At 66.1% G+C, this 57,051-nt stretch carries 52 protein-coding genes (1 of these 52 only partly in view); 21 read left to right on the plus strand and 31 right to left on the minus strand.

Translation table 11 applies throughout. From position 1 onward, the window contains the following. Positions 1 to 99 precede the first annotated feature (99 nt). Positions 100 to 1,053 (minus strand): citrulline utilization hydrolase CtlX, encoded by a 954-nt coding sequence (gene ctlX / locus C0R46_RS14835; RefSeq protein WP_102960443.1) that lies wholly within the window; start codon positions 1,051 to 1,053, stop codon positions 100 to 102. A 129-nt stretch (positions 1,054 to 1,182) separates the two neighbouring features. Between ctlX and C0R46_RS14840 the strand changes: the two genes are divergently transcribed. After that, positions 1,183 to 1,608: an Lrp/AsnC family transcriptional regulator gene (locus C0R46_RS14840; protein ID WP_102960444.1), complete on the plus strand. Its 426-nt coding sequence runs from the start codon at positions 1,183 to 1,185 to the stop codon at positions 1,606 to 1,608. 66 nt (positions 1,609 to 1,674) lie between these two features. Here the strand turns inward: C0R46_RS14840 and C0R46_RS14845 are convergent, their stop codons facing one another. From C0R46_RS14845 to C0R46_RS14875, 7 genes are all read right to left on the minus strand, one after another. Then, on the minus strand, positions 1,675 to 2,643 hold the full coding sequence (locus C0R46_RS14845) for an arginase family protein (RefSeq protein ID WP_102960445.1): 969 nt from the start codon (positions 2,641 to 2,643) through the stop codon (positions 1,675 to 1,677). Between the two features lie 72 nt (positions 2,644 to 2,715). Further along, positions 2,716 to 3,777: an Ldh family oxidoreductase gene (locus tag C0R46_RS14850; protein WP_102960446.1), complete on the minus strand. Its 1,062-nt coding sequence runs from the start codon at positions 3,775 to 3,777 to the stop codon at positions 2,716 to 2,718. Positions 3,778 to 3,827: 50 nt separating this feature from the next. Continuing rightward, complete coding sequence (locus C0R46_RS14855) at positions 3,828 to 4,520, minus strand: ABC transporter permease (RefSeq protein WP_102960447.1); 693 nt, start codon at positions 4,518 to 4,520, stop codon at positions 3,828 to 3,830. Further along, complete coding sequence (locus tag C0R46_RS14860) at positions 4,517 to 5,206, minus strand: ABC transporter permease (protein WP_102960448.1); 690 nt, start codon at positions 5,204 to 5,206, stop codon at positions 4,517 to 4,519. The genes C0R46_RS14855 and C0R46_RS14860 overlap by 4 nt, the downstream gene beginning before the upstream one ends. A 3-nt stretch (positions 5,207 to 5,209) precedes the next feature. Next, entirely contained in the window at positions 5,210 to 5,974 is a 765-nt protein-coding gene (locus tag C0R46_RS14865) for a transporter substrate-binding domain-containing protein (RefSeq protein ID WP_102960449.1), read from the minus strand. A 118-nt stretch (positions 5,975 to 6,092) separates the two neighbouring features. After that, positions 6,093 to 6,866, minus strand: a complete 774-nt coding sequence (locus C0R46_RS14870) for an ABC transporter ATP-binding protein (protein ID WP_102960450.1) — start codon at positions 6,864 to 6,866, stop codon at positions 6,093 to 6,095. Between the two features lie 25 nt (positions 6,867 to 6,891). After that, positions 6,892 to 7,506 carry a helix-turn-helix domain-containing protein gene (locus C0R46_RS14875; RefSeq protein WP_102960451.1) on the minus strand — a complete coding sequence of 205 codons (615 nt, stop codon included), beginning with the start codon at positions 7,504 to 7,506 and terminating at the stop codon, positions 6,892 to 6,894. 423 nt (positions 7,507 to 7,929) lie between these two features. Between C0R46_RS14875 and C0R46_RS14880 the strand changes: the two genes are divergently transcribed. Then, positions 7,930 to 9,759 (plus strand): sensor histidine kinase, encoded by a 1,830-nt coding sequence (locus C0R46_RS14880; RefSeq protein ID WP_102960452.1) that lies wholly within the window; start codon positions 7,930 to 7,932, stop codon positions 9,757 to 9,759. Next, positions 9,756 to 11,633 carry a putative bifunctional diguanylate cyclase/phosphodiesterase gene (locus C0R46_RS14885; protein ID WP_102960453.1) on the plus strand — a complete coding sequence of 626 codons (1,878 nt, stop codon included), beginning with the start codon at positions 9,756 to 9,758 and terminating at the stop codon, positions 11,631 to 11,633. The genes C0R46_RS14880 and C0R46_RS14885 overlap by 4 nt, the downstream gene beginning before the upstream one ends. Positions 11,634 to 11,744: 111 nt before the next feature. Here the strand turns inward: C0R46_RS14885 and C0R46_RS14890 are convergent, their stop codons facing one another. Next, entirely contained in the window at positions 11,745 to 12,728 is a 984-nt protein-coding gene (locus tag C0R46_RS14890) for a LacI family DNA-binding transcriptional regulator (protein WP_198598349.1), read from the minus strand. Between the two features lie 262 nt (positions 12,729 to 12,990). Between C0R46_RS14890 and C0R46_RS14895 the strand changes: the two genes are divergently transcribed. The 7 genes from C0R46_RS14895 to C0R46_RS14925 all read left to right on the plus strand — a co-directional run bounded on the left by C0R46_RS14895 (position 12,991) and on the right by C0R46_RS14925 (position 19,466). After that, entirely contained in the window at positions 12,991 to 13,800 is an 810-nt protein-coding gene (locus tag C0R46_RS14895) for an ABC transporter permease (protein WP_245413600.1), read from the plus strand. Further along, the gene (locus C0R46_RS14900; RefSeq protein WP_245413601.1) at positions 13,797 to 14,633 is read left to right on the plus strand and encodes an ABC transporter permease; all 837 of its coding nucleotides are present in this window, start codon (positions 13,797 to 13,799) and stop codon (positions 14,631 to 14,633) included. The genes C0R46_RS14895 and C0R46_RS14900 overlap by 4 nt, the downstream gene beginning before the upstream one ends. Next, a complete protein-coding gene (locus tag C0R46_RS14905; RefSeq protein WP_102960456.1) occupies positions 14,630 to 15,451 on the plus strand; it encodes an ABC transporter ATP-binding protein in 822 nt (273 codons plus the stop codon). The genes C0R46_RS14900 and C0R46_RS14905 overlap by 4 nt, the downstream gene beginning before the upstream one ends. A 75-nt stretch (positions 15,452 to 15,526) precedes the next feature. Continuing rightward, entirely contained in the window at positions 15,527 to 16,579 is a 1,053-nt protein-coding gene (locus C0R46_RS14910; RefSeq protein ID WP_102960457.1) for an ABC transporter substrate-binding protein, read from the plus strand. Between the two features lie 44 nt (positions 16,580 to 16,623). Further along, the gene (locus C0R46_RS14915) at positions 16,624 to 17,553 is read left to right on the plus strand and encodes an NAD(P)-dependent oxidoreductase (protein WP_102960458.1); all 930 of its coding nucleotides are present in this window, start codon (positions 16,624 to 16,626) and stop codon (positions 17,551 to 17,553) included. Between the two features lie 48 nt (positions 17,554 to 17,601). Then, positions 17,602 to 18,468, plus strand: a complete 867-nt coding sequence (locus C0R46_RS14920; RefSeq protein ID WP_157944654.1) for a transketolase — start codon at positions 17,602 to 17,604, stop codon at positions 18,466 to 18,468. Continuing rightward, entirely contained in the window at positions 18,465 to 19,466 is a 1,002-nt protein-coding gene (locus C0R46_RS14925; RefSeq protein WP_102960460.1) for a transketolase family protein, read from the plus strand. Before C0R46_RS14920 ends, C0R46_RS14925 begins: the two co-directional genes overlap by 4 nt. Positions 19,467 to 19,539: 73 nt before the next feature. On the opposite strand, the gene C0R46_RS14930 is transcribed toward C0R46_RS14925, so the two are convergent. Then, positions 19,540 to 20,091, minus strand: a complete 552-nt coding sequence (locus C0R46_RS14930; RefSeq protein WP_102960461.1) for a TetR/AcrR family transcriptional regulator — start codon at positions 20,089 to 20,091, stop codon at positions 19,540 to 19,542. 85 nt (positions 20,092 to 20,176) lie between these two features. On the opposite strand from C0R46_RS14930, the gene C0R46_RS14935 reads away from it, so the two are divergent. Continuing rightward, entirely contained in the window at positions 20,177 to 20,920 is a 744-nt protein-coding gene (locus C0R46_RS14935; protein ID WP_102960462.1) for an SDR family NAD(P)-dependent oxidoreductase, read from the plus strand. A gap of 130 nt (positions 20,921 to 21,050) precedes the next feature. Here C0R46_RS14935 and C0R46_RS14940 read toward each other — a convergent pair whose 3' ends face one another. The 5 genes from C0R46_RS14940 to tauA form a co-directional block, all read right to left on the minus strand. Beyond that, complete coding sequence (locus tag C0R46_RS14940; RefSeq protein ID WP_198598351.1) at positions 21,051 to 22,454, minus strand: NAD(P)/FAD-dependent oxidoreductase; 1,404 nt, start codon at positions 22,452 to 22,454, stop codon at positions 21,051 to 21,053. Positions 22,455 to 22,472: 18 nt separating this feature from the next. Next, complete coding sequence (locus C0R46_RS14945; protein WP_198598365.1) at positions 22,473 to 22,850, minus strand: nuclear transport factor 2 family protein; 378 nt, start codon at positions 22,848 to 22,850, stop codon at positions 22,473 to 22,475. A 162-nt stretch (positions 22,851 to 23,012) separates the two neighbouring features. Continuing rightward, complete coding sequence (locus C0R46_RS14950; RefSeq protein WP_483428506.1) at positions 23,013 to 23,840, minus strand: ABC transporter permease subunit; 828 nt, start codon at positions 23,838 to 23,840, stop codon at positions 23,013 to 23,015. Continuing rightward, positions 23,833 to 24,660, minus strand: coding sequence for a taurine ABC transporter ATP-binding protein (locus C0R46_RS14955; RefSeq protein WP_102960465.1), 828 nt, complete (start codon positions 24,658 to 24,660; stop codon positions 23,833 to 23,835). Before C0R46_RS14955 ends, C0R46_RS14950 begins: the two co-directional genes overlap by 8 nt. A gap of 67 nt (positions 24,661 to 24,727) precedes the next feature. Then, on the minus strand, positions 24,728 to 25,750 hold the full coding sequence (gene tauA, locus C0R46_RS14960; protein WP_102960466.1) for a taurine ABC transporter substrate-binding protein: 1,023 nt from the start codon (positions 25,748 to 25,750) through the stop codon (positions 24,728 to 24,730). A gap of 150 nt (positions 25,751 to 25,900) precedes the next feature. Between tauA and pdxR the strand changes: the two genes are divergently transcribed. Continuing rightward, positions 25,901 to 27,376, plus strand: coding sequence for a MocR-like pyridoxine biosynthesis transcription factor PdxR (pdxR, locus tag C0R46_RS14965; RefSeq protein ID WP_102960467.1), 1,476 nt, complete (start codon positions 25,901 to 25,903; stop codon positions 27,374 to 27,376). A gap of 113 nt (positions 27,377 to 27,489) precedes the next feature. On the opposite strand, the gene pta is transcribed toward pdxR, so the two are convergent. The 4 genes from pta to C0R46_RS14985 form a co-directional block, all read right to left on the minus strand. Beyond that, on the minus strand, positions 27,490 to 28,488 hold the full coding sequence (gene pta / locus C0R46_RS14970) for a phosphate acetyltransferase (protein WP_102960468.1): 999 nt from the start codon (positions 28,486 to 28,488) through the stop codon (positions 27,490 to 27,492). A gap of 168 nt (positions 28,489 to 28,656) precedes the next feature. Further along, a complete protein-coding gene (gene xsc / locus C0R46_RS14975; protein WP_102960469.1) occupies positions 28,657 to 30,438 on the minus strand; it encodes a sulfoacetaldehyde acetyltransferase in 1,782 nt (593 codons plus the stop codon). Positions 30,439 to 30,560: 122 nt separating this feature from the next. After that, positions 30,561 to 31,901, minus strand: a complete 1,341-nt coding sequence (locus tag C0R46_RS14980; protein ID WP_102960470.1) for an MFS transporter — start codon at positions 31,899 to 31,901, stop codon at positions 30,561 to 30,563. Beyond that, complete coding sequence (locus tag C0R46_RS14985; RefSeq protein ID WP_102960471.1) at positions 31,862 to 33,535, minus strand: GMC family oxidoreductase; 1,674 nt, start codon at positions 33,533 to 33,535, stop codon at positions 31,862 to 31,864. Before C0R46_RS14985 ends, C0R46_RS14980 begins: the two co-directional genes overlap by 40 nt. Positions 33,536 to 33,736: 201 nt before the next feature. Here C0R46_RS14985 and C0R46_RS14990 point away from each other — a divergent pair, with 201 nt between their 5' ends. Together C0R46_RS14990 and C0R46_RS14995 are read left to right on the plus strand one after the other, a co-directional pair. Next, on the plus strand, positions 33,737 to 34,501 hold the full coding sequence (locus C0R46_RS14990) for an IclR family transcriptional regulator (RefSeq protein WP_245413602.1): 765 nt from the start codon (positions 33,737 to 33,739) through the stop codon (positions 34,499 to 34,501). A gap of 165 nt (positions 34,502 to 34,666) precedes the next feature. Continuing rightward, entirely contained in the window at positions 34,667 to 35,440 is a 774-nt protein-coding gene (locus C0R46_RS14995) for a sulfite exporter TauE/SafE family protein (protein WP_102960473.1), read from the plus strand. Positions 35,441 to 35,529: 89 nt separating this feature from the next. On the opposite strand, the gene C0R46_RS15000 is transcribed toward C0R46_RS14995, so the two are convergent. Genes C0R46_RS15000 through C0R46_RS15030 form a run of 7 tightly spaced genes read right to left on the minus strand, consistent with a single transcriptional unit; the run spans position 35,530 to position 43,183 of the window. After that, on the minus strand, positions 35,530 to 36,423 hold the full coding sequence (locus C0R46_RS15000; protein ID WP_102960580.1) for an MBL fold metallo-hydrolase: 894 nt from the start codon (positions 36,421 to 36,423) through the stop codon (positions 35,530 to 35,532). Positions 36,424 to 36,425: 2 nt separating this feature from the next. Beyond that, positions 36,426 to 37,664 (minus strand): alpha-hydroxy acid oxidase, encoded by a 1,239-nt coding sequence (locus C0R46_RS15005; RefSeq protein WP_102960474.1) that lies wholly within the window; start codon positions 37,662 to 37,664, stop codon positions 36,426 to 36,428. Position 37,665: 1 nt separating this feature from the next. Then, positions 37,666 to 39,120: an FAD-binding oxidoreductase gene (locus C0R46_RS15010; protein WP_102960475.1), complete on the minus strand. Its 1,455-nt coding sequence runs from the start codon at positions 39,118 to 39,120 to the stop codon at positions 37,666 to 37,668. Then, positions 39,117 to 40,523 carry an MmgE/PrpD family protein gene (locus C0R46_RS15015; protein ID WP_102960476.1) on the minus strand — a complete coding sequence of 469 codons (1,407 nt, stop codon included), beginning with the start codon at positions 40,521 to 40,523 and terminating at the stop codon, positions 39,117 to 39,119. The genes C0R46_RS15010 and C0R46_RS15015 overlap by 4 nt, the downstream gene beginning before the upstream one ends. Beyond that, positions 40,523 to 41,383: a 3-mercaptopyruvate sulfurtransferase gene (gene sseA, locus C0R46_RS15020; RefSeq protein WP_102960477.1), complete on the minus strand. Its 861-nt coding sequence runs from the start codon at positions 41,381 to 41,383 to the stop codon at positions 40,523 to 40,525. The genes C0R46_RS15015 and sseA overlap by 1 nt, the downstream gene beginning before the upstream one ends. Before the next feature lie 43 nt (positions 41,384 to 41,426). Continuing rightward, positions 41,427 to 42,803, minus strand: a complete 1,377-nt coding sequence (gene purB, locus C0R46_RS15025) for an adenylosuccinate lyase (RefSeq protein WP_102960478.1) — start codon at positions 42,801 to 42,803, stop codon at positions 41,427 to 41,429. Positions 42,804 to 42,850: 47 nt separating this feature from the next. After that, positions 42,851 to 43,183 carry a carboxymuconolactone decarboxylase family protein gene (locus C0R46_RS15030; protein ID WP_102960479.1) on the minus strand — a complete coding sequence of 111 codons (333 nt, stop codon included), beginning with the start codon at positions 43,181 to 43,183 and terminating at the stop codon, positions 42,851 to 42,853. A 118-nt stretch (positions 43,184 to 43,301) separates the two neighbouring features. On the opposite strand from C0R46_RS15030, the gene C0R46_RS15035 reads away from it, so the two are divergent. From C0R46_RS15035 to C0R46_RS15060, 6 genes are all read left to right on the plus strand, one after another. Further along, the gene (locus tag C0R46_RS15035; protein ID WP_102960480.1) at positions 43,302 to 44,030 is read left to right on the plus strand and encodes an IclR family transcriptional regulator; all 729 of its coding nucleotides are present in this window, start codon (positions 43,302 to 43,304) and stop codon (positions 44,028 to 44,030) included. Positions 44,031 to 44,176: 146 nt separating this feature from the next. Then, on the plus strand, positions 44,177 to 45,148 hold the full coding sequence (locus C0R46_RS15040) for a Bug family tripartite tricarboxylate transporter substrate binding protein (RefSeq protein WP_157944655.1): 972 nt from the start codon (positions 44,177 to 44,179) through the stop codon (positions 45,146 to 45,148). Positions 45,149 to 45,234: 86 nt separating this feature from the next. Beyond that, positions 45,235 to 45,684 (plus strand): tripartite tricarboxylate transporter TctB family protein, encoded by a 450-nt coding sequence (locus tag C0R46_RS15045; protein ID WP_102960482.1) that lies wholly within the window; start codon positions 45,235 to 45,237, stop codon positions 45,682 to 45,684. A 10-nt stretch (positions 45,685 to 45,694) separates the two neighbouring features. Further along, positions 45,695 to 47,209 (plus strand): tripartite tricarboxylate transporter permease, encoded by a 1,515-nt coding sequence (locus C0R46_RS15050; RefSeq protein WP_102960483.1) that lies wholly within the window; start codon positions 45,695 to 45,697, stop codon positions 47,207 to 47,209. A gap of 337 nt (positions 47,210 to 47,546) precedes the next feature. After that, on the plus strand, positions 47,547 to 48,098 hold the full coding sequence (locus C0R46_RS15055; RefSeq protein WP_102960484.1) for an SIS domain-containing protein: 552 nt from the start codon (positions 47,547 to 47,549) through the stop codon (positions 48,096 to 48,098). Between the two features lie 37 nt (positions 48,099 to 48,135). Next, positions 48,136 to 49,095 (plus strand): sugar-binding transcriptional regulator, encoded by a 960-nt coding sequence (locus C0R46_RS15060; RefSeq protein WP_245413603.1) that lies wholly within the window; start codon positions 48,136 to 48,138, stop codon positions 49,093 to 49,095. A gap of 33 nt (positions 49,096 to 49,128) precedes the next feature. Here the strand turns inward: C0R46_RS15060 and dhaL are convergent, their stop codons facing one another. The 5 genes from dhaL to C0R46_RS15085 form a co-directional block, all read right to left on the minus strand. Next, complete coding sequence (dhaL, locus tag C0R46_RS15065) at positions 49,129 to 50,916, minus strand: dihydroxyacetone kinase subunit DhaL (protein ID WP_102960485.1); 1,788 nt, start codon at positions 50,914 to 50,916, stop codon at positions 49,129 to 49,131. 98 nt (positions 50,917 to 51,014) lie between these two features. Then, positions 51,015 to 51,896, minus strand: coding sequence for a sugar phosphate isomerase/epimerase family protein (locus C0R46_RS15070; protein ID WP_102960486.1), 882 nt, complete (start codon positions 51,894 to 51,896; stop codon positions 51,015 to 51,017). Between the two features lie 26 nt (positions 51,897 to 51,922). Further along, positions 51,923 to 52,888 (minus strand): ABC transporter permease, encoded by a 966-nt coding sequence (locus tag C0R46_RS15075; RefSeq protein ID WP_102960487.1) that lies wholly within the window; start codon positions 52,886 to 52,888, stop codon positions 51,923 to 51,925. Then, a complete protein-coding gene (locus C0R46_RS15080) occupies positions 52,878 to 54,389 on the minus strand; it encodes a sugar ABC transporter ATP-binding protein (RefSeq protein WP_102960488.1) in 1,512 nt (503 codons plus the stop codon). Before C0R46_RS15080 ends, C0R46_RS15075 begins: the two co-directional genes overlap by 11 nt. Positions 54,390 to 54,523: 134 nt before the next feature. After that, entirely contained in the window at positions 54,524 to 55,471 is a 948-nt protein-coding gene (locus C0R46_RS15085; RefSeq protein ID WP_198598353.1) for a substrate-binding domain-containing protein, read from the minus strand. Between the two features lie 682 nt (positions 55,472 to 56,153). Between C0R46_RS15085 and C0R46_RS15095 the strand changes: the two genes are divergently transcribed. Beyond that, on the plus strand, positions 56,154 to 57,051 hold the 5' portion of the coding sequence (locus C0R46_RS15095; protein ID WP_245413604.1) for a sensor domain-containing phosphodiesterase. Its footprint extends 809 nt past the window's final position; the window shows 898 of its 1,707 coding nt (coding positions 1-898); it begins with the start codon at positions 56,154 to 56,156; its stop codon lies off the right edge, out of view.

Consider the following 57,051-nt stretch of genomic DNA (forward strand, 5'->3'; position numbering starts at 1 on the left):
TCCACCCCGATGGAGAGAACCAGCTTCATCATGTGATCCACACTGACAAAGGGAACAATGTTCAGGCGCTCGGTCATGGGTCGGGTCTCCATTGATGGGTCAGGCGGCCGAGGCTGCGGGCTGGCTCGCCCGGGCGGCGAGATGGATGCCGGCGAGCATGCAGCGCACCGATCCGCCGGCGAGCTCGATCGTCGGGATGGCAATGGGCAGGATCGGCGTGATCGCGCCGATCACCCGCCGCTGCTCTTCGGTCAGCGAAGCCAAAGCGCGCGACGAGATTGCAAGAAGCCGGCCGCCGTGGCCCTGAAGCTCGAGAGCGTTGCCGGCAAATTCGGCGATCTGTGCGTGGCTGAGCGGCACGACGACGCGGCCGGTCTCCTCCAGGCGCGTGCGGACCTCTGCCCGGCGCAGCGGATCGACGATCGTATCGAGACCCACCAGTGCGAGGTCGGTGCCGACGCACATGATGACGTTGGTGTGGTAGATCTCGCGCCCCTGTGCATCTGCGGCTTCGAAGAGCATGGGCTCGAAGTTGAAGTGGGTGCAGAAGCGCTCCAGCGCCACTTCGTTGGTCCGGTTCGATCGGGCGGCGTAGGCGATGCGACCGATATGGTCGAGCACCATCGCGCCCGTGCCTTCGAGGAAGACGTTGTCGCGCTCGAGGCCGGAATAATCGATGACGTCCTGAACGCGATAGCGCGCCTTCAGCATCTCGATGACATCGATCCGCCGCTCGCGGCGCCGACTTACATTGAACATCGGGTAGATCGCGACGTGCCCGCCGGCATGGGTCGAGAACCAGTTGTTGGGAAAGACGGAATCGGGGGTGGCGCTGCCCTCGTCCTCGAACAGATGCACGGTGACTCCGGCCTCGCGCAGACGCCCCGCCATCCGCGTGACCTCGTCGAAGGCATCCTCGGCGATTTCCCCGCGGGTGCGCAGGCCGTCGGCCGTCTGGAAGACATTGTCGGCGGCAGTCTCGGGATTGGGTGTGAAATGATGAGGACGGATCATCACCACACTGGAGGGGGCCTGGACTGCAAAGCCGCGCATGGATGCGTACTCGTGGATTCAAACTCGAAGAGGTCAGGATAGGCGTGCAGACTGTTGATCGAAATTCTGCTTCTGAGCGGAAATGTGCGATGAAGCTTGCACTATGAGCGATTGTTTCAGGCAGAATGCATGCACCAGTTCGATGAGCTCGACCGTCGGATCATCGAGGTCCTGAGGAGCGACGGGCGGGCGCCCGTTTCCAAGCTCGCGGAGATCCTCGGCATCACCCGCGGCACCGTGCAGGCGCGCCTCGACCGGCTTCTGGAGAGCGGGGCGCTCCTGGGCTTCACCGTGCGGGTGCGGCAGGATCACGAGGCGGATGCGATCCGCGCCGTGATGATGATCGAGGTCGCCGGCAAGTCCACGACGGCGATCATCAAGCGGCTGCGGGGTATGCCGGAGCTCCACTCGCTGCACACGACGAACGGCGCATGGGACCTCGTCGCGGAGCTGCGTGCGTCATCGCTGCACGATTTTGACCGCGTGCTCCGCGAAGTGCGCCAGATCGACGGCATCCTGAACAGCGAGACCAGCATCCTGCTCAGTTCGGTCTGAGGACATGAAAAAGGCCTCTCGCGAGCACGCCGCGGGAGGCCTTGAAGATGCGCGGGCTGGCGGACGTCAGGCTTTCTGACGCGCGAGCACGCCGAGGGCCGTCGTGATGATCCGCGCAAATGTCAGGGCGCCGACACCATCGATATCGCGCTCCGGCATGAACTCGACGAAGTCCATCGCCGCGATGCGGCCGCGCTTGGCGGCGCCCTGGACGAGGTCGACCATCTGCCAATAGGTAAGGCCGCCGGGCGAGCGGGCGATGACGCCCGGCACAAGGGCGGGATCGATCGCGTCCGCATCGATGCAGACGATGATGTTGCTGCCCTCGGGGATCAGATCGAGCGCCGCTTCGACGCCGCTGCGGTGCAGCTCCCGGGCCGGAACGAAATCGACGCCCCAGGCCTTGGCATCCTCGTAGTCGCTGGTCGCCGCCGAACCGATGCCGCGGGCGCCGACCTGGATGATCCGCTCGATATGGTTCATCTCCGAGGCGCGGCGCATGGTGGAGGACAGCCCCATGGGCTCGTCCATATGCGTTTGGCGCCAGTCGATATGAGCGTCGATCTGGAGAATGGTGAAGGTTTCCCCGGGCGTTGCATCGCCGAGCGCCTGGATCATCGGGATGGGAATGGAATCGTCGCCGCCGAGCACCACGGGAACGGCGCCACGCCCGATGATGGTCCTGATGGCGTTCCGGATGATCTCGCGGTTGCCCGCGCCGTCGGTCTCGTCGAAAGGCAGGTTGCCGCAGTCGACGGCGCGCAGCTTCGCATCCGGGAAGACGGCAGCGCCGCTATCGAAATCATGCCGCTCGATATTGGCGGTCAACGGTGCCGTTGCCTGTCGCAGGGCGTCCGGCGCATTGCGGCAGTAGGCCCCGACGGACCGATAGGGCGTGGCACATGGCGCGCCGATGATGGCGATGGGCGCCTCGATCGAGGCAAGATCGCTGCAGGATTCAAGGCCGAGGAAGGTGGACGTATCGGTTGCGCCGAACAGTGCACCGAGGTCGACCTTCGTGTTGCTTTGCGACACGTCTTCATTCTCCGTCTTGCTATACGCCCGACCGAACGGAGCCGGCCGAGGCGGGTTATATGCGTCGATCGCTCAGGCCTGAGCGGAGCGGCGAGCGAGGAGCGTTTCCAGCATTGCCCACTCCTCGTCGCGGACGAGCACGCCGTTTTCCCGGTAGTCCTGCTCCCGGGCCGCGGCGCCGCCGCCATGCAGCCGAACGCGCTCGAACCCCTCGGCTGCCGGCGACGCCGTCAGGGTGCGGATCATCCGGTCGGCCGCCGCGGCGAAGACGTCGGGCGCCTGAAAATGCTCGACCGAGATCGCGATGCAGGTCTGCGAGTAGAAGGCGGCGCGATCGCGCGAGCTGTCGCTGATTTCCTCCGACTGCCAGTCCCGCTCGCCACTGAGAAGCGCCGACAGGAGCTCGACCAGGAGAACCATACCGAAGCCCTTCGGTCCCGCCGGCAGAAGTGCCCCGGCCATGCGCGACTCCCGGTCCATGGCGTCGAGGATCACGCGCAACGGCTCGTCGGTGTAGCGGCCTTCGGCGTCGACCACCTGGATCCCGTCGAGCTTGCGCCCGTCGCGCGCGGCGAGGACCACGCCGCCCATCGAATTGGCACTGGTCGCCATGTCGATGACGATCGGCTCCTCCGCCCCGGCCGGCACCGCGAGCGCGAGCGGGTTGGTGCAGAACTGCGCCTGGCGCCCGCCCCAGGGCGCGACGAGGATCGGCCCCGTGCTCATGGCGATGCCGATCATCCCGGCATCGAGAGCCTGCAGCGCGTAGTTCGCCACCATGCCGCAATCGCTCGACCGCTTGGCCGTGACGAGGCCGATGCCGGTCTCCCGCGCCTTGCCGATGGCCATGTCCATGGCACGTGCCGCGACAACATGGCCGGCTTCGGAGTGACCGTCGAGCAAGGCAGTGGCGGCCGAGTTCCGCACCGTCTCGATCGTCCGTCCGAAGTGCATCACGCCGGCTTCGAACAACTCGTCGAGATAGGGGGCAAGGCCGATGCCCTGGGTGTGATGCCCCCGCAGATCGGCCCGCAGCAAGCCATGGGCGTAGAGTTCGGTTTCCTCGGCATCGGCGCCGCGAGAGCGGGCAAGCGCCTCATAGGCGGCACGGAGATCGGCGACAGGAACGCGCATCGGCAGCTCATCGGGTCGGTTTGCTTGGAGAGAGTCAGGTGGATGGAGCGCTACCCGAGCCGCGCCTGCAGGTATCCGGCCCAGCGTGCCTGTGCGAGCTGGAAGAGCAGGACCAGCGTCAGGGTCATGACCAGATAGATCGCCGCTGCGGTCACGTAGGGCTCGAACATGATGTAGTAGTTGAGCGTGATGTTGCGGGCGACGCCGGTGACTTCCAGCAGCGTCACGGTGCTGGCGAGCGAGGTCGCATGCAGCATCATCACCGTCTCGTTGCCGTAGAGGGCCAGCGAGCGGGTGAGCATGGCCGGCATCAGGATTCGCCGGGCCCGCGTGAAGGGCGACATGCCATAGGCACGCGCCGCCTCGACCTCGCCGGGCGGCAGGTGCCGGAGCGCGCCGGCGAAGATCTCGGTCGTGTAGGCCGTGGTGTTCAGGACGAAGGTCGCGATCACGCAGACAAGCGGGCTCGACAGGCAGGGCCAGAGGATGCTCTCGCGGATCGCGCTGAACTGCGCTAGGCCGTAATAGATCAGGAACAGCTGCACGAGCAGCGGGGTGCCGCGAAAGACCACCGTATAGGCACCGATCGCATGGCGCAGGACGGCATTGTGCGAGTTGCGTCCGAGCGCCAGCGGCATCGACAGCAGGAACGCGATGGCGAGCGACGCGACCGTCAGGAAGAGGGTGAGCTTGGCCCCTTCGGCATAAAGACCGAGATTGTCGGCGATGACGTCCCAGCTCATCGTGCGAGCTCCTTCACCCCGACCTCGTAGCGCCGGGCGACAAGCGAGAGCGCGAAGAGGGAGATCGCGGTGATCGCGAGATAGAAGCCGCCGGCCAGGAGATAGAAGGTGAAGGGCTGTGCCGTCGCCTCCGCCGCACCCTTGGCCCGGAACATCACGTCCGGCAGGCCCAGCAGCGAGACGAGCGCGGTCGCCTTGGCCAGGACGAGCCAGTTGTTGGTGAAGCCGGGCAGCGCCAGACGCGCCATCTGCGGCAGGAGGATGCGCCAGAAGATGCGAAAGCGGGTGAGCCCGTATGCCTGGGCCGCCTCGAGCTGGCCCTTCGGGATGTTCATCAGCGCGCCGCGGAAGGTTTCCGTCATGTAGGCGCCAAAGATCAGGCCGAGTGTCGCCGCTCCGGCGACGAAGGGGCTGAACTCGATATAGACGTTCCAGCCGAGATCCTGTGCCTTCTGGTTCAGGATCGCCGGCAGCGAGTAGAAGACGAGCAGCATCATCACGAGATCAGGGATGCCCCGTACCAGCGAGGTGTATGTTCCCGCGATGATGCGCAGCGTCCGGCTGTGCGACAGCTTGGCAAGCGCCGCCGCAATGCCGATCAGGACGGCCAGGAGAAGCGAGACGAGCGCCAGCGACAGGGTGATCCACCCTGCCGCCAGGATCGAAGCGACGTAGCCGCCCAGCATCGATCAGTTCTTGCCGAAATACTTGGCGTCGATCGCCGCCAGCTCGCCGTTGTCGCGGATCTTGGCGAGGCCGTCATTGATCTTCTCGAGCAGTTCGGCGCTGCGCCGGTTCAGCGCGATGGCGACGCCCTCGCCGAATTCAGGCGCGTCCTTGCCGGTATATTGCGGGCCGACCAGCTCGAAATCCTTGGCGCCGTCGCCCTTCAAGAAGCTGTGGGTGATCTGTGCCTCGTAGCTCATATGCAGGTCGGCACGGCCAGCGGTCAGCTCCAGATAGGGTGCGCTGCCGCCATCGTAGCGCTTGATCGTCGCCTCGGGGAAGGTCTTGGTGACGAAGGCGTCCATCGGCGTGCCGGTCTGGACGGCGATGACCTTGCCGGCGAGTCCGCCCGGCTTGATGTCGAGATTGGCGCCCTTCTTGCCCACGAAGCGGAAGGTCGGATGGGAGTAGATGTCGCTGAAGGCCATGACCTTGCGGCGTGCTTCGGTGACGGTCAGCTGCGAGATCAGGGCATCGTACTTGCCCGCGGTCAGGCCCGGGATCATGCCATCCCAGGCGGCGGCGATGATGTTGCAGTCGAGCTCGGCTGCCTTGCAGATCGCTTCCATCAGCTCGATGTCGTAGCCGACGAGTTTGCCGTTGGCATCGACGGATTCGAAGGGCGGGAAGGTCGCATCGGTCGCGATCGTCACCTGCTCGGCAAAGGCCGGAGCGAGCGGCGAGACGGCGAGGAGGCCGCCGAGGATGAGGGCACGCACTATCGTCATCGAAGATCTCTCGGAGTTTGAGATGAGGGTTGAAGGCAGTCCATCCGGCGCCGGGCCCTGACGCCGAAATTCGGGTGGTGGTGGTGGTGCGGCGGCCGAACGGCTGCGCGAGAGTGCGTCAGACCTGCAGCCGTCCGGCCAGGAACTGGCGCAGGCGTTCGCTTTCCGGCTTGCCGAAGATGTCGTCGGGCGCGCCTTCCTCCTCGACGCGGCCGCCATGCAGAAACATCACCTTGGAGGACAGGTGGCGAGCAAAGCCCATCTCGTGCGTGACCACGACCATGGTACGGCCCTCTTCGGCGAGCGCCTGCATGACGCGCAGCACCTCGCCGACGAGCTCCGGGTCGAGCGCCGAGGTCGGCTCGTCGAACAGCATCACGTCCGGGTCCATCGCCAGCGCACGGGCGATCGCCACCCGCTGCTGCTGCCCGCCGGAGAGCTGCGAGGGATAGCGCGTGAAGGTTTCGGGCTTCAGTCCGACCTTCTCCAGATAGGTCTTGGCTCGATCCAGCGCCTCCTTGCGCGAGACCTTCAGGACGCTGACAGGCGCCTCCACGACATTGTCGAGGACGCTCATATGCGACCACAGGCAGAAGTTCTGGAACACCATCGCGAGCTTGGCGCGGATGCGCTGCAGCTGCGCCGGGCTCCTGGCCTTCAACGTCCCGTCGCGGGCGTCGGGCGTCAGCTCCAGCGCCTCGCCATTGACGATGATCGATCCCGCGTTCGGGCGCTCCAGCATGTTGATGCAGCGCAGGAAGGTGCTCTTGCCCGAGCCGCTGGAGCCGATGATGCTGATGACGTCTCCTGCTGCGGCTTCCAGTCCGATGCCATTCAGGACCTTGGCTTTTCCGAAGCTCTTGTGGATGTCGCTGACGCGCAACTTCTGCATGGGGGACCGATCGCGGGAGCCTGGATTAGGCAGGAGGAGGGACGATCATCCAGAACGTCACGCAGGGCTCGCTCTGGGATGGGTTACGCCAGGTATGGGGTGTCTTCGGGTCGAAGCTCAGCGTATCGCCCGACGTCATGTGATAGGCCTCGCCACCGACGGACATATCGAGTTCGCCGCTGATGATATGGACGACGTCCAGATCGGCCCGGAGCGAGTAGGCTTCGGGGCCGGACCCACCACCGGGAGCGATCACGGAATGCAGTGCCATGACGTGCTCATTGCCGACGCTGCTGACGATGCGCTCGCGCATGCCGATGCCACCGAGGTTGATCGGGGCGCCTTCGCCTGCCTTGACGAAGTTCGTCGTCGGAGGCTCGAAGATCGATCCGGGCTTCACGCCGATGGCGTCGCAGATCCGCAGCAGCGACGCGATCGAGGCTTGGACGAGATCCCGTTCGAACCGGCTCAGGAAGGATTTACTAACGCCGGCTTTCGCGGCGGCCGCGTCGATCGATATGTTCTTCTGGATACGAAGGGCGCGCAACCGGGCTCCGACATTGAAGCCGTTCAGCGACGCTGACGCCTCGTCGCCTGCGGAGGCATTCGCATGCTCGCGTGGTTCCGGCGTCCGCTTCATCTGACCTCTGAGTGTTTCCTACAGGGCAACCTCTCAGTAAAGTTTGGCCTTGGCAAGCTTGGATTTGCATGTGTCACCGGCTTTCTGGATGTTGCATATTATGCAACCATGGTGACCGCTTTTTCGGCACTGGCACCGCGGCACCGCGGCACCGCGGCACCGGGCACTGGCACCGCCGCGCCGGGCAATGCGAAGCACCGCAGGTGGCTGTGACGCCGAGCCGCGGCTTCATCGCCATGCTCGACGGGAACGGCCGGAGATGACCGGCCGCACGTCACACGCAGTGAGGGTCATGGTCGCCCGCCACGGCAGGCCTGCTGCCATCGAAACACAGGCGGCGGATTGCGTAGCCGGCACCGATCCCGGGCGGTCGAGCGACGCTTCCTTAATGAGGGTGCGTTATGCCTCTGCGCGGAGGTATCGATGCGCATCGTCACGAAGACCAATCTCGCCCTTGCCGGCGTCGTCGCCGTCGCGGCGCTGTTGAACTTCGGCGTTCTCGAAACCACGATCATGCCGCGCTTCCTCGACATCGAGTCGCAGGCGGCCAAGCGCAACCAGAGCCGGGTGATCGAAGCCATCCAGGTCCAGAAGGATCAGGTGGCAGCCTCCGCGCGCGACTACGCCTTCTGGGACGACAGCTACCTGTTCATGCAAGGGCAGCTGCCCGACTATGAGGAGAAGAACGTCAGCGCCGAGTCCCTGAAGGCGCTCAACGTCAACTTCTTTCTGGCGATCGATGCGTCGGGCGCGATCAGGCTGGACAAGGGTTTCGATTATTCAGGCGAGGAACCAAGGGTCGTCCAGCTGCTTCCGGGCGCGGAGCTGCGGGACGATCATCCGCTTCGTCGCATCCCCGCCGTGCCGGACTCCCAGAGCGGATTGGTGCGCACCGAGCTGGGCCTGATCGCCGTCGGCTATGCGCCTGTGCTGACGACGGAGCGGGAGGGGCCGGTCAAGGGCACTCTCGCCTTCGGCAAGCTCCTCGATGTCGAGGCGCTCCGCCAATCCACGCGGGTCGATTTCGAGCTTCTCCCGATCGATGCCGGTGCCAAGGCTGCGGACGGCGTGATCGAGACGAGCGATGCGATCCGCACACGGACAGTGATCGATGGGATCGACGGCAAGCCGCTTGCCGTTGTCGTATCGAAGACCGACCGGTTGATCTCGCTGGCCGGACGCCAGGCGATCTGGGTCGCGATGTCGCTCCTCGCAGTCGGTGGCGCGCTCCTCATCGTCACGCTGGCGGTGCTGCTGCGGCGCATCGTCATTGCGCGCGTGGAGCGCATGCGCTCGCACCTGATGACCGTGGCGGATACCGGCAGTCTCGACCCGCTTCCAGCCGATGGTCACGGCGACGAGCTGAGCGACACCGTCGAGACGTTCAACCGGATGGCGGCGCAGCTCGCCGAGCTGCGCGAGACATTGCGCCGGCGCGACTACAATCACGGGGCCGCCGATCACGCCGCCGGTACGCTCCACAATATCCGCAACGCAGTCAGCCCGATCAGTGCGATCGCCTGGGACCTGCTGCAAAGCGAGGACGCGGCCTGGAAGCAGAATCTGACGAAGGCGATGGAGCAGCTGGCGGACCCTGACCTGGAACCGGCGCGGGCACAGAAGTTGAACCAGTTCGTCGTCCTGTCTGCGGCACGGCTCGTCGAGGAGGGGGCGCAGCGCAAGGCGGCACTGGAGGATCTCGGTGCGATGGTCCGCCATGTCGACCGGATCCTGAAGGACGATGACGCGGTCTCGCAAAGCGAGCGCATGTTCGAGACCATCGATCTGAGATCCTGCGTCGCGACGGCTGCTGTCATGATCCGGGGACGAACCGGGGTCGAACTCGCTTCCGACCTGCCGGAGGATGCGCGTGTCACCGGCCACAGGATCCCGCTGGAGCAGGTGCTCGCCAATCTGCTCGTGAACGCCGCCGAAGCGATCGACGCCAAGGGCGGAGACGGCAGCATCAAGGTCAGCATTCGTCAGGTGCAGCACGCTGGCGGGCCCGCGCTCGATGTTCAGGTCCGCGACACCGGCGACGGCATTCCGGCCGAGCGGCTGGGGCAGATCTTCGAGAAGGGCTTCTCGACACGCCGCGAGCGATCGAGCGGACTTGGCCTGCACTGGTGTGCGAATGCGGTGAACGCCATGAAGGGTCGGCTCTATGCGGAAAGCGAAGGTGCCGACCGCGGTGCGACACTGCATCTCGTCCTGCCCGCGCCCGCCGCGAGTGCCCTGAAGGAGGCGGCATGACATCGTCCGACAAGGCACGGCGGGTTCTCGTCGCCGATGACGAAGCACAGGTGCTCGATGCATATCGGCGGGTCCTCGAGGGATTGACGGGATCTGGCGACAGCGAGGCCACCGAGCTGGACGCGTTGTCAGCCGAGCTGTTCGGAGAGGAGCCGACCGCGGTTGCGGCTGATGCGCTGCTCAGCGACGTCGTCTATTGCCGGCAGGGCGAACAGGCGGTCCGCGCGGTCGCCGAAGCCTGCACGAGCGGTCGTCCCTTCGCCATCGTGTTTCTCGACATGCGCATGCCGCCAGGCATGGACGGGCTGGAAACGGCACGGCGTATCCGCGCCATCGATGCGGACGTGAACATCGTCATCGTGACCGGCTATTCGGATCACAAGCCTTCGGAAATCGCTGCGGCGGTCGGGGGAGCCGAAAAGCTCTTCTACCTCTTGAAGCCCTTCGACGGCGGCGAGCTCCAGCAGCTGACATCGGCGCTTGCCAGCCGCTGGACGGCCGATATCGGGATCGCGGAGGAGCTCGCCAGCCGTGTCGCCGAACTGGAGGCGATGAACGCGAAGCTGAAGGCAAGCGAGGCGCAGGCACAAGCGGCTGCGCAGACGGACGCGCTGACGGGTCTGTCGAACCGGACCGGTCTCAGCCTGCGCTTCAAGACCGAAGCCGAGCGCGCCGCCTCGAGCGGCAGCCAGCTTGCCGTCCTTTATCTCGATCTCGACCGCTTCAAGGATGTGAACGATTCGCTCGGCCACGAAATGGGCGACGAGTTGATCCGCGAGTTCGCGCGCCGCATCCGCGCCGCCACCGGCACGCAGGGTTACGCCGCGCGGCTCGGCGGCGACGAATTCGCCGTCATCTCCACCAGCCCAGGCGAGGCCGCCGAGCTTGGACGCCGCCTTCTCGAGGCCTGCTCGGCGCCTTACAGGCTCGGCGATCACGCGATCCAGACCGGGGTTTCCATCGGGGTCGCCTATTCCGATCCCGGCCGGCCTGATCTCGTCGAGGCGATGCGGCGTGCCGACATCGCGCTCTACGCGGGAAAGGCGGCCGGACGCGGCGTCCTGATCGAGTTCGATCCGTCCATGGAGCGGGATTTCCTCGGTGCCCAGCGCATGGCGCATGATCTGGCTAAGGCCATCGCCGAGGATGCGCTGGCGCTGCACTATCAGCCACTTGTGGGTGCCGAGGGGCTACCGCTCAGCGGCGTGGAGGCCCTGCTTCGCTGGACGGTCCCGGGACGCGGCGTCATTCCGCCGATGACGGTCGTCGAGGTGGCCGAAAAGAGCGACCTCATTCACAGGCTGGGCGACTGGGTTCTGCGCCGCGCCTTCACCGATTCAAGGCGTTGGCCCGATCTGATCACGGCCGTAAACCTCTCTCCGGTCCAGTTCGGAGCTCCGAATTTCGTCGCTCGGCTGGTTGCGCTTGCAGCGGAGACCGGCGCGGATCCCCGCATGATCGAGCTGGAGGTCACCGAAACGGTGCTGATCGGCGACATGGCCGAGGCCGCACGAAAGTTCCGGCAGCTGAAGGAGGCCGGCTTTCGCATCGTGCTCGACGACTTCGGCAGCGGCTATGCCGGCCTCGGCTATCTCAGCCAGATCCCCTTCGACAAGCTGAAGATCGACCGCTCCTTCGTGGAGAACCTGCGCGCCAAGCCCGGTGCGGAAGGCGTCATCCGCTCGATCATCATCCTGGCGCAGTCGCTCGGGCTGACGACCACAGCGGAAGGCGTCGAGGACACCGAACAGCACCTGTTCCTGAAGCAGGCCGGGTGCTCGCATATGCAGGGCTTCCTGTTTGGCCGCCCCATGCTCGCCGATGATCTCGTGCGTCTACGCCATTGCGGCCAGCCAATGAAGGCAAGCGCCTGAGAGGCTGCGTCTCGGCGGACCGGCACAAGGCGGGGCCTCTGGGCTCCGGACGGCTTCACGCGCCCCGGAGCGGACCCTCCACTTGCCATCGGTTCACGCGGCACGCCTCGCTCAGGTGCTTTGCCGCTCCACCAGCTCAAAGCCGAGCTCGACCACCCGCTGCTCTCTTGCGCGGCCCTGCAGGCGTTCCACGATGAGGTCAGCCGCCATCTGACCGATCGCCTTGCGGGGAAAGCGGATGGTGGTGAGGGGCGGCGACATGCGCTCGGCAAGACCAACGTCGTCGAAGCCGGCGACGGCAAGCCGCTCAGGGACGGCGATGCCCTGCCGGTTGGCCTCCAGGAGAACGCCGATCGCCAGAATGTCGGAGGCAGCGAAGATGCAGTCGATGTCGGGGCGCCGGGCGAGGAGCTGAACCAGCGCCTTGGCACCGGCATCGTAGTCGAACGGCGCGCGTTGGATGAGCTCGCGCTCATAAGGGATGCCGCCCTCGCTCAAGGCGGCGCGATAGCCTGCCTCGCGCTGGACGGTCCGGTCATTGCCCCGCTTGAGACCGCCGATATAGCCGATCCTGCGATAGCCTCGCTGCAGCAGGAAGCGTGTCATGGCGTGCGAGGCGTCGAAGTTCGAGATGCCGACGGAAGCATCGATGGGCGAGGAACACGTGTTCCAGATCTCCACCACTGGCAGGCCGGACGACTTCAGGAGGGCCGCAGCCGCCGGCGTATGGGTATAGCCCGTCACAACGATGGCTTCGGGCTGGCGGGCGATGAAGGTACGGATCAGCGCCTCCTCCTGGTCCAGACCGTAGTTGGACTGCCCGATCACCAGGTGAAAGCCGGCCCGCTGCAGCACCTCGGACATGGCCTCGATCGTATCGGCGAAGATCGAGTGGGAGATCGTCGGCACGATGGCCGCAACCATGTGCGAGCGATTCGAGCGCAGCGTCCCTGCGGCGGTGTTGGGAATGTAGTTCAGCTTGCGCACCGCATCGGTGATCCGGGCACGGATCTTCTCCGACACCTGTTCGGGGCTTCGCAGGGCACGGGACACGGTCATGGTGCCGACACCCGCCTCGCGGGCGACGTCGGCCATGGTTGCCCGCGTCCTGGTCTGCGCCGCAGCGCCAGGCGGTGTCGGCTGTTCCTGTTGATCGCGTTCCAAGCCGTCGTACCCCATCCGCGCGATGACCGGCGCTTCTACACGAGCTGATTGTATGCCGGCAGGGCGCCTGCGACAGCCCTTGGCGAAATCATCTCACGACAGGCTTTACAATGGTATCGATATCGCGTCTGATATCGATACCAACGGCGGTCAAGAGAGCAGAAACTCCATTCGCCCAAGGGAGGATCAGTCAATGGCGCAAGCTGTACGGGCCGGAAGGCGCGGCCGGGCCGGCATGCCGCAGGTGGTCTCGCGAGGCGGTCTCCTGTCGTTTCTGGTGGTGCTCGGCCTGTGGGCTCTCGCCACGGGGCCGCTCGACCTCGTCGGCCCCGCACGCTTTCCAAGCCCCGCCGACTTCTGGCAGTCTGGCGTCCAGATCGTCACTCGCGGCTATGCCGGCGGAACGCTGCTGACGCAGGTCTGGCATAGCCTGCGTTTGGTGCTGTTCGGCTTCGTGGTTGCTTCTGCGACGGGCGTCGGGCTGGGGCTCCTGATGGGCCTCAGCCCCCGCGCCGAAAAGCTGATCAACCCGACCTTTCTTCTGCTGCGTCCGATCCCGCCGCTCGCCTGGATTCCGCTGGCGATCCTCTGGTTCGGGCTTGGCGATGCCGCCAAGATCTTCGTCATCTGGTATGCCGCCTTCGTTCCCTCGGTGATCAACACGCTGACCGGCGTGCGCGGAGTCGACCGCACGATCCTGTCGGCTGCGGAAGTGCATGGCGCATCCCGCAGCCAGCTGGTTCGGGACGTCGTCATTCCTGCCGCCCTTCCGATGATCTTCACGGGCCTGCGCCTGTCGCTGCAGGCCTGTTGGACGACATTGGTGGCGGCCGAGCTGGTGGGAGCCTTCTTTGGCATCGGGCGCGTGCTGATGACGGCGTCGCAGGACGTCAATCCCGGGATGATCCTCTTCGCCATGGTCTGTGTCGCCATCTTGGGCGCCGGAACGACCTGGCTCCTCGGGACGCTCGAACGCAGGGCTATGCCATGGAGGCAGGCATGACGACGCTGTCGAATGCCGCGAACGCGACTGCCCCGAAGGCGGCACGCCGCATGCGCCGCCGGTTGCCCGGCATCGGCGAGAGCCTCGTCCTCTCGCTGGCAGGCTTTGCCATCCTGTTCGGCGGCTGGTGGCTGCTGGCGCGATCAGGGCTGGTGCCGGAGCAGGTGCTGCCGGGACCGGATGCGGTGCTGGCGGAGATCCTGCACCTGATGCGCACACCCTTCGCCGGCAGCACCCTCCAGATGCACCTTCTCTCCAGCATCGGCCGCTACCTCATGGGTCTGGCGCTGGCCGTTGCCGTCGGGCTGCCGCTCGGCCTCCTGATGGGTTGGTCGCGGCGCGTGGAGCGGGCCATCAGCCCGGTGTTCGAAGCCCTTCGCTTTATTGCGCCGATCGCCTGGCTCCCCTTTGCCACGCTCTGGTTCGGGACGGGTATCGGCGGGCCCATCCTGATCATCTTCTCCGGCGCCTTTCCACCCTGCGTGATCAACGCCTATTACGGCGCCAAGCTGATCCCGACGCCGATCCTGGAGGCCTCCCGCACACTCGGCGCGAGCTCGCTGCGGATGCTGACGGATGTCCTTGCGCCCGGCGCTCTGCCCTCGATCATTGCCGGTGTCCGCATCGCCGCGGGAATCGGCTGGCAGTCGCTCGTGGGGGCCGAGCTCATCGTCGTCTCGTCCGGCGTCGGCTACCTCATGATGCAGGGCCAGACCAACCTCTCGACCGCGGTCGTCATGGCCGGCATGGCGGCCATCGGCGTCACCGGCTTTGCCATCGATGTCTTGCTGCGCCTCATCGAGTCTCGAATCCAGAAAGGGGCACTCGCATGATCTCGCCGTCCACAGCGACTTCGGGGCCCGACATCGCCTTTCGCAAGGTGTCTAAGGTCTACGGCAATGCCGAAGGCGGTTTCGTGGCGCTCGACAAGGTCGATCTCACCGTCTCCAGGCACGAGTTCGTCGCGATCGTCGGCCCGTCGGGCTGCGGCAAGACCACGCTGATGCGCATGGCGGCCGGCCTCGATTTCCCGACCTCCGGCGACGTTCTCGTGCGCGACCGGCAGGTCGAGGGACCGGGGCCTGATCGCGCGGTGGTCTTTCAGCAATTCGCGCTGATGCCGTGGAAGACGGTGCGCGACAATATCGGCTTCGGGCTGAAATGCCGGGGCGCCGCCCCGTCCGAGATCAAGCAGGTCACGGATCGCTATATCACGATGATGCGCCTGCAGGGGCACGAGAGCGCCTTCCCTCACCAGCTATCGGGCGGCATGCAGCAGCGCGTTGCGATCGCCCGCTCCTATGCGGTGGATCCGGACGTGCTTCTGATGGACGAGCCGTTCGGTGCCCTCGATGCCCAGACTCGCCTCGTCATGCAGGAAGAGCTGGTCCAGCTCAGCCGCGTCAATCCGCGCACGGTCGTCTTCATCACGCACAGCGTCGAGGAGGCCGTGTTCCTGGCGGACCGGATCGTGGTGATGGGGCGCAATCCCGGGCGCATCGTCGAGATCATCGACGTGAAGAGCCTGCGGCTGTCCGAACGCTGGGACGAGCTGCCGATCGAGGAGGTGATGGACCTCGAATCCTTCACCCACATGCGCACGCGGGTCTGGAAGCTTCTGAAGGACACCAAGCGGAGCACCGCCGCCTGAGCGGCAACGACATCGCCGCGCGCGGGCGGGAGGCTCCGCGTGGTGTCGCATAACGAGAAACGGGAGGAGAATGACATGAACAGCATCGCCAGAATGCCGCTTGTCGCCATGGCGGCCATGATGTCGCTACCGTCGTCCTGGGCCATGGCTCAGGATGGGGCGGTCCCCATCAAGATCAGCTATCAGCCGGCGCTCTACGGCGTCTCGATCGAGATCGCGACCGACAAGGGCTGGTGGAAGGAGATCGGTCTCGAGCCAAGCTTCACCATCTTCCCGTCCGGTGCTCCGCAGATCGCCGCTGCTGCGGCGGGCGACTGGGACGTCGGCACGCTCGGCGCACCGCCGGCCGTTCTCGGCGCATCGCGTATCGATCTGAAGACGATCGGGCTCGCGACGGAAGAGGGCGAAGCCAACGTTCTGCTCGCCCCTAAAGACAAGGTCGCCGAGCTGAAGGCCAGCCCCGAGAGCATCAAGGGTCAGTCGATCCTGATCCCGACCAACTCGACCGCGGAATTCGCCGCCTGGAACTGCCTGCGCACCTATGGCCTGGCGATCGACGACGTGCAGTGGGTGAACTTGGCGCCGCCGCAGCTGGTTGCGGCCTTCGCCAACGGTACCGGCGGACTGGCAGGCATCTTCACGCCTTACGCCTATACGCTGAATGCCAAATCCGGCGCCGTGAAGCTCTGCAGCGCCAAGGATGCCGGTCTCACGCTTGTCTCCGCCATTGTGGCGCGCCCGCAGTACATAGAGGAGCACAAGGATGCGGTCGCCAAGTTCATGGCAACCTATCTGCGTGCCGTGACCTGGCAGCGTCAGAACCCGGACGAGGCAGTCGGTTATCTCAAGGCCTTCTACGAGCGCAACGGCGTGCAACTGGACGAGACCTATCTGCGCCAGGAACTGACCACCGACCGCAAGCAGTACACGCTGGAGGAGCAGCTGAAGACCTTCGCGCGTGACGGCAAGCCTTCGGAGATCGACCAGGCCTTCGACACGTTCGAGGACTACCTGATCACCAAGGGAACGCTGCAGAGCAAGATCGATCCGGGCAGCTTCGTGACGGACGATGTGCTGAAGCAGATCGCCGCCGATCCCAAGCTGAAGGCCTGGGCCGAGCTGAAATAAGCCGGCCGTCGCTGATCCCGCCGCTTAAAACGGGCGTTCCCATCATGACAACCACATGCGACCTGCCGCGGCTGGCCTTCATCGGCCTCGGCACCATGGGTGCGCCCATGGCCCGTCACCTGCATCGGGCGGGCTATCCGCTCGCCGTCTATGATAAGGCGGAGGCTCTCACGGAACCGTTCCGCACGATGGATGGCTGCCGGGTCGGCAACTCCGCGGCCGATGCCGCGGAGAGTGCTGAGGTCCTGATCACCATGCTTCCGACGTCGCGGCATGTGGCGTCGGTGCTGTTCGACGACGGAGCGGTAGAGCGTCTCCCCGCGGGATCGCTGGTCATCGACATGAGCACCAGCGATCCGGACGAACAGGACGAGGTCGCCAGGCGTTTGCGCCAGCAGGGCGTGCGCTTCGTGGATGCGCCGGTCTGCCGGGGGCGGGCGGAAGCGGAGGCCGGGCGCCTTCTCGGCCTCGTCGGCGGCGACGCCGCGGATGTGGAGGCGGCGCGTGCGATCCTGGCGCCAATGTGCGAGCACGTCATTGCCACTGGAGCGGCGGGCTCTGCCATCCGGCTGAAGCTCGTCAACAACTACCTGTCGATGGTTCACATGGTGCTCGCCGCCGAGGGGCTGACCTTTGCGGCCAAGCTCGGCATCGCGCGCGAAACGGCGCTCGACCTGTTCTCCCGCACGCCGGCCGGCAAGGGCCAGCTCCTCACCAATTTCCCGCGCAAGGTCCTGTCCGGAGATGTCAGCCCGGACTTTCCTCTGCGGATGGGTCTGAAGGACCTGTCGCTTGCGATGAAGCTCGGTGCGGCGGTCGGAACGCCGCTGATGCTGGGGGGAGCGGCGCGGGAGTTCTACGCCCTTGCTGAGCCCTGGGGCCGTGGCGGCGAGGACTGCACCGCGATGCTGCTCCTGATCGAAGATCTCGCCCGGGTCCCGGCGCAAGCCGGCTCCGCAGCCGCGCCGCTCTGAACGGCCCGCGACCGCCGCGACACTCACGCCACTAGGATGATTGCTGCCATGCAGAACTCGGATGCGTCTCACAGACAGCCGGCACCCCGCGTCACGGACGCAGCCGAACTGCGGTCCGTCGCCCGCGAGCTTCGGCGCCAGGTGATCCGGCTGGTCCGTCCGACCGGACAAGGTTATGTCCAGCAGGGACTTGGTGCGGCCGACCTGTTTGCCGCGCTCTACTTTGGGGAGATGCGGCTCGATCCGAGCGACCCGTCCTGGGCCGACCGCGACCGCTTCCTTCTCTCCACGGCGCATAATACCGCCATCTTCCATGCCACGCTTGCCGCCCGCGGCTGCATCGCGTCCGATACGCTCTTCTCCTATTGCAAGGACGGATCGCCGCTGGAAATCAACGCCTCCGAGCGGCTGGGGCCGGTGATCGAGGCGACCTGCGGCTCGCTCGGGCAGGGGCTGTCCGTCGGCGTCGGCATGGCCCTGGCGGCACGGCGCACCGGACGCGACTTCCGCTCCTATGTCGTCCTCGGCGATGGTGAGATGCAGGAAGGCCAGGTCTGGGAAGCCGCCATGGCGGCCGGCAGCTACGGCCTCGGCAATCTCTGCCTGATCATCGACTTCAACGAGATGCAGGTCGAGGGGCATATCGATCAGGTCCTAAAGATGAACCCGGTCGCCGAGAAGTGGGAAAGCTTCGGCTTCCGCTGCGAGACTATCGACGGTCACGACTTCGATCAGATTTTCGCCGCGCTGAAGCGCTCCCGCGAGGCCGTGGACCGTCCCAGTTGCATCATCGCCAAGACGGTTCCGGGCAAGGGCGCTCCGAGCCTTGAAGGCATCTTCGGGCACAACATCAAGCTGCCTGGCGAGACCGCCGAGCGTGCCCTGCAGGAACTCGACGCGGGAGAATTCGCATGAGCTCGACCACTGCGGTCATGTCCGACGACCTGATGGTCAACGACTTCATCACCCGTGGTGCCGCTGGGCCTGTGCCGCGCCTCTATGGCGACGCACTGGTGGTCGCCGCACGGGCGGACGAGCGCATCATGTGCCTGTGTGCAGACCTAGCGGGCGCGACCGAAACGGACGCGTTCCGCGATGCGCTGCCGGACCGCTTCGTCCATACCGGCATCGCCGAGGCGAACATGATCGGCATGGCCGGCGGCATGGCTCGCTGCGGCCTTGTTCCGTTCGTCCACTCCTTCAGCGTCTTCGCCACGCGCCGCTGCTACGACCAGATCGCGATGCAGGTCGCTTATCCCCGGCTGCCGGTGAAGATCGTCGGCTTCCTGCCTGGCCTGACGACGCTGCTCGGTGTCTCGCACCAGGCCATCGATGACATCGCCCTGATGCGGGCGCTGCCGAATATGACGGTGATCGAGCCCGAGGGACCGCGCCAGATGAGAGCTGCGGTGGAGGCGGCTCTCGCGGTGGATGGCCCGGTCTATCTCAGGATGAAGCGGCCGGATGCCGGCTACCATGACGATGGCGAAGGCTCGCCGTTGCTGCCGGGACAGGCCGAGATTCTGCGCGAGGGAACAGACGGCACCATCGTCGCCTGCGGTCTGATGGTGGAAGCGGCGCTGGAAGCCGCCACCATCCTCGAGCGCGAAGGCGCCTCCGTCGGCGTTCTCAACATGGCGACGATCAAGCCGCTCGATCGCGGCACGCTCCTGCATATGGCCCGCCGGGCTCCGGTCATCGTGACGGCGGAAAACCACTCGATCGTCGGGGGGCTCGGCTCGGCAGTCGCAGAAACCCTGCTGGAAGCCGGCGTTTCCGTCGGTTTTGCCCGCGTCGGACTGGCTGATACCTTCGCGGAAGGCGGGTCGACGCCGTATCTCCTGAAGAAGTTCGGGATGACGGCGGACGATATCGCGGCAAAGTTCCGGGCGGCGGCTGGGCGGTCGTCGTAAGCGTCAGAAACGCTCAAAGGTGCGGCCTAGATGCGCAGCTTGGACGATCAGGCGATGGACCTCATCGGCCGTCTCAACGCACGCGCATGCCGTTGAGGAGGAGGTCCACCAGATGAGCGACCCGCGGCACCGGTGCGCTGTCCTTTTCGACCGCAATGGCGATCGCGCTCACGACACAGATCATGTCGTCGAAGCTGGCGTCCTGACGGATGATACCCGCCTCCTGAGAGAGCCGAAGCAGTCGCTGCCCTTCCGCGGTGATCGCGTTACATCCAGGCGTTCCGTGTTGGATAACCGTCCCCAGTGAGGCAGCAAGGCTCTGGTAGACGCTCGTATTGACCGCGAGCTCCTCCAGAAACCCACGTAGCGCGTCTGCGGGATCAGCATACGCGTCTCGCGCGCGGCTCGTCTCAGCGACCGAGACGAACCGCTCGTTGCTCGTGGCCGCCAAGAGCGCCTCCCGCGACGGGAAGCGGCGATAGAGTGTACCGATCCCAACCTTCGCTCGCTTGGCCACCTCCTCCAGCGAGACGCCTGCCCCTCGCTCCAGGAACAATTCCTCCGCCGCGACCAGAATGCGTTGGCGGTTCCGTTCCGCATCGGCACGTAGGCCAGCCTCAACCACGCTTTTCCGTCCTCGTCTTGCCAAGTGGAGAATGCCTCCATATCGTAAGTGGAGCAATCCTCCACTTGCTTGAAAGGCTGATGGGATGACGAAGCGGTTCGAACACAAGGTTGTGGTGATTACCGGCGGCAGCGACGGTATCGGGCTGGCGTCAGCGCAGCTCTTCGCGGAAGAGGGCGCCCGCGTGTACATCACCGCGCGACGCCAGGCCTTGCTCGATCAGGCTGTCGCTGAAATCGGTCACGGCGCGGTCGGCGTACAAGGCGATGTCACGAATCTCGCCGACCTCACGAGGCTCTTCGAGCGCATCGAGCGTGACCACGGCAGGGTCGATGTCGTGTTCGCCAATGCCGGCATGCACGAGGCCGTCCCGCTCGAAGCCATCGATGAAACCCACTTCGATGCGATGTTCGGCCTCAACGTGAAAGGTCTGCTTTTCACCGTGCAGAAGGCACTGCCGCTGATGACGCAGGGGGGCGTGATCGTCCTCAATGGCTCGATTGCCGGGTCCAAGGCGTATCCCGGCCAGTCGCTCTACAATGCCAGCAAGGCCGCGGTTCGCTCCTTCGCACGGAGCTGGACCAACGATCTGAAAGAGCGGGGCATCCGCGTGAACGTTGTCTCGCCAGGTGGCACAGAAACACGACTGATCCGGAGCTTCTTCGACGCCAACCCGGGAGCCGAAGACGAAGTCATCAAGGGGGTACCGCTCGGGCGCCTGGGGCGCCTCGAAGATGTCGCGCGTGCCGTGCTTTTCCTGGCCTCGGACGAAAGCAGCTTCGTCGCGGGCCATGAGCTCTTCGTGGATGGCGGGGTCGCTGCGGTCTGATCCCTGAGCAGCAATGGTCGACGCGGTGGGCGCAGTGGATGACTGAAGCCGCGCATCGCCGGATCGCGCGCAGAGGCTGTGCAGAGGCGCCGCCCTCCCATAGACGGCGCCTCTGCGCGATCCCCTGCTGTCAGCCGCGCTCGTCCTGGAAATGATAGAGGTGGTAGAGGCTCCACTGGCCGAGCCGCCGGAACGGCGTCAGCAGGCCTTTGTGGGGCAGCTCGCCGCGGAAGATCGGAAGATCGGGAACATCCCCGGCGCGGCCGGCCACCAGCTGCGCCAGGCGGCGGCCCGCCTGGGCGGAGTACATGACGCCGTTGCCGCCATAGCCGAGCGCGTAGAAGGCGTTGGCCACGTCCGGAACCGGCACGATGCGCGGCATCATGTCATGGCTGACATCGACCCAACCCCACCAGGAATAATCGAGTGGAACGTTCCGCAGCACAGGGAATTTGCGGGCCAGGCCCTCGCGGAGCGCCGCGAGATGGCGTGGGTTGGCAGCGTCGCGACCGGTGATCGCCGCCCGCGAGCCGATCTGCACCCGGTTGTCCGGCAGCAGCCGATAGTAGTGCCGCAGCGTGCGGGTGTCGGTCAGCGGCGATTGGGTCTTGAAGCCGCAGGCGGCCAGTTCGGACTCTGTGAGTGGACGCGTGACGATGCTGTTGGAGAGGATCGGCAGCAGCCGGTCGCGAAGGCGCCCGTGCAGGCTGCGCTGCCCGTAGCCCGCCGTCGCCACGGCGACGGCCCGCGCTCGTACCGTCCCGCCGGGTGTGCGCAGGTGATGGACGCCGTTGCGGGTGGTCCATCCCTCGACCGGGCTGGCCGGGTGCACCTTGGCGCCGAGCTGGCGGGCCGCGCGCAGGTAGCCGAAGGCAAGCTTTGCCGCGTGGATGGAGGTGCCGTCCGGCTCCCACATCGCGCCATGCGCCTCCTCATCCCGTACTGCGCCTTCGTGCAGCTCGGACCGCGACAGCATGCGTGCGCCGTAGCCGAAGGTCTGGCGGAGCAGCTCCGCCTCCTTCTGCAGCGCCGGCATCGCCGAAGCCTTATGGGCGACATAGTAGTGGCCGCCGTCCTGTGGCTCGCAATCGATCGCGTAGTCCTGGATCAGGGTCCGGAAATGGTCGAAGGCGTCGACCATCTCCGCGTGCAGACCCTTCGCCGTCGCGAGATCCCACCGCGCGATCCATTGCGAGCGCTTCAGCCGTCCGGCCGAAATCTGCGCCTGGCCGCCATTGCGGGTCGAGCAGCCATAGGCAACGCCATTCGCCTCGAGAACATGCGCCTTGATGCCGAAGTCGCGGGCAAGGTGCAGCGCGCAGGACAGGCCCGTATAACCCGAGCCGATCACGGCGACGTCGACGTCGATATCGCCGGTTACCGGGCCATCGTCCGCTGGCGGCGCTCCGGCCGTGCCGATCCAGTAGGTCGGCGCGTAGTCGCTCCCCCGGCCGGGCGAGCGTGCCGTCACCGGATCGTAGTGAGGGTCATAGGCCGTCCGGGAGCGGCCTGCTGTTGCAGCTGACATGTTCATGGCCTTTCCCGGCGGTGCTCACTTGGCGTTCAGCACCGGCCGCTGCTTGCGCAGGGCCTGCTTGACGACGATCTGCGAGCCGCGAAACGTGAAGATGTCGGCGCCCTGCGCCTCGATGCGGCGTCCCTCCGCATCGGTGCCGCGGAAGGTCCATTCGGACACGCCGCGATCGCCGGCGACGAAGTGGGAGCTGTCGGCCCATTCCGCGTCGGGCATCGCAGCCCAGACTCCCGAAAATGCGGCTGCGATAGCGTCGGCGCCCTCGATGCGGGTGCCGTGAACCTCCGGGCCGGCGACGGTGTAGAACACGCAATCGGCGGCGATGTGCTTCATGATGCCGTCGATGTCGTGGCGGTTGAATGCTGCGAAGAGGTCGGCGAGATCGGCTGCGGTAATGGTGGCTGACATGCTGTCTCCTGTCGGGTGTCCGTGAGCTCGAGGCGAGCGCAGGCATGCGCCGCCGATCGCCCGTCGGTGGTCGTCTCTGACGGCCGCTTTCGCGGCAGCCGGTGCTGGGGGATGGAGTGGGCGGCCGGCGGCCGCCTGGATCGGTGCGGCCTAGACGCGGCCCTTCCACGGAACGAAGACCCGCTCGAGGCGGCGGATCAGCATGTCGAAGGCCACCGCGAAGATCCCGATGACGATGATGCCCATGATGACCGTATCGCTGGCGAGATACTGCGCCGCGTTCAGGATCATGAAGCCGAGACCGCGGGACGAGGCGACCATCTCTGCCGCGACCAGCGTCGTCCAGCCGACACCGATGCCGATCCGCATGCCGGTGAAGATCTCCGGCAGGGCCGCCTTCAGGATGACGTGGAAGATCACCTGGAATTTGGTCGCGCCCATCGCATAGGCCGCGTGGATCTGTTCCAGCGAGACGGAGCGCACGCCGGCCCGTGCGGCGATCGCCATCGGCGCGAAGATGGCGAGGAAGATCAGGAAGACCTTCGGGAACTCGCCGATGCCGAGCCAGATGATGATGAGCGGAAGATAGGCCAGCGGCGGCAGCGGACGGTAGAACTCGATGATCGGATCGAAGAGGCCCCGCGCGAAGCGGTTGACGCCCATGAAGATGCCGATCGGAATGGCGGTGACGCAGGCGAGAAGGAAGGCACCCATCACGCGGCCGAGGCTTGCCAGCGTGTGCTGGATGAGGGTGGAGTTCGCCACCCCGTCGGTCAGGGCCAGGACGAACTTGTTCCAGACGGCGATCGGCGAGGGCAGGAAGAGCGGCTTCACCCAGCCCAGCTGCGTCGCCAGGAACCACAGGCCGATCAGTGCCAGGCCGGTGGCGATGCTGATGAGGCCGCTGGCGCCGCTGCCCGGCGCGCCGTAGACCTTGCCGGGTGCGGCAGGCCGTGCCGCCCGGCCCAGCTTAAACACGCGCTGCACCGGCCTGTGCGAGAGCTCGCTCGTCGCCATAGATGATCCCCAGAATGGTTTCGCGCATTTCGATGAAGTCGGGACTCGACTTGATGGCGCGGGCATTGCCGCTGGCGAGGAAGCGCCGGTTGAAGTCGAGTTCGTAGGTGTGGGTGATCCGGCCCGGCCGCGGCGACATGACGATCAGGCGCGAGCCGAGGAATAGCGCTTCTTCCACGCTGTGGGTGATGAAGAAGACCATCTTGTTGGTCTGCTGCCAGATCTGCAGCAGGAGCTCCTGGATGGTCTCGCGGGTGAGGGCGTCGAGCGCCGCCATCGGCTCGTCCATCAAGAGCATGGCCGGGTCGCAGGTCAGCGCTCTCGCAATGCCGACGCGCTGCTGCATGCCGCCGGAGAGATGGTAGATCATGTGCCTGTGGAAGTCCTGCAGGCCGACGAGCTCGAGATTGCGCTCCGCCCGGGCCCGACGCTCCGCTTTGCCGACGCCCTGCAGCTTCAGCCCGAACTCGGTGTTGTCGATGACATTGAGCCAGGGCAGCAGGGCATGCTTCTGGAACACCACGCCCCGGTCCGAGCCGGGCCCGGTGATGGGGTTGCCGCCCAGCGTGATCCGTCCCTGCGTCGGCGACAGGAAGCCGGCCATCATGTTGAGCAGCGTGGTCTTGCCGCAACCCGAGGCGCCGAGCGCCACCACGAAGTCGCCGGGATCGATGGTGAGATCGACACCCTTCAGTGCGACCACGCCCTCGCTGCTGAAGAGCCCGGGATAGATCAGGCTGACGCCGCTGACCCTGACCTGGCTGGCTTTGGCATCGATCATCGAACACGCTCCGGGAAGGCGACGGGAGCTTCGGCGGCCGTGGCCGCCGAGGCAAGGCAGGCCGGTGCTACTTGGCCGCTGCCGCGGCGAAGCTGCCGTCGACATGGGGGCTGTAGTCGTCCAGCGCGGAGTCGATCTGCTTCTGCGAGACGAGGAACTTGGCGCTTTCGGTCAGCGCCTTTACCGCACCGCCGCCCTCGCCGAGCCACGTCGCGGAGGCCTGCTCGCTGGCAGTCGGGAACTGCAGGAGCTTCAGGGCTCCGACAACATCGGCCGGGTTACCGCCGATCAGCTGGACCATTCCCTTGACTTCCGGCGAATCCTCCGTCCAGCTGGCGCCGTTCTTCGCATAGTCTGCGTAGGAGTCCGCCAGTACCTTGGTGAAGGCCGTCATGAAGGCGGCATTGTCCTCGGCAAAGCCCTTGTCGACGACGAGGCCGTCGAAGGTCGGCACGCTGGCGGCACCGATCTCGCCGGAATCGGCGATCACCTTGCCGGTTTTCTCGATCTCCGAGAGAGCCGGCGGCCAGACATAGGCCGCGTCGATATCGCCGCGCTGCCACGCAGCCACGATCTGCGGCGGCTGCATGTTGAGGATCTCGACCTTGCTCGGGTCGATGTTCCAGACCTGCGTCATCCCGACAAGCAGGTGGAAATGCGAGGTGGAGACGTAGGGAACTCCGACCTTCTTGCCGACGAGATCGGCGGGCTTCTCGACGCCCGATCCGTCACGCGCCACCAGCGCTTCCGACTTGCCGATGTTGTCCAGAATCCAGAACAGCTCGAGATCGACGCCCCGCGTTGCGGCTGCCGTCGTGCCGGTGGAGCCGAGCACGCCGATCGGCACGTCGCCGGAGGCAAGCGCAGTCGAGATATCACCGCCCGAACTGAACTGGCGCCACTCGATGGTGTAGCCGGCTTCCTTGGCGGCCTTGTCGAAGCTGCCGTCCTTGATGGCGCTGAGGAACGGGCCGACAATCTGCTGGTAGCCGACGACGACCGATTCTTCCGCGCAGGCAGCATTGACTTGCATTGCTGCCGCAAAAGCAATCAACCCGACTACATATTGTGCTTTTCTGAATATTCGCATGTCAGTTCCTTCTCGTTGAAGTCACTCTTGATGCCGGTCTGCAACTCTTCGATGAAATCTCTTGGCATTATTGGTAAGGCTCGATTGCCACGGCCGCGTATATCCAGATAGAAACTTGCATAAGGCCAGATTGATTGAGGTAGGCGACGCATGATGCGGTCGGCGGTTTCCGAGGCGATGTTCTTCGTCGAGCGCGAGGCCGGAAAAGGCCTGCAGGCGCAGATCCGGGAAGCGCTCGTGTCCGCGATTCTGTCCGGCCGCGCTCCGGCCGGGGCCCGGTTGCCATCGACGCGCCGTCTCGCCGCCTACCTGAAGGTCTCGCGCATTACCGTCACGATCGCCTATCAGGAGCTGGCCTCGCAGGGTTTCGTCAGCGCGACCGGACGTAGCGCCTACCGCATCGCGGACGCCCCGCCCGTCGGCCCGTCCGAGCAGAGCAATTGCCTGCAGAGCCAGTCGTCGGTGGACTGGAACGCGCGGCTGCGTCCCGTTGCGGTGCATTCGAAGCCGGTGCGCAAGCCTCTCGACTGGCGGCGCTATCCGTACCCCTTCATCTACGGGCAGATGGATCACACCCTCTTCGATCTCGCGGGCTGGCGGGACTGTGCGCGGCGCGCACTCGCGAAGGAGGATTTCGTCATGCTGGCCGGCGACTTTGCCGCGGCGGACGACATGCAGTTGGTGGACTACATCGTCTCGCGGACGCTGCCCGGGCGCGGGATCCGGGCGCGCCACGAGGAGGTCCTCGTTACCGTCGGCGCGCAGAATGCCCTGTGGATCGTGATCCAGCTTCTGCTGCACAAAGGCTCGCACGCGGCCTGCGAGGAGCTCTGCCATCCCGATCTCGGGGCGGCGCTGATCCTCAGCGGCGCCAAGGTCACGCCAGTGGCGATCGACCGCGAAGGTCTGCGGCCGGAATGCCTGCCGGGCGAGCTGGATGCGGTGTTCGTCACCCCCAGCCACCACGCACCGACGGCCGCCACGATGCCGATGGCGCGTCGCCAGCAGCTTCTCGAAGCGGCCAACCGGCAGGATTTCCTGATCGTGGAGGATGACTACGAGTTCGAGATGAGCTTCCTGAGGCCGCCGTCTCCCGCTCTCAAGTCGATCGATACGGAGGGCCGCGTCATCTATGTCGGCAGCTTTTCCAAGTCGCTGTTTCCCGGATTGCGGCTCGGCTATCTCGTCGCGCCAGCGCCGCTGATCCGCGAAGCGCGTGCCCTGCGCGCGCTGATGCTGCGGCATCCGCCCGGTCACCTGCAGCGCACGGCCGCCTATTTCCTGGCGCTCGGCCACTATGATGCGGTGATCAGGCGCATGCGGCTCGAGTACCAGAAGCGCCACGCCCTCACGGCGGCGGCCCTGCAGGCCGAAGGCTTGCGCATAGCCGGAGCGTCGGACTTCGGCGGAACGTCGTTCTGGATCGAGGGGCCTGCCGGCCTCGATGCGGACCAACTGGCCGAAGAGCTGCGCGGCGACGGCGTGCTTGTCGAATCCGGCTCTCCCTTCTTTGTCGGAGCTGCCCAACCCTGCCGCTATTTCCGGATCGCCTACTCCTCGATCTCGGCCGATCGAATCGAGGAGGGCGTCAGGCGCATCGCGTCGCGCCTGCGGGCCGTCGCCTGAGCTTGGATGGTATCCGTCCGTGGCTTGATGCCCGAGCCGCGCGTGCAACGCCCATGCGCCTGCTGCGGGGCCTCCGATCGGTCCGCGCGCGGTGTGGCACGCGCTGATCACGTTCAGTGCCCGGCGCCCTGCAGCACGGTGATCGCGATCATATTGTAGACGTCGTCGGCGCTGCAGCCGCGCGACAGGTCGTTGGCGGGTCTCGCAAGGCCTTGCAGGATCGGCCCGAGCGCCTGCGCGCCGCCGATCCGCTGTGCGACCTTGTAGCCGATATTGGCAGCGTCGAGATTGGGGAAGATGAACACGTTCGCCTCGCCCTTCAGGACGGAGGTCGGATGCTTGGCCTCGGCGACGGAACTGATGAAGGCCGCGTCGAACTGCATCTCGCCCTCGATCAGGAGATCCGGGTCGGCCAGGCGGGCGAGGCGTGTCGCCTCCACCACCTTGTCGACGTTCTGGTGCTTGGCGCTGCCTTGCGTCGAGAAGGAGAGCATCGCCACCTTGGGCTGCTCGCTCGTCAGCTCGGCGAAGGAACGGGCCGAACTCACCGCGATGGCTGCGAGCTCCTCTGCATTCGGATCGATCACCAATCCGCAGTCGGCGAAGACGAAGGTCCCTTTCTTGATGTGATGCGGCTGGTTCAGCGTCATCAGGAAGAAGCTGGAAACGACGGCGACGCCTGGGGCCCGCCCGATCATGCGCAGCGCGGCGCGCACCGTGTCGCTCGTCGTCGCGACGGCACCGCCGAGGGTTCCGTCGGCATGTCCCTCCCGCACCATCATGGCGGCAAAGCCGAGCGGCTCGCCGACATGGGCGAGCGCCGTCTCCTCGTCCATTCCCTTGTCGCGACGGCGGCTCAAGTAAGCCGAGGCGAGGGCGGGCAGAAGCGGCGAGTTGCGTGGATCCTCCACCGCGACCGCGTCAGCCGCACGGCCGTGACAGCGCAGGCGCGATCGGACGCGCTCGCCGTCGCCGAGCAGTGTGATCGTGGCAATGCCGCTACCGGCCGCACGGACGGCGCCTTCCACGATGCGGGCGTCTTCGCCTTCCGGCAGCACGATATGGCGCGGTCGTGCGCGCGCGGCATCGATCAGCCGATCGAGAGCGTCCATGGACGAGCTCCGTCAATTCGGGTGGAGATTGGTGGCGGCGCGGTAGCCGCCGGAAGTCGCTGCGGCGGTCCGCCGCTGCCGTGCCTAGAGGCGAGCTGCCTCGGCGGGAGCGCCGAGATGATCGGCGCTCCCTGTTTCATGTGCGGCGAACCGCCCGAGGCTCGGGCGCTATGCGGCGCCCTGCTGAGGACGCATGTCCTCTCGGCTGATGCCTGCAACCGACACCGGCTTCTTCATGGCATCCCGGCGGAAGGGCTCGCCAAGCTCCTGGTTCAGCAGGACCTCGATGAAGGTCGTTTCCTTGGCGTTCATCTGCCGCTCGACGGCTTCGCGCAGCGCCTCGGTGAGTTCCTGTGTGCTGCGGACCTGCACGCCCCGCGCGCCGCATGCCTCGGCGATCCTGGCATAGGAGGTGTCCCGGTCGAGCTCGGTGCCGACGAAGTTGTTGTCGTACCAGAGCGTCGTGTTCCGCTTCTCCGCGCCCCACTGGTAGTTGCGGAAGATCACCATGGTGATGGCGGGCCAGTCGTCGCGGCCGCATGCGGTCATCTCGTTCATCGAGATGCCGAAGGCGCCGTCGCCGGCAAAGCCGATGACCGGCGTGTCCGGCTGGCCGATCTTGGCACCGAGGATTGACGGGAAGCCGTAGCCGCAGGGGCCGAACAGGCCCGGCGCCAGGTACTTCCGCCCCTTCTCGAAGGTCGGGTAGGCATTGCCGATGGCGCAGTTGTTGCCGATGTCGGAGGAGATGATCGCCTCGCGCGGCAATGCGGCCTGGATCGCCCGCCAGGCCTGCCGCGGCGACATCAGATCGGCATCGCGCGTGCGCGCGCCCTCGTTCCACTCCGTGCCGGGATCGTCATCCTCGTGGTCGAGGCTGGAGAGCTCCTGCAGCCAGCGCGATTTGGTGGTCGAGGCGAGGTCGCGCCGCTCCTGGCGTCCAGTGTCCCCAGCCGTATCCGAAAGGCCGCCGAGGATGCCGCGCGCGACCTTGCCGGCGTCGCCGACGATGCCGACCGTGACCTTCTTGGTCAGCCCGATGCGATCGGGGTTGATGTCGACCTGGATGATCTTGGCGTTCTGCGGCCAGTAGGTGATGCCGTATCCGGGCAGGGTCGAGAACGGGTTGAGGCGGGTGCCCAGCGCCAGCACCACGTCGGCCTTGGCGATGATCTCCATCGCGGCCTTGGAGCCGTTGTAGCCGAGCGGCCCCATCGCCAGCGGGTGAGAGCCGGGGAAGCTGTCATTGTGCTGGTAGTTGGAGCAGACGGGCGCATCGAGCCGCTCCGCCAGCGCCACGAGGTCCGGGATCGCGCCGGACAGGACGACGCCGGCACCCGACAGTATGACGGGGAAGCGCGCCTCGGACAGGAGCCGGGCCGCCTCGGCCACTGCCTCCTCGCCGCCGGCCGGGCGCTCGAAGCGCACGATCTGCGGCAGCTCCACGTCGATGACCTGGGTCCACATGTCGCGCGGGATGTTGATCTGCGCCGGCGCGGAGCTGTGCCAGGCCTTCAGGATGACGCGGTTGAGGACTTCCGGAATGCGGCTCGGGTCGCGCACCTCTTCCTGGTAGCAGACGCAGTCAGCAAAGAGGCGCATCTGCTCCATTTCCTGGAAGCCGCCCTGGCCGATGGTGCGGTTCGCCGCCTGCGGCGTCACCAGCAGCATCGGCGTGTGATTCCAGTAGGCCGTCTTCACCGCCGTGACGAAGCCGGTGACGCCCGGCCCGTTCTGCGCGATGGCCATCGCCATCTTGCCGGTGGAGCGGATGAAGCCGTCGCACATCAAGCCGGCATTGGTCTCGTGCGCGCAGTCCCAGAAGGTGATGCCGGCCTTCGGAAAAAGGTCCGACACCGGCATCATCGCCGAGCCGATGATGCCGAAGGCGTGCTCGATGCCGTGCATCTGCAGCACCTTCACGAACGATTCTTCCGTGGTCATCTTCATCGGAAGCATTCCTTTCTGTGAGGGATTTCGAATTGCCGACGGCAGGCCGCCGGTTGGATGTCGGGCCGGTCCTTCGACATGTCCGGTGGAAGCGGGGGCAGCGGACCGCCCCCGCCGGAAGTTCAGCGGGCGCTGCCCGGCGCGGCGACGCGGGTGAGCGGCGCGCCGGCATAGGCCTGGCTCGGCGCCGGCACGCGGATGGCGAAAGCCGACACCATGCTGATCAATGCTGCGAAAACGACGTAGGCGCAGACGTACCAGGGCAGCCCGTCACCCTCCGCCAGCAGATAGGTCGCGATGATCGGCGTGATGCCGCTCGCGAAGATGCCGGAGAACTGGTAGACGAAGGAGATGCCGGTGTACCGCACGCGCGCTTCGAAGAGGTCCGAGAAGAGCGCGGCCTCGGGCCCGTAGCACATGGCATAGATGACCCCGAACGGCACGATGATGCCGAGGGCGATCAGCGGCAGGCTTCCCGACGACATCAGCCAGAAGGCGGGATAGGTGCTGAGCGCCAGCAGCAGCGACCCGATGGCATAGGTCTTCGGCCGGCCCCAACGGTCCGACAGCGCACCGAAATAGGGGATGGTGAAGACCATTACGGCAGCCGAGATGGTCACCAGGAGCAGGGCTGTCGTGCGCGGCAGATTGACGTATTTCGATAGATAGACGATCGAGAAGACCGCGAAGACGTTGAAGAAGACGCCGTCGATGTACCGAACGCCCATGCCGAGAACGATGTTCTTGGGATAGTTGCGGATCATGTCGATGAACGGGATCGCGGCTTCCGTGTTGGTCGACTTGACCTCCTCGAATTCCGGCGTCTCGGCCACGCGCAGGCGGATATACATGCCGACGGCGACCAGAAGGACGCTGCCGAGGAAGCCGACGCGCCAGCCCCAGGCCATGAACTGCTCCTCCGGCAGGAGCGACATGACAGCCGTGACGCCCGACGACAGGCACAGGCCGAGAGCGAGCCCGATTTGCGGAATGCTGGCGAAGAAGCCGCGGCGGTTCTCCGGGGCATACTCATAGGCCATGAGGACGGCGCCGCCCCATTCGCCGCCGATGCCGATACCCTGCGCCACACGCAGGAGAAGCAGCAGGATCGGCGCGGCAAGCCCGATCTGGTCGTAGGTCGGCAACAGGCCGATCGCGATGGTGGCGACGCCCATGATCATCAGGGTCAGGACGAGCATGCTCTTTCGGCCGAGCTTGTCCCCGAAATGGCCAAAGATCAGGCCGCCGATCGGCCGTGCCACGAAGCCGATGGCGAAGGTCGTATAGGCCAGCAGGATCGACACGACCGGATCGTCGCCCGGAAAGAACAGCTTGTTGAAGACGATGCCGGCGACGATGCCGTAGAGAAAGAAATCATACCATTCGATCGTCGCGCCAATGACGCTGGCGCCGACGACCCGCCTCAGATTGCGATCTGAAGTTCCCTCTGCCCTGCTTGCCATGTCTTCCTCCCAAGATGATGGCGTTCCACGTCTTCCCGGATCATGTCGGCGGCCTTTTCTCCGATCATGATCGCGGGCACATTGGTGTTGCCGGACACCAGCCTCGGCATCACCGAGCAGTCCGCGACCCAAAGGCCCTCCACGCCTCTGACTCGCAGCCTTGCATCCAGGACGGCCTCCCGATCGCCGTCCGCGCCCATCCGGCAGGTGCCTGCGGGATGGAAGATCGTCGCGCCGTTCTGGCGCGCGAAGGCGAGGAGATCCTCCTCCGTCCGCACGTCCGGGCCTGGCAGCTTCTCCTCCGCCACATAGTCGGAGAGCGGCTTCGTCTGGGTCAGACGCCGCGCGAACTGCATCGCAGCGACGGTGCAGCGCCGGTCCGTTTCGCTGGCGAGGTAGTTGGCCTGGATCTTCGGCGCGCTGAGCGGATCGGCCGATCCAAGCCGGATCATGCCCGTGCTTTCGGGGCGCAGCTGGCAGACCGACAGCGTGAAGCCGGAAAAGTCGTGGACCTGCCCGCCCGCCATGTCCGCCGACAGCGTGGCGATGTGGAACTGGATGTCGGGCGTCTTGGATTCCGGCAGCACGCGGGTGAACAGGCCGCCCTGGTTGATGCCCATGCCGATGGGCCCGCCGCGCGAGACCAGCCATTCCAGGCCCATCAGCGTGCGCCCGTAGAGGGTGCGCAGGCTGTCATTGGTGGTGATCGGCTTGGTGCAGCGATAGATGAGGCGGATCTGCAGGTGATCCTGCAGGTTGCCGCCGACGCCGGGGCTGTCGTGACGCACGGGGATGCCGTGCTCGGCCAGGTGATCCGCCGGGCCGATCCCCGACAGCATCAGAAGCTGCGGCGTCTGCACCGCACCCGCCGACAGGACGACGCCGCGGCGCGCCTTGATCGACATGCGTGCACCCTTGTGCACCATCTCGACGCCGGACGCGCGGCCACCCTCGAAGAGTACGCGGGTTGCCTGCGCCTCGGTGAAAATCGTCAGGTTCGTGCGGTTGCGGGCCGGCCGCAGATAGGCCTTGGCCGCGCTCATCCGCCAGCCACCGCGGGTGGTGAGCTGATAGTAGCCGACGCCTTCCTGCTGCTCGCCGTTGAAGTCGTCGGTCTCCGGAACGCCGCAGGCGACAGCGGCCTGCTTCACCGCCTCGATCAGCTCATGGCGCTTGGGAATGCTGCTGATATGCAGGGGCCCGTCCGAGCCGTGCAGCGCGTCGTTGGCGAAGTTCGGATTGGTCTCGAGCTTGCGGAAATAGGGAAGCACGTCGTCCCACGACCAGCCGTCGGCGCCGTGCTCCTTCCAGCCGTCATAGTCCTCGCGCTGTCCGCGGATGACGATCAGCCCGTTGATGGACGAGCAGCCGCCAAGCACGCGTCCACGTGGCCAATAGATCTTGCGTCCGGCCATGCCGTCTTCGGGCTCGGTGTAGAAGCGCCAGTTGAGCTGGTCGTTCCACATCGTCTTGCCGTAGCCGATCGGCACATGGATCCACGGATTGCGGTCGCTTGGACCTGCCTCCAGCAGCGCCACGCGATAGCGACCGCCTTCCGACAGCCGGTTCGCCAGCACGCAACCCGACGACCCTGCGCCGACGACGGCGAAGTCGAATTGTTCCTCGATTGTCATGTGCAGTCCTCCCTGCAGCTCCGAACTTGATCGGCAAAAAGGAGCTTGTCAACACTAAAATGAGACGTAACGTCTCATTCAATGAGACGTACATTCGGATTGACGCAGTCGTGCGGTGGCTCTGCGATGGGCTGCTTGACAGCGGGAGCGCTTGAGCACAGCTGCAGGTGAGGGAGGCGCCGCACTCAGTGGGGACGAGGCTTGAAATCCGAAGAGCGTGATAGCGGCTCGGCTATGTTGCGGGCGCTGGATCTGCTGGCGGCGGTTGCCGCCGCCGATCAGCCCATCACCGTGCCGGAGCTTTGCAGCGGGCTCGACCTGCCGAAGCCGACCGTCCACCGCCTGTGCCAGCGGCTGGAAGGGGAAGGCTATCTCTCGCGCGAGCCGAGCGGGCGCCACTTCATCGTCGGGCCGCGTCTCCTGCGCCTCGGCCTCAACGCGATTCGCACCTCAGTGACGACCGAGCGGCACGTCATCCTGCAGCAGCTGGTCAATGCATGCGACGAGACGTGCAACTTCGTCACGCGGACGGGATATGAGGCCGTCTATATCGATCGCGTCGAAGCGCGCTGGCCGCTGCGTCTGCATCTGGAGATCGGCTCGCGCGTGCCGTTGCATTGCACGGCTAGTGGCAAGCTGCTCCTGGCCTATATGAGCGCGGCGCAGCGCAAGAGCGCGCTCGATGCCCTGTCGCTGGCCACCTACACCTCGCAGACCATCTCCGACCGCGCCAAGCTGGAGCGCGAACTCGCGGCGATCGCCGAGCGCGGCTACAGCATCGACGATCAGGAATATCTTGAGGGGCTCGTCGCGATCGCCGCTCCGGTGCGAGACGGCAGCGGCACGGTTGTGGCCGCCGTGGCCTGCCACGGCCCGATACCGCGCTTCACCCCGGAGAAAGCGGTCGCGCTCCTGCCTGTCGTGCAGGATGCCGCCGAGCGTCTCGGAGCCACGCTGCCGACGTGAGCGCGCATCAGACCGCCGGCCCAACCGACCTGCTGGCGGCGCTAGCGCGACCTGCCTAAGCGAGAGCCGGGACCGCATGTCACCAACACAGTGGACCGCCTTGTATTTGATCCATCGAGCCGCCGGCGGCGCTGCCATCTGCCATTGCGGCGGACGATTGCGCGCATGATCGATCTCGGCTCCGTATCCACGTGGATCGCCCCGCATGCGGTGACGGTGGCAAGCGCAGCGCTGATCATTGCGGGCTCGGCGGTTCTGCGTGGCTTTACCGGCTTCGGATTTGCGCTTGCCGCCGTTCCGCTGCTCGGCTTCGTCCTCGGTCCGACGCCGGCCGTGATGACGGCTATCGGCCTGCAGTTCGTCGGCGGGCTGCATGAGGCGGTGCAGGTGCGGCAGGTCGCGCATTGGCCGTCGCTGCGCTGGCTGATGGCTGGGGCTATCGTCGGGTCCCCGTTCGGGACCTGGGCGCTGGCCGCTCTCTCCGTCGACGCTGCCCGGGTGGTAATCGCCCTCGTCTGTCTGTCAGCGGTCGTGCTGATCGCTGCCGGGCGCAGCTTCGCTCGCCATCCGACCTCGCGCGTGACACTCGGCATCGGCGTTCTGGCCGGGCTCTTCAACGGCCTTGCGGCCATGCCGGGACCGCCGGTGATCGCCTATTACATGGCAATGCCGATGGCGGCGGCTGTGACCCGCGCGTCGCTGATGACCTTCTTCACCGCGACTGCAGCGATCGCCCTTGCCGCCGCCTTTGTCGCCGGGCTGTGGAGCTGGCAGAACAGCCTCGTCGTCGCCGCCGGATTTCCCCTGATGATGCTGGGAACGGCGGCCGGGCAAGCGCTCTTCCGGCGCGGCTCCGATCATCACCGAACCGCATCTCTGGTGGTGCTGGCCGCTATCGCCATCGTCAGCGGGCTGCAGGGACTTGCCGCCCTTCTCTGACCGATCACCGGTGCGACGAGCCGGCAGCGGCTGGCCCTCCGCCGGCCTGAACGCGCGCCCTCGGCTTCAGGCTGCGCCGAGATCGACGATCAGAGACGGTTGATCGGCACCTTGAAGTAGGTCTGACCGTTCGCATCGCCTTCCGGCAGCCGGCCGCCGCGCATGTTGACCTGCAGGGACGGGATGATCAGCCTGGGCACGGGCAGCGTCCTGTCGCGGGCCTCGCGCATCGCGACGAAGGCATCCTCGCTGGCGCCGCTTCCGACATGGATATTGTGCTCGCGCTCCTCTGCCACGGTGGTTTCCCACCGGATCTCGCGCCCGTTGGGCCCGTAATCATGGCACATGAAGAGGCGCATCTCGCCGGGCAGGCCGAGCACACGCTGGATGGAGCGGTAGAGCGTGCGCGCATCACCGCCTGGAAAGTCCGCTCGCGCCGAGCCACCGTCCGGCATGAACAGCGTGTCCCCCGCAAAGGCGGCATCGCCGATCACATGCGTCATGCAGGCCGGTGTGTGACCCGGCGTATGGAGGGCGAAGGCGGTAAGGTTGCCGATCCGGTAGGTGTCGCCGTCGGCAAACAGCCTGTCGAACTGGCTGCCGTCGCGCTGGAACTCGGTGCCTTCGTTGAAGATCTTGCCGAAGGTCTCCTGAACGGTCGTGATCTCGCGCCCGATGCCGATCTGTCCGCCGAGGATGCCCTGGATATATGGGGCTGCCGACAGATGGTCGGCATGGACATGGGTCTCGATGAGCCACTGCAGGTCGAGGCCGTTGTTGCGGATGAAGGCGACGATGCGGTCGGCCCCCTCGAAGGCAATGCGGCCGGCGGCATAGTCGATGTCCATCACCGAGTCGATCACCGCGCAGGCGCGGGTCTGCGGATCGGCGACGACATAGCTGATCGTGTTGGTGGGCGCGTCGAAGAAGGCTTCGACCCTCGGTTTCGCCGACATGTCGTGGCTTTGCGGTATCTGCGTCATCATTATCCTCCCGAGTTCCTGACGTGGATGATCTCTCGCCCGAGATCCGCCAGCTGCGTGACGCCGATCTGGCCCATGGTGCGCCTGACCTCGTCGGCGAGAAGGCCGATGGCGTATTCGACGCCGGCGCGGCCTCCGACGGTCGCCGCATAGTTGAAGGGGCGCCCGAGGAACACGGCATCGGCACCAAGGGCGAGCGCCTTGATCACCTGTGTGCCCCGGCGGATGCCGCCATCGATCAGCACGGTCATGCCGCCGGCTGCATCGCGGATGGCGGGGAGCGCCTCGATCGGAGCGATCGCCGCGTCGAGCTGGCGCCCGCCATGGCTGGAGACCACGATGCCGTCGATCCCCGCCCCGGCCGCAAGTGCGGCATCGCCGGGATGAAGGATCCCCTTCAGGATCATCGAGCCTTTCCAGCGCCTGCGGATGTGGGCGACGTGGCTCCAGTTCAGATGGGCACGGCCGGAGAACTGGCGCTCGGCCGTGCGCGACAGCAGCGGCTCGCCGCGGCCGGCCGTGACGTTCTCGAAATGCGGCATCCCTTGCGAATGAAGCGTACGCAAGCAGGTGCCGAAGAGCCAGCGCGGGTGCGCCAGCCCGTCGAGAAGAAGGCGCAGGCTCGGGCGCAGCGGGGTCGAATAGCCGTTGCGCAGGTTGGTCTCGCGGTTCGCGCCGACCGGCACGTCGATCGTGACCACAAGAGTCCCGATGCCCGCATGCTCCACCCGGTCGATCAGCGCGTCCGTCGCCGCTTGATCGGGCGGCATGTAGATCTGGAACCAGATGTCCGGATTGGCTTCCGCCACCGCCTCCATTCGCGTCAGGGACGAGCCCGAAAGGACCATGGGAATGCCGGCGGCGCGCGCAGCTTCGGCGAGCACGATGTCGCCGCGATAAGCGTTGGCGGCGCAGATGCCCATGGGCGAGATGCCGAAGGGCTGGCGCCACTCTCTGCCGAACAGCGTCCGGCCGGTCGACACTTCTGCGACGCCGACCAGGAAGCGGGGGATCAGCGCATAGCGGTCATAGGCGTCGGCCGCTTGGCGCATGCCGATCTCGTCCTCGACACCGCTTGCCGTGTAGCCGAAGAGCACCCGCGGCAGCCGCCGGCGCGCCGCCGCTTCGAAGTCCTTCAGCGACAGGAGATTGCGAAACTGCCGCGGCAGGCTCGGGCGCGTGCGGCGGCCGGACGCGTCGGAGGCGCCCGGCAGCGCTCGCCCTGGCTCGGCAGCGCTCATCTCATCCGCTCGGCGGCAGAGCGACGAGCTTGCCCGGATTCATCAGGTTGGCCGGATCGAGCGCCCGCTTCAGGGTCACCATCATCTCGTCCTCGACCGCGCTGCGATGGCCGCGGATCTCCTGCACCTTCAGAAGCCCGATGCCGTGCTCGGCCGAGATCGACCCGTCGAGCCTGGCGACCACGGCATGGACGCGCTCGTTCACCGCGCCCCACTGCGCCAGGAACGCTGCCTTGTCCGCCCCATCGGGCTGGGTGATGTTGAAGTGGACATTGCCGTCGCCGACATGGCCGAAGGCGCAGATATGCGCATCCGGAATCAGGTCGAGCACGGCGGCGCTCGCCTCCTCGATGAGCTGGGGAACCCTCGATACCGGCACCGACACGTCGTGCTTGATGCTGCCGCCGGCGCGCTTCTGCGCTTCGGGTGTCGATTCCCGCAGGGCGACGAGCCGACGCGCCTGGTCAATCGACTCGGCGATGACGGCATCCAGGATGAGCCCGTTCTCGAAGGCTTCCTCGACGATCCCCTGGAAGATCGGGCGCAGGTCCTCGCCGCCGCGCGGCGTCGCCAGCTCGATGAGCGCGTACCAGGGATAGGCTTCCGCAAAGGGATCCTGCCCGCCGGAATGCTCCACAACGATGGAGAGCGAAAAGCGCGACATCAGCTCGAAGGCGGTGACATCGTCGCCGCTGCGGCGGCGGGCGAGCGCCAGCAGCGCCAGCGCGTCGGCCGGCGAGTTGAGGGCGCAGAAGGCGGTCTCGCGCTGCCGCTGCTCCGGGAACAGCTTCATCACGGCGCGGGTGACGATGCCGAGCGTGCCTTCACTGCCGACAAAGAGGTTCTTCAGCGAGTAGCCGCTATTGTCCTTGTAGAGCGGCCGCATGCCGTTCCAGATCCGGCCGTCCGGCAGCACCACTTCCAGACCGAGCGTCAGGTCGCGCGTGTTGCCATAGGCGAGGACGCCGATGCCGCCGGCATTGCTGGCAATGTTGCCGCCGATGGTGCAGCTGCCCTCCGCTCCGAGGCTCAAGGGGAAGTAGCAGCCGGCCTTGCGTGCGGCGTCCTGGATGGTCGCGAGGATGCAGCCGGCCTCCACCGTGATCGTGAAGTTCTCAGGATCGACCTCCAGGACACGGTTCATCCGGTGCATGGTGACGAGCACTTCGCCGAGCCCCGCCACCGCGCCGCCGACAAGGCCGGTATTGCCGCCCTGCGGCACGACCGGCACACCCGCCTCGGCACACAGCGCGACGATCGCGGAAAGCTCCTGCGTCGACGCGGGTGCCACAACGATCTCCGCCTCGCTCTTGAAGAGGCTGCGTTCCTCGGCCAGGAAGCGCTGACGCGCGATGGGATCGGTGATGATCGTGCCCGGACCGGTGACGGCAGCGAGCCGCTCGGCGAAGTTTTCCGGCAGGTTCCGCTGGGCGGCCCTCAGGGCGTCGAAGCTCATACGGCAATCTCCAGAGGCTGAGGCATCGGGGTCGCAGCAAGGTTGAACAGCTCGCCGGCGCTCCACCGTGTCGCTGCGGGATCGGCGAAGCGTTCGCACCAGTCCATCAGCGTCGCCGCATCCAGCGGACGGTCGGCCAGTGCCAGGACATCGCGGGTCCGCTCCGCCAGCGCGGCCGCATCCCAGGGCAGTTCCGGATCGCCGCGGCGGAACGACCGCTCTTCGACGATCGTGCGGCCATCACTGAGGGTGACGCTGACACGGGCCGGGCGCTCGCGCGGGAAGCGGGCCATGAAGGCGGGATCAAGCTTCACCGTGACGCGACCGGACAGCGCGCGAATGGCGGCATCGGCGAGCAGGCCGTCGTTGAGGCCGCGGAAGTCCGGCCGCCGTCCGGCCAGCACAGCGGCGATGCAGAAGGCGGTCGAGAACTTCGCCTGGCCGACGGTCTGGGGTGTCTCCACACCGGCGATGTCGAGACAGGCCTGCGGCACCTCCACGACGACACTGCCGATGTCGGCCGGTTTGAAGGCGTGCGCGGCGGTCAGTGCTTCGGCGCAGTCGAGTGCCGAATGCATCTGGCCGCAGGTCGGCCAGTTCTTCACCGTCACCGTATGGATCATCAGCGAGCCGTCCGGCACCAGCCAGGCCCGGTCTCCACCGCTCAGATGCCAGGCGCGCAGCATGCCGCGGCGGCCTTCCAGGACGCGCCGGGCGCCGGGGATGCCAGCCTTTGCCAGCATCGCCGCGGCAAGGCCGTTGCGCACGGCGGTCGCGGCGTGAAAGGCCTTGGCCTCGGCCACTTCGTCATCGAGGATCTGCCAGAGACCCTGCGCCTGCGTGCCGGCATGGCCGAAGGCGGAGAGGGTGGCATCGGCATCAAGGCCCAGCATGTGCGCAGAGGCCGCCGCGGCGCCGAATGTCCCGGCGGTCGCGGTGGTATGGCAGACGGCGTAATGCGGCTCGCCGAGATAGGAGCCGAGCCGCAGCACCGCCTCGAAGCCGGCGACGATCGCACCTCTGACGCGGTCGAGCGGAATGTCCGGATAGGCTTCCGCGAGCGCCATAACCGCAGGAACGACGGTGATGCCGGGATGGCTGGTCGACTGGCGGTGCGCGTCGTCGACTTCCCAGAAGTGGCTGATCGTGGCATTGGCGGCAGCGGCCTGCGCCAGCGGGCGCGGCACGGACTGGCCGGCGACATGCGCCGGTCCATGTTCGGTACGAAAGGGCAGAAGTGCCGCGACATAGCGCTCGTAGAGCGGATGACCGAGGCCAGCGAGAAGCGCGCTCGACCAGTCCGCCACCGTGGTGAAGAGCCGCTGGCGCGTATCGGTCGCGACATCCTCATAGCGGAATGCCGCGACCCAGCGGGCCAATGGCAGAAGGTCGGGCTCGCTCATCAGGCTTCGCCCTTCACCACCGGCAGGTCCGGGCGGGTTTCCTGACCCCACTCCGCCCAGGCACCGTCATAGACGGCAACGGGCGGGCGGCCGGCGATCTCGGCACCGAGCGCCACGATCGCCGCGGTGACACCGGAACCGCAGGAGGCGATCAGTGGCTTGTCCGCATCGATGCCGGCCGCATCGAGCGCGGCGTTCAAACCGTCCGCGTCGCGATAGCGGCCGTCCGCGAGCATCAGCGAGAAGGGCAGGTTGCGCGATCCCGGCATGTGGCCGGCGCGCAGGCCCGGACGCGCTTCGGCTTCCGCGCCGGTGAAGCGTGCCGCCGGCCGGGCATCCACCACGACGGCCGAGCCGTCGCCGAGGACGGCCTGGACCTGCGTGGCGGACCGGAGCAGCTCCGCCTGCGGCGAGGCGACGAAGTCGCCCGCCGGCCGGGCGGTACCGGTGCCGGATTCCACCGGCCCGCCGGCGCTGCGCCAGGCGGGCAGCCCGCCGTCGAGCACGGACACCGCCTGATGCCCCATGGCACGGAACATCCACCAGGCGCGGGGCGCGGCGAAGATGCCGGCACCGTCATAGACGACGATGCGGCTCCCGGTCTTGATGCCAAGCGCGCGCGCCTCGCGCTGGAACTGCTCGGCGCTCGGCATCATGTGGGGCAGCGGCGTGCTCGTATCGGCAAAGCGCTTGTCGAAGTCGAAGCGTTGGGCGCCGGGAATATGCGCCTCGAAAAATTCCGCTTCGGCATCGCGTCCCTGGGCCGGCAGATACCAGCTGGCATCGAGCACGAGGAGGTCGGGATCATCCAGATTGGCCTTCAGCCAGTCGGCATCCACGAGTGCGGTCTGAGGTGACATGCAGTTGCTCCGGAGATGAGAGGGCTCTGACCTGCGGCGGCCGTCAGGCCGCCGGCCACTGCATCCAGGGCGCGGCCCTTTCGCGTGCGACCACGCGGTCGATCTGCTCGCCGATTGTGCCGAGATACTGCGCCGGCTGCGTCAGCTCGTCGATCTCGGCGCTCGAGAAGGTGTCGGCGATCTCATGATGGCCGCTGAGCGCGTCGGCAAAGCTCATGCCCTTCTCGATGCCGGACATGGAGGCCTCGTAGAGCCATTCGTGGGCGGTGTTCTTGCCGACCTTGGCGCCGAGCTCGAGCATGACCTTCTCCGAGAGGAGATAGCCCTTCATCATCTCGACATTGGCCTGCATCTTGGTCTTGTCGATCCGCAGCCCCTTCAGCAGCGCCAGAGCCTGGAACAGGATGGCGCCTGTCACCAGCACCGCCTCGGGCACCGCCTTCCACTCCGACTTCCAGGCGATACCGTCGCGTTCGTGCTCCTGGACCAGCGCTTCCATCATCATCGCTGCGCTGTAGCGCACACTGCGCGACAGCATGGCGACGTTCTCCGCCGCCACCGGGTTGCGCTTGTGCGGCATGGTCGAGGAGCCGAGCTTGCCCTCGGTGAAGCCTTCCTCGATCTCGGCGAACTCGTTGCGCTGGAGGTTGAAGAGCTCGTTGCCGATCTTGCCGAGCGTACCGGCCATGACGGCGAGAAGGTTGATGTATTCGGCGAGGCGATCACGCGCCGGCGCCCAGCTGATATCCGGCGTGTGGAGCCCGAGTTCATCGGCGATGCCCGCCTCGATCTCGTGAGCGCGCGGCCCGTAGGAGGCCTGTGAGCCGACCGCGCCGACGGCCATGACAACGAAAACGCGCTCTTCGCATTGCTGCAGCCGCTGGGCATGGCGCGACAGCTCGTCGAGCCAGATGGCGCACTTGTGGCCGAAGGTGATCGGCAGGGCCTGGACGCCGTGCGTGCGGCCCACCATCACCGTGTCCCTGTGCTCGACGGCGAGGCGGATCAGCTCGGCGCCGATGCCGGCGACCTGACCCTTGATGATCGCATGCGCCTGCTTCAGCTGCAGGATGAGGCCGGTGTCGACGACGTCCTGCGTCGTGGCGCCGTAATGCAGGTACTCGACGCCCTCCTTCGGGAGATGCTTCTGCATCTCCTTCAGGAGCGGCACCAGAGTATGCTTGATCCTGCGGATCTCGGCAGCGATGGCGGAGATATCGAGCGTCTCGATCTTCGCGCCGGCAACGATCGCATCAGCCGCGGACTGCGGGATGATGCCGAGCCTTCCTTGCGTCTTCGCCAGCGCGGCCTCGAAGTCGAGCCATTTCTGCAGGCGGTTCTGCTCGGAAAAAATCTCGCGCATCTGTGGTGTGCTCCACAGATGCTGCATCGTGCTCATGTCGAAAACAGAGACGCTCATCTCATTCCTCCCTACGTACCGGTTCCGGTTGGTCGTTCCGGCGGCGCCTATTCCTGGTCGTAGAACTTCATCGCCAGGCCGCCATGGGCCGCGGCCGCGCCTGCGCAGAGCGCTGCGGAGATGAGCACGGCCTCGGCCGCTTCCTGCTTGGTGACCCCGGCCGCCTTGCCCTTCTTGATGTGCGACTCGATGCAATACGGGCAGCCCGTGGCATGCGCCACCGCGATGGCAATCAGTTCGCGCACCTTCGGCGGGATCGCACCGCCCTCGAAGGCGGGGATGCTGTTCAGCGTCATCCAGGCCTTGAAGTCGTCCGGGGCAAGCTGAGCCATCTGCATCCGGTACTTGGCGTCAGACGCATCGTAGTAGTGGCTTGACATTTTGAAGATCCTCCGCTATTTCAACTAATGAAACTCATATTACTGGATAAAAAGAACCCGGTATGTGAGCGTTGTCAAGCGGATCCCGCAGAACGCGATTTGCCGGAGGAGGAGCCGGATGAATGGTGGCGAGGGACAGCAGAAGCCTGTTCCGACCGGCGTTCTCGAACGCGGGCTGCATCTGCTCGAGTGTTTCTCGCTCGGGGCGCCACGCCTGCAGCTTCGTGAGCTCGCGCAGATGAGCGGCCTCGACAAGGCTACGGCCTTGCGGGCGCTCAAGACGCTGGTCGCCTACGGCTTCCTGGAGAAGAGCGCCGACGGCTTCTACTGGCCGGGCCCTGCCAATCTGCGGTTGGCCACCATCTTCCGCAGCACGTCCAACATCGTCTCGCGCCTGGAAGGCTCGATCGATCGGATCGCTGTCGTCTCAGGGCAGGCGGCAGCGTTTTTCGTGCGCTCCGGCGAGCAGCGCATGTGCCTGATCCGGGATCAGCAACGGCGTGATTTTCGCTATTTCGTCGAAGTGGGTGCGTCCGTCCCGATGGATGCCGGCGGTGCCGCAGCACATGTCCTGGCCGCCTATACCGACTTCGATCCCGCCAATGCCAAGCAGGTCTTCGTGCGCGAGCACGGCTACTACACCTCGCGCGGCGAGAAGAATCCTCATCTCGTCTCGACGGCTGTTCCCGTGTTCGAGAGCGACGGCTCCTTCATCGGCGCCGCAGCCATCACTGCGCTCCGTCACCTCGTGACGGAGGACGACATCACCCGGTTCATCGAGGTCATACAGCAGGAAATCGTCTCGGCTCGCCTGGGCAGCACGCCTGCGTTGGTGGATGTGAAATAAAACTCTGAGAATGCAGGGATGATTGCAAAAAACGTTCTGTCGATCGGGAGAGATAATCTGCATCATAGATGCGATTATACGTGAGATAGAGCTAATACAACTGGAGGAATGAAATGAAGGCTTACAATAATCTGAGAAATTCTGGCGTGACGCGTCGCGTGGTCATGGCGGCTGCGATAGGCGCAGCGCTGCTGCTCGGTGCCGGCACGACGCAGGCGCAGGACAAGAGCATCGTCACTCTGGTCGTCCCGTTCGGCGCCGGCGGCGGTGTCGACACCGTGATGCGCGCGGTCGCCGATCGCCTGACGCCTGTTCTCGGCAAGACGGTGCTGGTCGAGAACCGCCCGGGCGGATCGACGATCCTGGCCTACGACCACGTTGCGCGCTCGCCCGCCGACGGGACGGTGTTCATGATCGGCACGCCGTCCATGTCGACGAACCAGGCCTTCAAGCCGGGCACCGGACCCGGTGATCCCCGCAAGCTGCTCGCGCCGGTCGCGCCGATCGCCGAGCAGCCCTACATGCTGATTGCCGGCCCGGCGCTGCCGGCCGAGGTGAAGGACGTCGCGAGCCTGCTGAAGTGGGCGAAGGACAATCCGGATACGCTAGACATGGTCAATTCCGGTCCGCTGACGGCGCCGCGCCTCGCGGCGGAGCTCCTGGCGTTCAGGACCGAGACGCCGATCGTGACGATCTCCTACCAGTCGGGCACGGCCGGCGTGCTGGACGTTGCGGGCGGCCGTGTCCATGCCGGCTTCACCCAGATCATCGAGGCAATGCCGCAAGTCACCGCGGGCAATCTGCGCCCGCTGGCGGTCAGCTCCCTCAAGCGCTCGCCGGTGTTCCCGGATCTGCCGACTGTCTCGGAGACTGTGCCGGACTTCGACGTCACGAGCTGGAACGGCATGTTTGCGCCGGCTGAGACGCCGAAGGCGGTCATCGACGAGATGAACGCGGCGGTGAACAAGGTCCTGCAGGACGAGAGCCTGAAGGAGATGTTCCGCTCGCAAGGAACTGTGTTCGTCGGCGGCAGCCCCGAGGATCTCGGCAACAAGCTCGATTCCGAGATCAAGCGCTGGGAAGACCTTCAATCCAAGGTCAAGCTCGAGATCGACTGAGCCCTACCGTCCATCAGCGCGCCCGCCGTGCCGGCAGGTCCGGCCGGCGCGCGACACGGCGCCATCATGTTGATGGAGACACCGATATGCATACGAAAGACTACCGCGACATCATCGGCGGCGGGATCATCATCCTTTTGGGGCTGTTCATCGCGGCCTATGCCCTGAACACGCTGGCCATCGGCACGCCGCGGCGCATGGGCCCCGGCTTCTTCCCCATCGGCATCGGCGTGCTTCTGGTCTGCTTCGGCATCGGCATCGCCGTGCCCGCTTTCTTCCGCGAGGGAACGATGGAGCAGATCGAATGGCGGCCGCTGTTTGCCATATCCGCCTCGCTTCTCGCCTTCGGCCTGTGCGTCACACCCTTCGGTCTCGTTCCCGCGATCGCGGCGCTGGTCGCCGTCTCGGCGCTGGCGGACTCGAAGCTGACGATCCCTGCCGTTCTCGGGCTCATCGCGAGCCTGTCGCTCATCTGCTACGTCATCTTCGACCTCGGTCTCGGTCTGACGCTGCCGATGCTGCGCTGGCCCTTCTGAGGAACAAGCCGTGGACATCCTTTCCAATATCGGCCTCGGCCTCGCCACGGCGCTGGCGCCCGTCAACCTCACCTACTGCCTGCTCGGCGTCGTGCTCGGAACGGTGGTCGGCATGCTGCCGGGCCTCGGCGCCCTCGCGGCGATCTCGATGCTCCTGCCGATCACCTTCCATGTGGAGCCGACCACCGCTCTGATCATGCTGGCCGGCATCTGGTACGGCACCGCCTATGGCGGCAGCATCGCCTCCATCCTCCTGAACCTGCCGGGGTCGACATCCAGCGCGGTGGCCTGTCTCGATGGCTATCCGATGGCGCAGCAGGGGCGGGCGGGCGTAGCCCTCTTGATGACCACGGTCGCCTCTTTCATCGGCGCCTCAATGGGCATCGTTCTCCTGATGCTGTTCGCGCCGCTGATCGCGCAGATCGGCCTAGGCTTCGGCTCGACCGAATATTTCGCTCTGATGTTGCTCGGGCTGGTGGCTGCGACCAGCGTTTCCGACGGTTCGGCGCTGAAAGGTCTTGCCATGGTGACGTTCGGTATCGCCGCCGGCCTCGTCGGCATGGACGTCTACACCGGCGCCGACCGCTACACCTTCAATGTTCCGGAGATGGCGGATGGTGTCAGCCTTGTGGGACTGGCCATGGGTCTGTTCGGCGTAGCCGAGATCATCGCAAGCGTGCGCCAGACCACTATTGCCGAGATCGATAGGGAAAGCTGGTCGCTGCGCAAGATGATCCCGACACGGGACGACTGGCGCCGCTCCTGGCTGCCGATCCTGCGCGGCTCGTCGATCGGCTCCTTCATCGGGACGCTGCCGGGCACCGGCCCTGCCATTGCGTCCTTCCTCGCCTATGCCGTGGAAAAGCGCGTCGCCAAGGATCCGAGCCGGTTCGGCAAGGGCGCGATCGAGGGCGTCGTATCGCCCGAGGCCTCCAACAACGCTGCCGACCAGACGGCCTTCATCCCGACCCTGTCGCTCGGCATCCCGGGCAGCGCGACGATGGCGCTGATCCTGGCCGCGCTGCTGCTGCACGGCATCACGCCGGGTCCGCAGCTGATGACGCAGGAGCCCGAACTGTTCTGGGGCCTGGTGATGAGCTTCTGGGTCGGCAACATCCTGCTGGTGATCCTGAACGCGCCGATGGTCGGCGTGTGGATCCGCATCCTCTTGATCCCCTACCGCTTCCTGTACCCGTCGATCCTCGTGTTCATCTGCATCGGCGTCTACACCGTCAGCTACAATGTCTTCGAGGTCTGGCTGGTGATCATCTTCGGCGTCGTCGGCTATCTCCTGCGCATCCTCAACTTCCCGATCGCGCCGGTCCTGCTCGGCTTCGTCCTCGGGCCGCTGATGGAGGAGCATTTCCGCCGCGCCATGCTGATCTCGCGCGGCGATCTGATGACCTTCGTCGAGCGCCCGATCAGCGGCACGGTTCTTCTGATCACGGCGCTGCTCCTGGTCTCGACCGCCGCCTCGGCCCTGCTGCGCCACCGCCGCCAGCGCCTCGTACCTGCGCCGGAGTAAGGCTGGTCTTTTTGGGTGGCGCCGGCGTTACGCCGGCTCCACCCAGGATGACGGGAACACCGTTTCCGTCGCATGTTCGGGCGCCGACTCGGAACTGAGAGGCGGTCGGCCGGCTGTCTTCCGGAACGCGCTCTCGCCAGAGAAACGCATCCCAGCGATGCGGCATGCTGCGCCGCCGGCAGGTCTCTGCTGTGCACGCGCTACCCCGCTGGGAAATCACCGGCCAGGTCGTGACTATCCTGCCTGAAATGGTACACCACGCCCTGTTCGTCGGCCGACCTGCGCCGTCACGAACCTTGCGTGACATGAACGATTTCGGTTTCGGGAGGGGCGGAACATGGAAGCTCTGAAAGGCAACGTCCTGGCGGATCTCAAAAGGGTCCTCGACGGGATCGATCCGGCCGATGTCGACGGCGCTGTCGAGGTGATCGCCTCGGCGCGCCGTATCGCGCTTTATGGCGTCGGGCGTGAGGGGCTGCAGATCAAGGGCTTTGCCATGCGGCTCTTCCATCTCGGTCTTGATGCCCATGTCGTCGGCGACATGACGACGCCGCCTCTCGGCGCGGGCGATCTTCTGATCGTGTCCGCAGGCCCGGGTGACTTTTCCACCGTCCGTGCGCTGATGGAGACGGCGCAGGCAGCCGGCGCCAGGACGCTGTGCGTGACGGCTGAACCGAATGGCGACTGCCCGCAGCGCGCGACGAGCGTGCTCACCGTTCCTGCGCAGACCATGGCGAACGACCGCTCGGCGCCCAGCTCGGTCCTGCCCATGGGTTCGCTCTACGAGGGAGCGCTGTTCATCCTATTCGAGATCCTGATCCTCAAACTCGTCAAACATCTGGGGAGCGACGCCGCCGCGATGCGCGCGCGCCATACGAATCTGGAATAGTCTGCACGTAGAGAGTGCAGCATCAGAGGCGCGGCGCGTGGTCGAACCCACCTTCGAGGAGATCGAGAGCGATCAGGTGCAGGCGCGCGCCGCATGGCTCTACTTCATCGGCGGCATGACGCAGAAGGACGTGGCCGAGGAACTCGGCATCACACGACTGCGCGTCAACAAGATCATCGCGCAGGTGCGCGCCGAGGGGCTGGTGCGGATCGAACTGCGCCTGGCGCTCGGGAGCTCGGCCGAACTGGAGCAGCGGCTGAAGCAGCGCTTCGGCCTTGCCGGCGCCGTGGTGGTGCCGGCGCTGTCGGACCCGCTGGCGCAGCAGCGCACCATCGGCGAAGCCGCGGGCGAGCTGATCAACGGCATGATCGGCGGGCGCGACATCGGCATCGGCATCGGCTGGGGCCGCACGCTGTCCTTCGCGACGCGGCGCCTGACGGCGCGGACCAGCCCCCGCTCCTGGGTTGTGGGCCTGATGGGGGGCGTGACGCGGGCCTCCGACACCAACACCTTCGAGGTCGCGACGGCGATCGCCCGCTCGCTCGGCGTCGAGTGCCACTATCTCACGGCGCCGATCTACTGCTCCAGCATCGAGAGCCGCGAGGCGCTGCTCCACAATGACGAGATCGCCGACGTGCTCGCCCGCACGGAGATCGCCGACGTTGCCCTGATCTCCTGCGGCGACCTGTCGGAGCGCTCGCCGGTGACGGCGCTGCGGGTGGTCAAGGACCATTTCGACGACATCAGCCGGCTCGGCGCGGTGGGCGAAGTGCTCGGCTGCTTCCTGCGGGCGGACGGCACGCCGGTTCCGCACTTCCTGAACGAGGCGATCATGGCGATGCCGCTGGAGGCGCTGCGGCTGAAACCGGTCTCGGTGCTGGCATCCGGCGGAATCCACAAGGCCGCCGCCATGCATGCCGTCCTGAAAGGACGCTACGTCAACCGCCTCGTCACCGACGAGACGGTCGCTCGTATCCTTCTTGAGCGGCCGGCCTGACGGCCGCGTGCCGTCACCGCCATTCCGCCCGGATCAGCGCCCGGCGCCTGCGCTGCCGACGGCGCTTTCCAGCGCCTCCTTCATCGCGCGCAGCGTCAGGAAGGTGGAGGCCGCGCCCGGATCGATATGGCCGATGGAACGCTCGCCGAGCTTGGCGGAGCGGCCGCGCTTGGCCGCGATACCCGCCGTCGCGTTCATGCCGGCTTCGGCGCCCTGCACGGCGGCGGTCATGACGTCGAGCGTGGAGGCGCCGCCCGACGCGGCTTCCTGCGCACGGTCGGCGGCGGGGACCCAGGCATCCACCATCGTCTTGTCGCCCGGCTCCGAGCGGCCGCGGTCACGGATGCCGCGTGACGCCGCGCCGACCCAGGCCGCCAGAGCGCCGGCGTCAAGGTTCAGGCGGTCGCTCACCGCCGTTCCCGCCCGCAGGAAGGCGGTTGCGTAAAGGGGACCCGATGAAGCGCCGACCGCGTCGAGAAAGGCCTTGGCCATCCGCTTGCAGGTGGATTCGATGGTCTCGTCGGCCGTCGCCTCGTCCAGAGCCTTCGAAACCGCCGTCCAGCCGATCTCCATGGTGATGCCGTGATCGCCGTCTCCGATGACACCATCGAGTTCGCTCAGCCAGTCCTTGTTGGCGATGATGGTGCGGCCGACGGACTGCATCATCTGGCGGAAGATCGCCGGCGTCACGTCGCCCCCGGTCTCGAGCCGGCGGCTGGACGACGGGGCGTCCTGTCCGCCAGGTGCCGCGGCCGCGCCCGCAAAGGACGCCTGAGCGCTGCCGGTCACGCTGCCCGCTGCCGTCGCGCCGACCTTCAGCGCTGGGGTCAGGCACGGATGGTCGAGCAGCGACGTCAGCTCATCATCGAGCTTCAGGAGGGTGACGGATGCGCCTGCCATTTCCAGCGAGGTCGCATATTCGCCGACAAAGGAGCGGTGGATCGTGATGCCGCGTTCGTCGAGGATCCGTTTGGTGGTGCGGTGGAGGAGGTAGAGTTCCATCAGCGCCGTGGAGCCGAGTCCGTTCACCAGCACCGCCACCTGCGATCCGCGGGGAAGATCGAGATCGGCGAGGACCGCCTCGACAAGCGCGGTGGCCACCTGGTCGGCGGTCTCCAGCGGCCCGCGGCGGATGCCGGGCTCGCCATGGATGCCCATGCCGATCTCCATCTCGTCTTCGCCGATCTCGAAATTGTAGCGCCGCGTCTGCGGCAGCGAGCAAGCCGAGAGGGCAACGCCCATGGTGCGAGTGTTGTCGTTGGCCCTGCCGGCAAGGCGCAGAACCTCGTCGAGACCGAGCATGCGGTCGGCAGCCGCGCCGGCGACCTTGAAGACGAAGAAGTCGCCGGCGATGCCGCGGCGCTCCCGCCAACGATCCCTGGGGGCCGAAGCGACGTCGTCGGTGACGGCAAGGGAGCGCGCCTGACCGCCGGCAGCGTTCAGCTCCTCCATCGCCATGTCGAAGTTCATCACGTCGCCGGAATAGTTCCCGTAGAGGAACAGGATGCCGGCGCCACCATCGGCGGCCCGCGCCGCATCGAGGATCTGCTCGGGCGACGGCGAGGCGAACACGTTGCCGACGGCGCTGGCATCGGCAAGCCCGCGGCCCACATAGCCGGCGAAGGCCGGCTCATGGCCCGAGCCGCCGCCGACGACGATGCCGACCTTGCCAGGGCGCGGCCCGTCCACGGCAACGATCGCCCGGCCGGTATTGCCGGCCACGCGCAGGAGATCCGGATGGGCGCCGACCATGCCCTCGATCATCTCCGGGATGATCATCTCCGGGGCGTTCATCAGCTTCTTGGTGCGCGGGGTGGACATCACGGGCTCCGGCAGGTCGTGGGGATAGGCAAGCGGACGGGGAGGGCTGCGAGCCCTCCACCGGTCCGCCGAGGGTGAACGCTCCGCTGGTCGGCGCGTCAGGCGGCCCGAAGCAGGGCGAGTGCCGCCTTCATGTCGCTGAGAACATGCTCGTCGGTTTCCTCGAAGGGATAGATGATCTCGAGGAAGTAGGTCTGGTCGGTGAGCTTGTGGCGGTTCCAGAAGTCCTTCAGCCGCTGCGGTGTGACGATGCCCTCGCGGGTGAAGTTCCAGTGCCGGTCGAGCAGCCCGTCCGTCTGCTGGATGTGGAAGGCCGCGATGTAGTCGCCGACCGTTTCCATCCAGAGGTCCATGTCGGCATCCTTGCCGAACAGCGGCGTGAAGAGGACATGGCCCCAGTCCACCATCAGGCGCACCGGCACGTCCGTGGCGCCGTCGAGATCCTTCATCAGACGCAGCGCGTCCTGGGCCGAGGAGGGGAACTCCGTTGCCAGCGGGACCGGCTCAACGACGAGGGATGTAAGGCCCTGGCGTTTGGCGTGGCGGGACAGGTCGATCCAGGCTTCGACGGCCTCGTTGTAGATCGTCTCGCGCCGCGCCGGATCCTTGGCATCCGCGGCCGAATAGGAGCCGAAGGGCATGCCGGCGCAGGGCACCTCCATCGCCGCCGTCATGTCGATGGCGCGGCGCAGGTGCTCCTTGCCAAGCGCCCGCAGCTCCGGCATCGGCGCCAGGAAATGGCTGTAGGTGTAGGAGGCAAGGCCGCCGAAGGAGCCCTCCACCGCGACGCCTGCCTTTCGGAACCCCTCGGCATAGTCGCGTGCGATGGCGTCGCGCTGCGCCTCGGGCCACCATGGGTCCACAAGGTCCCAGGTGAACTGCACCTTGTCGATGCCGAGTTCACCGGCAACGATCTCGGCCATGGCGTCGCCGCCGAGCCAGCGCTTGATGCCGAAGGACAGGTTCAGGCCGAGCTTCATGGTCTTTCCTCCCGGAATTAGGCGCCTCAGGCGCCGCCCTTGCGCAGGTAGCGGCGCGACACGGCGTCGAACGAGATGGCAAGCACCACGATGGCGCCGCTGACGATGCCCTGCCAGTAGGGCGACACGCCGAAGAGCACGATGATGTTCTCGATGATGCCGATGATGGCGGCACCGAAGATCGCGCCGAGCGGCGTGCCGACGCCGCCGGTGGTGGCGACGCCGCCGATCACCGAAGCCGCGATCGGTCCGAGCACCCAGGTCTCGCCGATCGAGGGCTGCGCGGTGCCCAGACGCGCGACCATCAGGAGCCCCGCCAGCGCCGACAGGAAGCCGGCGAAGGTGAAGACGAGGACGCGGATCCGGTCCACCTTGACGCCCAGCATGCGGGCGGCGGCCGGGTTGTTGCCGATGGCGTACATGTAGCGGCCGAAGGGCGTCTTGGCTGCGAGGTAGGAGGCGAGCGCCAGCATCACCAGCATGATCACGAATGGCACGGGCACGCCGAAGAGGTCGCCACGGCCGAAGACCTGGATCTCGCGCGGGATGTTTGTGATGGCAACGCCGCGGGTCAGGACGAGGTTGATGCCGCCATAGACGCCGGCAGTGCCGATGGTCAGCACCAGCGAATGCAGGCCGAGCGAGGAGACGAGAAAGCCGTTGAAGAAGCCGAGCGCAGCGCCCAGCAGCAGCGCCAGCGGCAGGGCGATCACCGGCGCCAGGCCATAGTTGACCATCAGCAGGCCGGCGACGACGCCGCAGAGGCCGCCGATCACGCCGAGAGACAGGTCCAGTTCGCCGAGGATCAGAAGGGACGACTGCGCGATCGTAACGAGGCCGATAAAGGCGAGCGCCCGCGCCACCACCGACAGGTTGTAGCCGGTGAGGAAGTAGGGCGAGACGAGTGCCGAGATCGCGAAGATCGCCACCAGGACGGCGAAAACGCCTGCCAAGGGGTTGGCGAGCAGCAGGGAGAGGGGATTACGCCGCATGGTTCTTCTCCGTGCCGAAGATGGCGCCGACGAGGGTTTCGTTATCCGTGGCTTCGGTATCGAAGGAGCCGGTGACTTCGCCCGCATGCATGGCGATGATCCGGCTGGCGCATTTGCGCAGCTCATCCATCTCGGAGGAGACCAGGATGATGCCGACGCCGTCTTCGGCGAGGCGCTTCATGATGCGGTAGATCTCGGTCTTGGTGCGCACGTCGATGCCCTTGGTGGGCTCGTCGAAGATCAGCACGCGGGGCGTGCGCGCCATGGCGCGGCCGATGATCGCCTTCTGCTGGTTGCCGCCGGACAGAAAGACGATCTCCTTGTTCATGCTGGCCGTCTTGATGTCATAGGCCGCGATGATGTCGGAGACGCGCGTCTTTTCCTTGGAGGCCGAGATGCCGAAGGGTCCGGACGTCTGGTCGTAGATGGCAAGGCCGATATTGTCGCGCACCGACATCAGCGGGAAGATGCCGTGGTGCTTGCGCTCCTCGGAGAGGTAGAGCATCCCGTTCTTCACGGCAGCGGAGGTGTCGCCGAGGGTCCAGGGCTTGCCGTCCAGGCTGACATTGCCGCTCTTGGCGCCGAGAAAGCCGAAGATCGTCTGCATGACCTCCGAACGCCCGGCACCGACCAGCCCGGCAAAGCCGAGGATTTCGCCGCGCTTGAGCGTGAAGCTGACGTCCCGGAAGCGATCTCCCGTCAGGTTACGCACCTCCAGGATCGCCGGACCTTGCGTCTGCGTCGATGGCGCACTGGCCGGGCGGAAGGTCTCCTCGAAGTCCACGGCCTTGCCCGACATGGCGCGGATCAGCCCGCCGACATCGGTCTCGCTCATCCGGCCCGCCTCGACCTTTTCGCCGTTGCGCAGCACCGTGTAGTCGTCGCCGATGGCGAAGACCTCGTCCATCTTGTGCGAGATGAAGACGATGGCATGGTTGCCATCCTTGAAGCCGGAGATGACCCGGAAGACGCGGTCCACCTCCGAGCGCGTCAGCGACGAGGTCGGCTCGTCGAGGATCAGCACCTTCATGTCCTTGTTGGTGGAGGCGCGGGCGATCTGCAGCAGCTGCTGGTCGGACACGGAGATGGTGCGCACGAGGTCGGACGGTCGCGCGGCGATGCCGAAGCGGTCGAGATACTCCTGCGCCTCCGCTTCGAGCCGACGGCGGTCGAAGCGGGCGCCGCCATGGCCCGACCGGTCGAACGGGATGAAGAGGTTCTCCGCCACGCTCATATGCGGGAACAGCGTCAGCTCCTGCGGCACATAGGCAATGTTGCGGAAGAGTTCGGCATCTTCGGCGGGATCACGCCCGTCGATGCGGATGGTGCCGCGGCTCGGATGGTAGGCGCCGGTGAGCAGCTTGACGAGGGTCGACTTTCCCGCACCGTTCTCGCCGGCCAGGATGTGGACGCGCCCGAGTTCGATGTCGAGGTCGACGTCGTTCAGCGCCGTCACGCCCGGAAAGTCGCGGCCGAGCTTGCGAACTTCGAGAAACGCCATGGCGTCCCCCTTGCTGTTGAAGGGTGGCGAGCGGCTGCAGCGCTCGTGCAACGAGGAGCCGTCCCGGCTCTGTCGACGCGGACAAGGACGGGAGAAGCCGATGGCATCCCCCGTCCGGAGCTTGGGAGGCTCTGTTACTTCACGCTGTCCGGCGTCAGGACGGCAATGCCGGTGTCGATGTATTTCGGCGTGTCGATGCCCATGGCCTTCTGCCACATGGTCATGACCGACCAGTAGCCCTGCATCTCCGGCTTGGTGGAGGAGGAGCTGTCGGCCGTGCCGTCCTTGATCAGCTCGATCATCTCCGGCAAGTCGTCGAGGCCGACGAGCTTCACCTGGCCGGTCTTGCCGGCCTCCTTGATGGCCTGGCCGATGCCGATCGGACCCGCGGCGTCAGAGGCAACCCAGCCCTTCAGGTTCGGATTGGCCTGCATGATGGCCGCAGCCTGCTTCTGCGCCGTTTCGATGTCGTCGTTGTCGATGCCGGTCGCGACGATCTTGATGTTCGGGCTCGCCTCGAAGACCTTCTTGTGGCAGTCGGCGCGGATCGCGTGGTTCGGCGCGCTCGGCACGCCCATCATGATGGCGACTTCGCCGCCTTCGGCGCCGAGCAGCTCGACGAGGCGCTTGGACGCGATCTCGGCCTGCTCGCAGAAATCGTTGCCGATGCTGGTCAGCTCCATGCCCTCGGGCGGAACGGAATCGAAGATGGTGACCGGGATCTCCTGACCGACGGCCTCTTCCAGAGAGGCGCGGTTGCCGTTGGCATCCAGAAGATCGATGGCAATACCGTCAGGACGGGTGGCGATCGAGCTTTCCAGGATCTGGTTCTGCTGCACCACGTCCGCCTGCTGCGGCGCGCTGTAGTCAATCTGGACCTTGGAGCCGGTCTGCGCCTCGATGACCTTGGCGGCCTGCTGCGCGCCGTTGTTCACCTTGTCGAACCAGGGATGCACCACCTTCGGAATGATCACGAAGCGGTAGCTGTCCTTCTTCTCCATGCCGGCATCCTGCGCGAATGCGGCCACGGCAGTCGTCGTCGTCAGGGCTGCCACCAGGGCGAGCCGAGCAAAAGTCTTCACGAGAAACCTCCCAATCGATCACGCGGCGGTGCTGCTGCCGGTGATCACTCTCCACAGCCTGGGCCTCTCCTTCCAAGATCCCATGCCGAGGCGGAGCTTACAGATGTAATTTTCAGTTTACAAGATTTCAGAATCGCCGCCGCCAGCCTGAAAAGGTGCGGCATCTGCGCGATCGCGGCAGACGAGGGGCGCTCGTTGCGGCGGTGTCCAACGATCTGCAGCGGAGATGAGCGTTGGAACAGGGACGTATGTCGACCCGCCGGCTTCTGCACGCGCCCATGCCGCTCCGGCAAATCCGGCCGGGTGACGGAGAGGGAGATCATGCCGGGTTCGAGAGCCGGCAGAGCCTGGTAACGGGCGCCGGCCGGATATAGCCGGTGCGCCTGCACCCTCCAGCGTCGAGCTCAGCGTTCCGCATCGGCCTTCGAGCCGGACGAATTGCCGAACGACGGCTCTCCTAGCATCGGCTAGTCTCAGCAGATTTCAAGTAAGCCTTTACCACGCTCGAGGTTGTCGCTGCGCAATGGCGATGCGGCCAGGCTTTATTCCAGAAGTCGTAATCGTTCTCGGTGCTCATGCTGCTATCCGCCCGGCGCTGCTTTGCGCCGGTGATCTATCCGGTAAAGGTACGCCAAGCATGGCTCTGTCCTATGAGGAGGCACGGCTCCAGGCGCTCCATCAGTTGAACCTGCTGGACACGCCACCGAGCGAGAGCTTCGACCGCATCACGCGGATGGCGAGTCAGATTTTCGGTCTGCCGATCGCGGCGGTCTCTCTGACGGATCGAGACCGTCAATGGTTCAAGTCGCGCGTCGGCGTCGAGCACTGGTCGATCCCACGCGAGAAGGCGCCCTGCGGCGAGGTGGCAGACACCGCCGGTCTGGTGATCATACCAGACTTTAGCAAGCATCCCTGCTATGCTGACAGCCTGCTCGGGCAGAATGGAATCAGGTTCTATGCCGGCGCGCCGCTCGTGACGCGTGAGGGGTTCAGCCTCGGCGCACTATGCGTGCTCGGGACGGAACCCCGCGAGGTTACCGAGCGGGAAATCGACGCGTTGCAGGATCTGGCTGCCATGGTCATGGCTCAGATCGAGCTGCAGCATGCCTTCGGCCGGATCGATCCCCTGAGCGGCTTGCCGAACCGCAACCAGTTCCTCGATGACCTTGCGGATCTGGCGAAAGACAGGCCCGGCTACGAACAGATCACCGTTCTCGTGGATTTCGCGCTACCTGAGCAGATCAGCTCCTACGCCCGCGTCATGGGCCCTGGCAGGGTCGATGACGTGATCAGGGACGCTGCGCAGGATCTACGACTGGCGCTCGGACCGCAGCAGACGATCTATCATGTGGCTGCGACGCAGTTCGCCTTTCTGGCTCCCGCCGACGTCGAGCGAACGACCTATATCGAGCATCTTACGCGCGATGTTGGGCAGGCGCGTCAGAATTCCGCCTACGGCACGGTCATGACCAGCGCCATCGGCGTGGCGGTGTTCCCGGCCGGTACGATGGCTGCGCAGGATATTCTGCGGGCGCTGCACAGCGCCGTCCATGCTGCGCGATCCTCATCCGATCACGTCA

This window comes from Mangrovicella endophytica (assembly GCF_002893625.1).
GTDB lineage: Bacteria > Pseudomonadota > Alphaproteobacteria > Rhizobiales > Rhizobiaceae > Mangrovicella > Mangrovicella endophytica.

Coding starts and splice junctions, on each gene's coding strand:
- ctlX (WP_102960443.1), bottom strand. CDS start 1,053: ATGCGCGGCTTTGCAGTCCAGGCCCCCTCCAGTGTGGTGATGATCCGT.
- C0R46_RS14840 (WP_102960444.1), top strand. CDS start 1,183: ATGCACCAGTTCGATGAGCTCGACCGTCGGATCATCGAGGTCCTGAGG.
- C0R46_RS14850 (WP_102960446.1), bottom strand. CDS start 3,777: ATGCGCGTTCCTGTCGCCGATCTCCGTGCCGCCTATGAGGCGCTTGCC.
- C0R46_RS14855 (WP_102960447.1), bottom strand. CDS start 4,520: ATGAGCTGGGACGTCATCGCCGACAATCTCGGTCTTTATGCCGAAGGG.
- C0R46_RS14860 (WP_102960448.1), bottom strand. CDS start 5,206: ATGCTGGGCGGCTACGTCGCTTCGATCCTGGCGGCAGGGTGGATCACC.
- C0R46_RS14865 (WP_102960449.1), bottom strand. CDS start 5,974: ATGACGATAGTGCGTGCCCTCATCCTCGGCGGCCTCCTCGCCGTCTCG.
- C0R46_RS14870 (WP_102960450.1), bottom strand. CDS start 6,866: ATGCAGAAGTTGCGCGTCAGCGACATCCACAAGAGCTTCGGAAAAGCC.
- C0R46_RS14875 (WP_102960451.1), bottom strand. CDS start 7,506: ATGAAGCGGACGCCGGAACCACGCGAGCATGCGAATGCCTCCGCAGGC.
- C0R46_RS14880 (WP_102960452.1), top strand. CDS start 7,930: ATGCGCATCGTCACGAAGACCAATCTCGCCCTTGCCGGCGTCGTCGCC.
- C0R46_RS14885 (WP_102960453.1), top strand. CDS start 9,756: ATGACATCGTCCGACAAGGCACGGCGGGTTCTCGTCGCCGATGACGAA.
- C0R46_RS14890 (WP_198598349.1), bottom strand. CDS start 12,728: ATGGCCGACGTCGCCCGCGAGGCGGGTGTCGGCACCATGACCGTGTCC.
- C0R46_RS14895 (WP_245413600.1), top strand. CDS start 12,991: ATGGCGCAAGCTGTACGGGCCGGAAGGCGCGGCCGGGCCGGCATGCCG.
- C0R46_RS14900 (WP_245413601.1), top strand. CDS start 13,797: ATGACGACGCTGTCGAATGCCGCGAACGCGACTGCCCCGAAGGCGGCA.
- C0R46_RS14905 (WP_102960456.1), top strand. CDS start 14,630: ATGATCTCGCCGTCCACAGCGACTTCGGGGCCCGACATCGCCTTTCGC.
- C0R46_RS14910 (WP_102960457.1), top strand. CDS start 15,527: ATGAACAGCATCGCCAGAATGCCGCTTGTCGCCATGGCGGCCATGATG.
- C0R46_RS14915 (WP_102960458.1), top strand. CDS start 16,624: ATGACAACCACATGCGACCTGCCGCGGCTGGCCTTCATCGGCCTCGGC.
- C0R46_RS14920 (WP_157944654.1), top strand. CDS start 17,602: ATGCAGAACTCGGATGCGTCTCACAGACAGCCGGCACCCCGCGTCACG.
- C0R46_RS14925 (WP_102960460.1), top strand. CDS start 18,465: ATGAGCTCGACCACTGCGGTCATGTCCGACGACCTGATGGTCAACGAC.
- C0R46_RS14935 (WP_102960462.1), top strand. CDS start 20,177: ATGACGAAGCGGTTCGAACACAAGGTTGTGGTGATTACCGGCGGCAGC.
- C0R46_RS14940 (WP_198598351.1), bottom strand. CDS start 22,454: ATGAACATGTCAGCTGCAACAGCAGGCCGCTCCCGGACGGCCTATGAC.
- C0R46_RS14955 (WP_102960465.1), bottom strand. CDS start 24,660: ATGATCGATGCCAAAGCCAGCCAGGTCAGGGTCAGCGGCGTCAGCCTG.
- tauA (WP_102960466.1), bottom strand. CDS start 25,750: ATGCGAATATTCAGAAAAGCACAATATGTAGTCGGGTTGATTGCTTTT.
- pdxR (WP_102960467.1), top strand. CDS start 25,901: ATGATGCGGTCGGCGGTTTCCGAGGCGATGTTCTTCGTCGAGCGCGAG.
- pta (WP_102960468.1), bottom strand. CDS start 28,488: ATGGACGCTCTCGATCGGCTGATCGATGCCGCGCGCGCACGACCGCGC.
- xsc (WP_102960469.1), bottom strand. CDS start 30,438: ATGAAGATGACCACGGAAGAATCGTTCGTGAAGGTGCTGCAGATGCAC.
- C0R46_RS14980 (WP_102960470.1), bottom strand. CDS start 31,901: ATGGCAAGCAGGGCAGAGGGAACTTCAGATCGCAATCTGAGGCGGGTC.
- C0R46_RS14985 (WP_102960471.1), bottom strand. CDS start 33,535: ATGACAATCGAGGAACAATTCGACTTCGCCGTCGTCGGCGCAGGGTCG.
- C0R46_RS14995 (WP_102960473.1), top strand. CDS start 34,667: ATGATCGATCTCGGCTCCGTATCCACGTGGATCGCCCCGCATGCGGTG.
- C0R46_RS15000 (WP_102960580.1), bottom strand. CDS start 36,423: ATGACGCAGATACCGCAAAGCCACGACATGTCGGCGAAACCGAGGGTC.
- C0R46_RS15005 (WP_102960474.1), bottom strand. CDS start 37,664: ATGAGCGCTGCCGAGCCAGGGCGAGCGCTGCCGGGCGCCTCCGACGCG.
- C0R46_RS15010 (WP_102960475.1), bottom strand. CDS start 39,120: ATGAGCTTCGACGCCCTGAGGGCCGCCCAGCGGAACCTGCCGGAAAAC.
- C0R46_RS15015 (WP_102960476.1), bottom strand. CDS start 40,523: ATGAGCGAGCCCGACCTTCTGCCATTGGCCCGCTGGGTCGCGGCATTC.
- sseA (WP_102960477.1), bottom strand. CDS start 41,383: ATGTCACCTCAGACCGCACTCGTGGATGCCGACTGGCTGAAGGCCAAT.
- purB (WP_102960478.1), bottom strand. CDS start 42,803: ATGAGCGTCTCTGTTTTCGACATGAGCACGATGCAGCATCTGTGGAGC.
- C0R46_RS15030 (WP_102960479.1), bottom strand. CDS start 43,183: ATGTCAAGCCACTACTACGATGCGTCTGACGCCAAGTACCGGATGCAG.
- C0R46_RS15035 (WP_102960480.1), top strand. CDS start 43,302: ATGAATGGTGGCGAGGGACAGCAGAAGCCTGTTCCGACCGGCGTTCTC.
- C0R46_RS15045 (WP_102960482.1), top strand. CDS start 45,235: ATGCATACGAAAGACTACCGCGACATCATCGGCGGCGGGATCATCATC.
- C0R46_RS15055 (WP_102960484.1), top strand. CDS start 47,547: ATGGAAGCTCTGAAAGGCAACGTCCTGGCGGATCTCAAAAGGGTCCTC.
- dhaL (WP_102960485.1), bottom strand. CDS start 50,916: ATGTCCACCCCGCGCACCAAGAAGCTGATGAACGCCCCGGAGATGATC.
- C0R46_RS15070 (WP_102960486.1), bottom strand. CDS start 51,896: ATGAAGCTCGGCCTGAACCTGTCCTTCGGCATCAAGCGCTGGCTCGGC.
- C0R46_RS15075 (WP_102960487.1), bottom strand. CDS start 52,888: ATGCGGCGTAATCCCCTCTCCCTGCTGCTCGCCAACCCCTTGGCAGGC.
- C0R46_RS15080 (WP_102960488.1), bottom strand. CDS start 54,389: ATGGCGTTTCTCGAAGTTCGCAAGCTCGGCCGCGACTTTCCGGGCGTG.